We start from the raw sequence: 47,773 nt of genomic DNA on the forward strand, positions 1-47,773 counted from the left end.
TGTCATGGTAGACCTTTCGTGAGTTTTTCAGGGAGCCGGTAGTAACCGGCTGGTGGGTGTCTCCCCCGCTAGGTGGTGGGTAAGGGATAGGGGTGTTATGAAAGGGTGAGAAAAGAAGTGCTCGCCCCTAGCGGGGGTTCTTCTAGCCTGCCTGCAGGCCCTGGGCGGCACAAGGAAAAGCGGGGCCTGTGGATAAGCCTCCAGCGCCAATAAACCCATTGTGACTAGCTCAAACCCGGGTAGGAGCGTCCTGAAAATAACAGAAGTGGTGAACCTGCCCCCTCTGTGACGCCCTTCCCTGCCCCCTAGAAGAGGGCAGGGAGTAGGGCGATCAGCACCGGAATGACCCCCAGACAGATGAAGGCCGGAAGGGAGCAGATACCTAGGGGCACCACCAGTTTCACGGCCAGGGTCGCTGCTGATTTTTCGTAGGATCGCTGCCGGTGCCGCCGGTGCCGCTCTGCCAGCGCCGAAACCAGCTGGGCCCCCGGGGCCCCGGTGGCCAGGGTGAGGCCTAAAGCGTCCTTAACCCCTGCAAGGTCCTGGGGGACGTCCTTCCCCCATGCCTGCTCCCAGTTCGCCCCGGCTACCAGCTTGGTGACGACGGCCCCCAGGTACCTCCGGTGGCGGCCAGCATCTAGCTCCCCCAGCATCTGCAGAGCCGAAGGAACCGACTGGCCTGATGCTAAGAGGGTTGCGGTCAGATCAAGGTAGAGGGCACCGGGTAGGCCCTCATCTACTGGCTTAGCCTCTTGTTCGCGCTTCGGGCAGACCTGCCCCGGCGGCTGCTTCTTCCTGTTCCGTGCTCTCACCACAGCCAAACCCAGCGCAGCCACCAGACAGCATATGCTCATCACTAGCAGCCCCATCAGAGGGTTCCCCTTTCTGCCCGGGTAATGAGGGATGCCGTCCACCGGCTACCGGCGTAGGCCAGGCAGAGCCCGATGAAGCCGACCACAGCACCGGCCACTGAGCCAAAGAGGACGCCGAGCGGATCCGTCCCCATAACGATTCCCAGGGCGAGCCCCAGCAGGGGTAGCCAGGAGAGGATCCTGCCGGTTGCCCTGGGCCCGCTTAAGGCAGTCTCCCGCTGCTGGCGCAGGTCGATCTCGGTTTCAAGGAACCGGGCTAGCCGCTCAAAGACGTCGGCAACAGCGGCCCCGGCCTGCTCAGCAACCAGCCAGCAGGAAGCAATCTGGGCTGCAACCGTCCTGACCGACTCCCGGGTGCAGGCTGCCCCCTGGGTCTCAAAAACGGTGCTCACTGGCCGGCCCGACTCAGCTACTGTCGCTGCAGCCCGGAGGAGGTCTGCCACCTCGGTTAGGGCCGTCACGTAGGCGGTATTCTGCCGTCCTTTCAAAGCCCGCTCTAGGGCAGGTGCCCCCGCGAGTTCTTCCTTGACTGCCCTCTTACGGGCAGAGATATCATCGGCTACCGACCGGCAGGCAAAGGCCGGGGTGGCCCCGGCTCTCATCAGGGCAGAGAGCCGCCACACAGCATCAGGCCACAGCTCTTGCTCTTCCAGGGAAGCAGGGACGGGCCCAGCGAATTTGAGGGTGAGGGTTTTAAGCATCTGCTCCCTCCCCGGTGCAGACGCTCCCCGCCGAAGGGCCACCCAGGTTGGCAGCAGCCCGCACCGCCTCACTTCCCGGATGCCACATCAGGTAGGTGCCCTGACGCCTTTGTTCAAGAGTGCAAACCGGCCTGCTTTCAAGCCCCAGAGGTCCCCCGACCAGCTCATATACCCCTCTCACCTGCCGGCGGCCTCCGGAAGCAGACCGATCCAGGTGAATGATGTAATCCAGGGCAGTTGCCGCCTGGAGGGCAAGGGCAGCAGGCTCAACCCCGGCTAAGGCCCCCATCGCCGTAAGCCGGGCCGGAACGGCCTCAGCTGAATTAGCGTGTAGGGTTGTTCCGCTACCGGAGTGGCCGGTGTTCATGGCCGTAAGCATGTCCATGACTTCAGCCCCGCGACACTCCCCCACCACCAGCCGGGTGGGGCGCATCCGAAGAGCCTGGCGAATCAGCTCATCCAGCCCAATTGCCCCCTGGCCCTCGGAGTTAGCCTGCCGGGCCTGCAGACCTACCGTATGCGAATGGTTCAGGTGCAGCTCCGGGGTATCTTCCACCAGCACCAGCCGGTCTTCCACCTGGGCCTCAGACAGTAAAGCCCCCAAAAGCGTGGTCTTTCCTGTACCTGTTCCGCCACTAATGGCGATATTGGCCCTGTTTCTGACCAGGTACCGCAAAAACTGTTCTAGGTCCCGGCCCATCATGCCGCGCTGGGTCAGGTCTGATAAGGACGGCTGCCGGGTCGGTTGCAGACGAATGGACAGCAGGGTTCCGCCCCGGGAAAGGGGCGGTAGCAGGGCATGAACCCGGGCAGAGCCCACCCCCGGAAGCCCCTGTATCTGCACATCAGTTGCCGGGTGGGCCCCGTCCAGCCTTCCCCCGGCTGCCACAATCAGCCGGGTAGCTAAGGCCCTGACCTCAGCCTCCGACTCAAATCGAACCGCAACTGCCCGCAGGCGACCCTCGGCTTCGACCCACACGTCCTCAGGCCCATTGACGAAAATATCGGTGAGGCCGGGGGTAGCGAGGAGGGGTTCAAGCGGCCCCAGCCCGGTCAGCTCAGCCCTCAGCAGCCCTTCTGCCTCCGCGCAGATCCCCATGTCTCGCAGGTCGGCTTCTGAGCCAGGTGGCAGGGCAGGCTCCCCTATAGTTTCAGGAGCGCCCGCCAGGTGATGAGCCGCTTCAGCTACCAGGTGGCCCAGGTCAGCCGGGTCTTTCCCGGGTACAAGGGTGTGGTCTAGGGCCTGGGCAGGAAGGTCAAAAAATTGTTGCCTGGCCCTTTTCACCATGAGCCGGGCAGGGCTTGGGGGCCACGAAAAAGTCTGCGGGTCAGACTCTGGAGGCAAAGAACTGGCAGGAGCAGGCCAGGTATCAGACGGATCAGCATTCCCTAGGGCGCCATTGCCCTTGCTTGTAGTTATCATGGGAGGTCCTGTGAGGTCTCACCCCACCGGGAACACTTCATTTTCTCTGCAACCATTTATGCCACAAAAAGAGCAAGCCTGTCTACCCCGGGCCATAATAGAAACATGTATATCGTGCTCGGCCCAGCGGCCTCCCCCCACCCCCCTAACACCTGGGAGGCCATCACTGTGACCGAGAGCGGCGAGGGCACCCACCGCACCTTCTCCCGGGATAAGCTACCCGACTTCGTCCGCACCGTAGAAGCCCACAACCCCCACCGCACCATCCGCTGGACCTGGACTGATACCCGCCACCTTCTCCCCCAGCTCCTCGCAGCCGGAATCTCACCGGCCTCCTGCCACGACCTGCGCCTCGCCCAGCGAATCCTGGCCACCGCCGCAACCCGCGCCGCCAACCACCTGCCCTACACCCCCACCTGCGACCTCAACCGCACCCCCGAACCCCCGCCCGGGCACCTGCCCGCCCGCCGCCAAATCGACGGGCAAACCTCCCTCTTCGACGACCTAGACCAGGTGCCCCCTGAGCCCCAACAAGCAACCGAACCGACCGCATCCGCCCTCCTCACAGAACTACGCGCCCAACTCAAAGCAGTCGCAGCCTCCCCCGCCCCCGCCCGGCTCTCCCTGCTCCTGGCCGCAGAATCCCAAGGCGCCCTCATCGCCGCCGAAATCAAACACGCCGGCATGCCCTGGAACCGCACCATCCACGAAAAAATCCTCGAACACGCCCTAGGACCCCGCCCCGCAGGCTACGACCGGCCCTATAAGATGGAGCGCCTGGCCGCCCGCATCCGCGAAGAACTCGGTGCCCCCAGCCTCAACCCCGACTCCCCCCAAGAAGTCCTCAAAGCCCTCCATGCCGCCGGCCACTCGGTGACCTCCACCCGCAAATGGGAACTCACCGAATGGGCCAACGCCGTGCCCCACCTGCGCGAAGAACGCTGGCAACTCGTGCGCCCCCTACTCGACTACAAACGCCTAGCCCGCCTCTACACCGCCAACGGCTGGAACTGGCTCGACGCCTGGGTCACGGGCAACCGCTTCCACCCCACCTACGAGGTCGGGTCAGCTGCCACCGGCCGTTGGGGCGGGCACGGCGGCGGGGCCATGCAAATCCCCAAGGACGTCCGCCCCGCCGTCCGCGCCGAAGAGGGCATGATCCTCACTGTCGCCGACGCCGCCCAAATCGAACCCCGTATCCTGGCCGTCATGAGCGGTGACCGGGCCCTTGCAATTGCCGGACGCGGCACCGACCTCTACCTGGGGATTGCCGAACTCGGCGAGCGCACCGGCAGCGTCCTCAAGGACCGCTCCCACGCCAAAATTGCCCTGCTGGCTGCCATGTACGGGGCTACCACCGGCGAAGGCGGGCAGCTCATGCCCCACCTCAAAAAGCTCTTCCCCGCAGCTATCGGCCTGACCGAACGCGCTGCCGAGGTAGGTATGCGCGGCGGGCAGGTCACCACTTATCTGGGGCGCACCTCCCCTGCCCCCTCTCATGCCTGGTTCCAGGCCCAGCGTAACCAGGTCACCGCAGCCGACGAACGCGCCGCCCGCTCAGCAGCCCGCGCCCACAGCCGCTTCACCCGCAACTTCGTCATCCAAGGCACCGCCGCCGAATGGGCCATCATCTGGATGGCCCAAATCCGCAAACGCCTCCGCACCGAACGCCGCTTCGGCAAACGCATGCAAACCCGCCTGGTCTACTTCCTCCACGACGAAATCATGCTCTACGGGCCCATCGGCGAATCAGCCCGCGCCGCCGAAATCGTGCACGAATCAGCGCAAGCTGCCGCCGAACTCCTCTTCGGCCCCACCGACGTCGAATTCCCCGTCACCGTAGTCACCACCGACGACTACTCGCAAGCTAAATAGGACGACACAGATATGGGCAGAATGGTATGCCTACGCCCGCAACCGCTCTTGCTCCTCGCCCAGGGGCTCGTCGCAATTCACCGCCAGCCCCGATCCACGCGGGCTTCTAGGCACACCATCCTGCCCCGACGCTCCCGCCCAGTTGGCTACACCACGCTCGTCAGTATCCCTCGTCCTACTGCCCCTGGCCGGTGTTACAGGTGTTAGCGTCCCACTTCCCGGGTGCGCTTTTTGTCCCAGGGTTCTTCCCAGCCCAGCTCTTCAAAGACTCGGGAGAGCAGGTTGCCGGTGAAGCCCCAGATGGTAAAGGGGGCGAAGTCGCCAGTCACGTCAAAGGCCGGGGACTTGTGCTTGGTTCGGCCGCGGGTCACCGTCATGGTCAGCCGGTTAGCCGGGTTGAGCAGGTCTGCCACCGGCACGCGCACCACTAGGGTTGATTCGTTCCGGTCTACTGCCTCCACCGGGGTTGGTAGGTCCCACCAGCCCAGCACGGGCGTCACCCGGTAATTGCTCACCGGTAGGTCCATAGCCGGAAGTTGCCCCAGCAGGCGCACGCCGTCTGCCTGCAGGCCGGTTTCTTCCACGGCCTCCCGCAGGGCAGCTACCTGCTGGGCGGTTCGGCCGGTGCGGGCCGCCTCGTCGTAGTCCTCGGGGTCAATCCGCCCACCGGGCAGGGCAGGCTGGCCGGCGTGGTGGCGCAGGGCGTCCGACCGCACCAACACCAAGAGATCAATATCCGACGCAACCGTCCTACACCCGGTATTCTGCGCCGGTGCCTCATCGAGCACCCCCATCAGCACCAAGACAGCAGCCTCTTTGACGGTGGCCGGGTCCATCTGCCCTATCGGCCACGAATCCTCGGGGCGCACCAGGCTCGGGGCCCGCTCCGCCAACTCCTGCAGGGCCGCCAGGGCAGGGTGTTGCCCAGCTGTCTCTTCCCCTGACATCTCTTTCCTAAGCACTGAGCGTCCACCCCTCTTCCCGCAGCTGGCGACGGGTAGCTCCCTGAACAAAGCGCAGGTGCAGGCGCTCGCGCCCCGGGGCCATCTCGTATTTGAGTAGTTTCTCTGCCGCTACCGGGTCGGTTTCCCCGCTGCCGTAGGCCGGGCAGAGGTCGGCGACGGGGCAGGCCCCGCAGGCCGGTTTTTGGGCGTGACAGATTCGGCGACCGTGGTAGACCAGGCGGTGGGAAAGCTGGGTCCAGTCCTTGGGTTCAAAAAGCTCGGCAACATCACGTTCGACCTTAACGGGGTCCTCTTCGGTGGTGAAGCCAAAGCGGCGGGCTAGGCGGCCGAAGTGGGTGTCGACGGTAAGGCCCGGCTGGCCGAAGGCGTTGCCGAGCACTACGAAGGCAGTTTTTCGCCCCACGCCGGGGAGTTTGACGAGGTCCTCTAGGGTGCCGGGCACCTGCCCGCGGTGGTCTGCTACTAGGTGGGTGGCCAGGTTCACAATGGCCTTGGCTTTGGAGCGGTAGAAGCCTAGGGGCCGCACGATGTCTTCTACGTCTTCGATTCGGGCGGACGCCAGTGCCGCTGCGTCGGGGTAGCGGGTGAAGAGTTCGGGGGTGGTGGCGTTGACGCGGACGTCGGTGGTTTGGGCTGAGAGGACGGTGGCTACCAGGAGCTCAAAGGGGTTGTCGAAGTCGAGTTCGGCAACCGCGTAGGGGTAGGTGTCGGCGAGGATCCGGTTGATTTTGCGGGCGCGACGGGTGAGGGCTAGGGGGCTTTCTGTCTCGCCGCGTGCTGCCGCGCGGGCGTGTTTTCGGGCGGACGCGCGTGCCTTGGGTTCGGGTACAGAGCGGGTTTCGAGCTGGGCAAGCTCATCAGGGCTAAGAGGTAGGTCTGCATTCAGGGGCATATCCCAAGCCTACCCCCGCCCTCCCTTGCGGTACCGGGGTAGCTGGTACCGGCGTCCTGATTTCGCGTAACATGAACACTCAAATTTGTGACTAGCGCTACAGGGTGCGCTAAGGTGAGAAAAAGTCCATTTGTGGCGTACATCAATGACGCGCCCTGCAGAAAAGGAAGGCACACCATGACCGACACCCCGGCCACCTACGCACCCAGCGCCGAGTTCTCAGCCCAGGCCAACGCCCAACCCGGCATCTACGAGGAAGCCAAAGAAAAAGGCACCGAGTTCTGGGCAGAACAGGCCCGCAACCTGCTCACCTGGTACAAGCCCTTCACCGAAACCCTCGACTGGACCAACCCTCCCTTCGCCAAGTGGTTCGCCGACGGTGAGCTCAACGCCTGCTACAACGCCGTCGACCGCCACGTCGAAGCCGGCAAGGGCGACCGCACCGCCATCCTCTTCGAAGGCGAACCCGGCGACACCAAGTCCTACACCTACGCAGAACTCAAGGACGAAGTCTCCCGCGTCGCCAACGGCCTTGAATCCCTCGGCGTCACCAAGGGCGACCGCGTCGCCATCTACCTGCCCATGATCGCCGAAGCCGTCATCGCTATGCTGGCCTGCGCCCGCATCGGCGCTGTCCACTCGGTTGTCTTCGGCGGCTTCTCCGCCGACGCCCTGCTCTCCCGCATTGAGGACGGCGAAGCCAAACTGGTCATCACCGCCGACGGCTCCTTCCGCCGTGGCAAGCCCTCCATGCTCAAGCCCGCCGTCGACACCGCCCTGGGCAAGGGCGGCTCCACTGTTGAAAAGGTGCTGGTCGTCAAGCGCAACGGCGAAGACATCAACTGGGTTGAGGGCCGCGACGTCTGGTGGCACGAGCTGGTTGCCGAGCAGTCCACCGAGCACGAGCCCTCCCGCCAGAACGCCGAAGACCCTCTCTTCATCCTCTACACCTCTGGCACCACCGGTAAGCCCAAGGGTATTCTGCACACCACCGGCGGCTACCTGACCCAGGGTGCCTTCACCCACAAGAACATTTTCGACCTCAAGCCCGAGAGCGACATCTACTGGTGCACCGCCGACGTCGGCTGGGTCACCGGCCACTCCTACGTCGCCTACGGCCCCCTGGTCAACGGCTCCACCCAGGTCATCTACGAGGGCACCCCCGACGCCCCGCACCGCGGTCGCTTCTGGGAAATCGTGCAGAAGTACGGGGTGACCATCATGTACACCTCCCCCACCGCGATTCGCACCATGATGAAGTGGGGCGAGGACATCCCCGCCCAGTACGACCTCTCCACCCTGCGCGTGCTCGGCACCGTGGGTGAGGCCATTAACCCCGAAGCTTGGCGCTGGTTCCACCGCGTCATCGGCGGCGGCAAGTGCCCCATCGTCGATACCTGGTGGCAGACCGAAACCGGCGCCATTATGGTCTCCCAGCTGCCCGGCATCACCGCAGCTAAGCCCGGTTCCGCCCAGCAGCCCATCCCCGGCATCACCATCGACGTGGTGGACGACCTCGGCGAATCCCTGCCCAACGAGCAGTCCGGCTTCCTGACCATCCGCGAGCCCTGGCCCTCCATGCTCCGCACCATCTGGGGCGACGACGACCGCTTCGTCGAAACCTACTGGTCCCGCTTCGAAAACATGTACTTCGCCGGTGACGGCGCCAAGCGCGACGCCGACGGTGACCTCTGGGTCCTAGGCCGGGTGGACGACGTCATGAACGTCTCCGGCCACCGCCTCTCCACCCCCGAAATTGAATCCGCCCTCGTCTCCCACCCCGCCGTCGCCGAAGCAGCAGTGGTCGGTGCAGCCGACGAGACCACCGGCCAGGCCGTCATGGCCTTCGTCATCCTCAATGACGAAGCCAAGGCAGCAGGGCACGATGAGGCCGAGCTGGCCGAGCAGATCCGCGCCCATGTGGGCGTCGAAATCTCCCCGATTGCCAAGCCCAAGCGTGTGCTCATTGTTGATGATCTGCCCAAAACCCGCTCCGGTAAGATCATGCGCCGCCTGCTCAAGGACGTCGCCGAAGACCGCCCGGTCGGCGACACCACCACCCTGGCAGACCCCACCGTCATGCAGGCTATTGAGGCTAACTTCAAGAAGGGCTAGCAGCGCGATATAACAGGATGTGGGGCATGCGTGCCCGCCGACTAACCTTCTTGCTGGCTCGCAAGCTCGCAAGCAATTCATGCCAGCCCCAGCCAGTCGGCTTTGGCACGCATGCCCCACATCAATAAAAGTTACTGTTCTTGACTAAACGCCCGCCCCATTCTGCTCCATCTATGGCAGCAAGCTGGAGGCGGGCGTTTTCGTGTGAAAAACTAGAAGCTATGGCAACACCACAGACTGCACCGCGACTCATCTCCGTCATCAACGGCCCCAACCTCAACCTGCTCGGCGTGCGCAAACCCGAGATTTACGGGCACACCACCCTGGCTGACATCGAAGCCACCCTCCGCGCCCAGGCTGCGGAACTGGGCTATGAGATCACCTTCATGCAGTCCAACCACGAGGGTGACCTCATTGACGCAATCCAGGCCGCCCGCACCGCAGCGGCCGGTATTATCATCAACCCGGCCGCCTACACCCACACCTCCGTGGCCCTGCACGACGCCCTTGAAGCAGCCGAGCTGCCGGTCGTTGAAGTGCACCTCTCCAACGTTCACAAGCGGGAACCCTTCCGCCACCACTCCTATGTTTCCCCCCAGGCGACCGCCGTCATTGCCGGAGCCGGGGCCCAGGGCTACGAACTGGCCCTCGCCTTCCTAGCCCGCCACCTGGGCTAATCCGGTACGATGGCAGCCCAACCTCAGGCTAAGCTCTCCCTGGCCGACGGCGTCTATATCGGCGTCGGATCCATGATTGGGGCAGGCCTCTTTGCAGCCTTTGCCCCGGCTGCAGCAGCCGCTGGCCCCTGGTTGCTTCTTTCCCTGGCCCTGGCGGCCTTTCTCGCCCTCGCCAATGCAACCTCCTCAGCCCAGCTGGCCGCCCAGCACCCAGAATCAGGTGGCACCTACATCTACGGCAGTCGCCAGCTGGGCCATGCCTGGGGTTTTGCCGCTGGCTGGTGCTTCGTCATCGGTAAGACCGCTAGTTGCGCCGCCATGGCCATGACCTTCGCCGCCTATCTGGCGCCGGGCTACGAAAAGCCCCTGGCTATTGCCGCTGTGCTTGCCCTCACCATCGTCAATTGCCGGGGAATCACCCGCACTGCGGCCCTCACCAAGATCCTCGTGACCCTGGTGCTCCTAGCCCTGACAGTCTTTTTCGGGGCGGTTCTGCTTGGGGTAGCCCCCGCCCCGGCGCTCACTAGACCCAATGCCGGGGCCGGGGCAGGTACGTCCGGTGGCCTCTTTCAGACGGCCTACGGGGTAATGCAGGGAGCCGGTCTGCTCTTCTTCGCCTTTGCCGGGTACGCCCGCATCGCCACCATGGGATCTGAACTTCAGAACCCGGCAGTCAATATCCCCAAAGCTATAACTATCGCCCTCACTTTTGTTACCGCCCTGTACCTCTTCGTTGCGGTGGCCCTAGTTCACCAGCTGGGCTATGCCAACCTGGCCCAGGCCCCTGCCCCTCTAGCAGCTGCCGTCGGTAGCTCCCCCGCTCTGGCAGCTCTCATGGGAGTCGCAGCAGCCCTGGCCGCCTTAGGCGCCCTCTTGGCCCTGATCACCGGCATCGGCCGTACCGGCCACGCAATGGCTACCCACAGAGATCTGCCCGGCTTCTTTGCCGCCCTGCACCCCGTGTACGCGGTGCCAGCTAGGATCGACATCACCGTGGCCGGTGCTGTTATCGCACTAATTCTGTTCTTTGACGTGCGCGGAGCTATCGGCTTCTCGTCCTTTGGGGTGCTGCTCTACTACCTCATCGCCAATATGGCCGCCTACACCCAAACCGGTAGCTACCGCCGCTACCCCAGCTGGTTGCAGGTAGCTGGGGTTATCGGGTGCGCCCTCGTGGTGACGACCCTGCCCGCAGAATCTATCACCGGAGGTCTTGTGCTCTTGGGGGTAGGGCTGGTGGTCTACCTGACCTATGCCCGGCGGATCCCCCAGGAATCCGGGCAGGCTTCGTCAGGGGAATAAAAGGAGCGGGCCGCTTGGGGCATAGGTTGAGCTATACCCCAAGCGGCCTGCTTTCAGCGAAAGCCCCTGGCTTTAGGCCGCGCACTGGCCAGTTGTAACGGCAGGAGAATCAGCATTCACCGTATTTAAGGCCTCAATAATAGTTCTGGCCGGAATCGCATAGCCGGTCTGGCTCTCCGTAGACTTAGCAAAAATCATGGCCATGACACGGCCGTCAGCGGTGAGGACGGGGCCGCCCGAGTTCCCCTGCTCAACCTGGGCAGCTAGCTGGTAGACCTGGCGGGAAGGGTTGGGCTCGCCGGTCTCAGCATTGACGGTCTGGGTGTAGCCCAGGCCCTGAACGGTAGCAGCCCGGTTCGAGAAGGGCCCGCCGCCGGGGAACCCCATAAAAGCAACGTTTGTACCTGCGGGAATCTCTGTGGAATCAACGGTCAGCCCAGCTACGGGGAAGGAGGGGGCGCTTAGAATCGCAATGTCTTCTTCCAGGTTGTAGTAGATCACCCGGCCGGTTGCAGCTTCACCACCGCGGCCCAGAACAGAAGGGGTGTCAATTCCAGAAACCACATGCGCGTTCGTCACGACCAGGCCGCCGCCAACCACAAAGCCTGACCCTTCAGACACAAAATTGCAGGCAGGGGCAGTGCCAACAATCTGCACGACAGATTTACTGGCTTCGGTCAGTTCGGGGGTCTCAAGCGCCTCAGTGGGAGCCTCTTGCTCGGGGTAGAGCAGCTGCGAAATCTCCGGCAGGCCAGCTGCGTGAACAATGCTGCTGCGCATCTGGGTAACTAGGTCCTGGGCTTCAGGCGGAACCACCTTCATCATGGAGGAAATGACCTTAGACTCTGCAGTTGCCGCGGTGACCAGGGGGATACCCAGGGGACGGACGACCAGTACGACAGTCACGATGACCAGGGCACTAAGACCCAGGTTCAGCAGGCCCCCTAAGAAACGCTCCAACCCGCGCAGGGGGTGCGGTCACTAGCCCGTCGCATCAGGCCACCCACCGTCATGCCGATAGTCTGGCCTATCACCAGGCAGAAAAGAACTGTGCCCAAGCCAGCTAGCAGATACCACTGGGTAGCAACCTGGTTGATAACCCAGGGGGTTGCGACAAAGGCAGTGCAAGCCCCCAGGACGAAGCCGAGAAAAGTACCTAAGGTGATAAAAAGTCCCTGTCGAAGGCCCATAAGAAAATACAGGCCGACAACAGCAATAATCACCCAGTCAAGAGCAGTCATGTGTCTTCCTTACTGCTTGAAGAATCTTTATGGCCTGACCACAGCCTAGGCTAGGCTCAGCGCTCACAGAATTATCACAGCCTACAGGTGCAACCTGTGAAAAGGGGGCAGAAAATCGGGAAAATAGGCTGAATTAGCTGGGGCCAAACAGCTAGATAGGGTGTTGCCCCGGTGATTTTTCATGTAGGCTCATAGTAGTTGAATAAGTCACAGAAAAAGGTGCTGTGTGATGTACTAGGCAAGGGCTATGCTTAATAGTCTGCCCGGCCCGTTCATACAGGATTTTCGCACGGGTCACTTTTTCTAAAAACCTAGTAGGAGCACATAGAGAACCATGGATATTGAAGTACTGCGTCGAGCACCACTCTTCGCCTCACTCGACGATGAAGCATTTGCAGCACTGACTGAGGACATCACCGAAGTTGACCTGTCCCGCGGCGCTACCCTCTTCTACGAGGGCGACCAGGGAGATCAGCTCTACTTCGTCATCTCAGGCAAGATGAAGCTGGGCCGCACCGCCTCTGACGGCCGTGAGAACCTGGTTGCCATCATGGGCCCCGGTGAAATCTTCGGTGAAATGGCCCTGTTTGACCCTTCCCCCCGTTCAACCAGCGCAACCGCCGTTTCTGAAACCCGCCTGGCCGGCGTCAAGCACGAGTCCCTGCGTAAGGCCATGGAGAAGTCCCCCAACATCTCCGCCCAGGTTCTGCAGGCCCTGGCCCGCCGCCTGCGCCGCACCAACGAGAACCTGGCTGACCTGGTCTTCTCAGACGTCCCCGGCCGCGTTGCCAAGGCCCTGCTTGACCTGGCTGACCGTTTCGGCCGCCCCGCCACCGACGGCGTTTTGGTTGCCCACGAACTGACCCAGGAAGAGCTGGCCCAGCTGGTTGGCGCTTCCCGCGAGACCGTTAACAAGGCACTGGCTGAGTTCGTTTCCCGCGGCTGGATCCGCCTGGAGGCTCGCGCTGTGGTCATTCTTGACCTGCAGCGTCTGCGTCAGCGCTCCCGCTAAGCCGGGCGCGGGCGTCCGTACCTGCTTTCACAACATCAAAAACCGGGTGGTCAGTTGAAGAACTGACCACCCGGTTTTTTGTACCTACGCGGGGGCAGCGGGCGGACGCCGGTGGTTAGCGGGTCTGCCAGGTGATGCCGTCGGATGAGGTAATGAGGGTGGTGCTGTTTGAGGGCACCCAGGCAGGGTAGCCAACTTCGAGGGTGTAGGTGCCGTTAGCGTAGTCGGCCTCTAACAGGTAGGAGGCGGCTGGGTCTAGCTCATGGGTAGTCCAGGTGAACCCATTATCGGCGCTGGTCAGCAGAGTTGCCCCTTCGGCACGGGCTTGGCAGTAAACCAGAACTGTCCCGCTAAGACGCTGGTGGCCGCAGAGCTCTAGGGGTTTGGCTCCAACCGTAGAGATTTTTCCGCCCATGAGCCAGTGGCCCTGGTCTGGGCTGTAGGTTGCGGCGTAGATGTCGTTGCTGTTGGCCAGAACCAGGCCGAAGGTTCCGCTCTCGTCGATGTCGGTGACCTTTTCAGCCTCAACCGGGGTAAGCGGAGCGGGAGTGTAAGGCTGGCCGGTGGGCTCGGGGGCGGACGTGGGGGCATCCTCGAGCACCTGGACGTCGCCCAGGTTGTCCGGTGGGGTTGAGGCACCCCCAGAGTCCTTACTATTGGGCCAACAGTCATAGGTTCCCTCAAGGTCCCGGGCAAAGATGAGGTTGACCTGTTGTGCCTCCCTGCAATGGTCACGGTCTAGCCATACGGGGAACTGGTAGTAGGTTTTCCCCTCATCTTCATAGCGGATCCAACCGGTGCTGAAGACCAGACCAATGAAGAAGCTAAAAGTCATTATCAGGGCAAGAGCACTTACCAGCAAGAGCAGAAGACCTTGAGCGAACCAGGTAGTTAGCAAGACCAGGGTGCTGCTTCTAGCTCCATCTAGCTGGGGGATTTTTCCCAGGCTCTTAAGGATATAGGCGGTGCCACACACCAGTAATGTAAGGGCCGCCAGGTAAGAGAGCCCCAGGCAGACCAGGCCTAGCCCGGGGATAAGTTGTAGCCCCAAGGCACCCAGTCCCAACCGGCCACCGGCAATCACCACCAAAAGAAAGCAGGCCCCCAGGGCTGCCCATCTGGTAAGTCTCTGTGCGAACGAGATGGGTACTGAGCTGGAGGCCTGATGCTTGAGGGGCACGACTAGACCTTTTTCTCCTGCACCGCCAGGTAGCAGGTCCCGCATTCTTTCTGCTTGACCTCTGCCATGTAGAGAGACACCTGGCGGCGCTTGCTCAAAAAGGCTACAGCCCCGGAGGCTTCAGCCAGTTGCTTGAGCAGGTGCATCACCCCGGGTGCTACCAGCTGGTCAAAGGGCACCCCCACCGTATCGTCCTGGCCAATTTCATTACCTAAGGCCGGGCTCTCGGGGTGGGCAACCAGGTCGCGGGCGCTGACCCAGCGGCCCCAGATGCCCTTGCCCTCCAGCAGGGATAGCCCCTGACCCACAGGTACGGCGCAGGTGAAGAAGTGCACGTCATACCGCTTGTGGTAAAAACCCGGCGACTGCCAGCGAGCCAGCGGTTTGAGCAGGTCAGCACGGACTTTCAAACCCCGACGGCCCAAATAGTCAGCCAGGGTCTTCTCCTGCTGGGCAATCTTCTGCCGGGCTTCCATGCACTCGTGGCCGTTCGCCAACTCAATGGTTGAACCCTCAGCGTCACCGGCCAGCAGCACCCCGGTCTCTTCAAAGACTTCCCGGACCGCCGTGGTCACTACCGCGCTAGCGGCACCGAGGTCGTCGGTGTCGAAGTTTTTAGCCCAGTAGTCCCCGCCCGGCCCGATCCAGCCGATGGGGGCTGCGTCCTCTTCAATACCCAGGCCGCCGGGGAAAGCCACCCGACCCATGGGGGATTTCACCCGGTAGGTCATGTAGGTCTCAACCCCGTTGGCCCCGTCCCGCACAAAGACAACAGCGGCAGCAGGTTTCGGCCGTCGTCCAGCCTGCCCGCCCTCTTCGAGCCAGGTGCGGGCAGAATCCTGCTGCTGGGGCGGGATCGGGTGCACTTTAACGACCGGCAGCTTAGCGGTTGCCGGGCGGGCAGGGGAACCGGACGTACCCGGCACGGGGATGCGCTTGAGGGCGCCGGTATAGAGGGGTGGGTTAGACATATTCCACGATAATCTCAACCTCGACCGGTGAGTCTAGGGGCAGGACGGGCACGCCAACGGCTGAGCGGGCGTGAACACCGGCGTCCCCGAAAATGTCGCCGAGGAGCAAGGAGGCGCCGTTGATGACGCCGGGCTGGCCGGTGAAGGCGGGGTCTGAGGCTACAAAACCGACGACCTTGACGATGCGGGTGACCCGGTCAAGGTCACCAATGACTGATTTAACAGCGGCCAGGGCATTCATCACTGACAGGCCGGCCAGCTTCTGGGCGGTCTCGGGGTCAACAAAACCGTCAGCGCCGGAGTCTGATACCTTACCGGTGGCGGGTAGTTCCCCCTTGACGAAGGGGAGCTGGCCCGAGGTGTACACGTAGTTTCCGCTGGTTACAGCAGGTACGTAGGCTGCGACAGGGGCGGCAAGTTCGGGCAGGGTCAGGCCGAGTTCGGCAATGCGTTCTTCAATCTTTGACACGGTTCACCTTCTGACTGGTTTGTGGAGCGGGGTGTACAAAACCGGGTCTAGGCATGCTGCCTAAAACCCGGTTTCGTGGTTTCTGTTTACTGGGCCTTCTTGCGCTTAAAGTAGGCGATAGGGTTGCCCTGAGTGGGGGCGACCATATTACCTGCGGGGGTGGCTCCGCTTGGGGCCGGGGCGCCGGGCAGAACTGCTACCAGTTCCCAGCCGTCTTCACCCCAGTTATCGAGGATCTGCTTGGTCGCGTGAATCATCAGAGGCACGGTTGCGTATTCCCATTTTTCCATAGCACCAAGCCTAGTCCACCTTCCCTCAAAATACGAAGAGGCTAGCTGGCTTGATGCGGTCGGTCAAGGACGGCAGGGTTACCGGGTGCGCCTGCAGGGCAGCTAGGAGGGGGCCGGGTGCTTGTCCTTTATGGGGATTATTCACAGGCTAGCTCACTCTGCTTTCCGGTGCGCTTTTAGCAGGTTGCAGATAAACTAGGGGAATGGCTTCTTCAAAGAACGTTCGTACCAGGCGCCGCAATCCAGGTGATGTGCTGCAGTTTTTCGCACTCAGCATTATCATGGGTTTCGTAGCAGCCCTCATTCTCGTACCGCCGACAACGGCGCTCAGTGCAACCGCAACCGCGTCCATGAACTGGTTCAAGAGCTTGCCCGCCACTATGAGTGACGGGCCGCTGTCTCAGGGCTCGGTGATTTACGCCAGCGACGGTAAGACCGAAATCGCGTCTTACTACGCCCGTAATAGCACTGAGGTTCCCCTGTCAGAGATGTCGCCCCACATGATTGATGCGATTCTCTCGTCTGAAGACCGTAATTTCTATGAGCACGGGGCTGTTTCCCCGATGGGTATTGCCCGTGCGCTGATTAATAACTTCATTAACCCCGAGAACCGCCAGGGTGCTTCGACCCTGACCCAGCAGTACGTCAATAACCTTTTGATCGACGCTGATGAGCAAGCGGGTAAAGAGGCTGAAACCCTAGGTAACAACAAGGATTACCTGGACAAGATCAAGGAAATCAAGTTAGCCATCTCAATGGAGCAGAACCTCACCAAGGACGAGGTGCTTGAGGGCTACCTCAACATCATTAACCTGGGTGGTTCGACCTACGGTGTTGAGGCTGCTGCCTACTACTACTGGGGTATCAAGGCTTCTGAGTTGAGCATCTCCCAGTCAGCTATTTTGGCTGGCATGGTGGTCTCCCCCAACGTGTACCGTCCCGATGTTAACCCTGAACTGTCTAAGGCCCGACGGGATGTTGTGCTGGGCACTATGTTCCGTGACGGCAAGATCACCGAAGACGAGTATTCAGATGCCCTCAACGAGGACATTGAACTCGACATTCACACCACCCCTATGGGCTGCTCTGTAGCCGGCGACTTCGCCCACTTCTGCTACTACGCTGTTGCTGACTTTTTGGGGGATGAAACCTACGGCGCTACTGAAGAAGACCGGGCCAACAACCTCTACCGCGGTGGCTACAAGATCATCACCACCATTGATGCCAGCGCCCAGCGCGAGGCCAAGAAGCAGGTAGAGGCCACCCAGCCCTCCACCAATAACCCTGACGACGTAAACGCCGCTATGGTCGCTGTTGCCCCCGGCACCGGCAAGATCATTGCCATGGCCCAGAACTCCGGATACGGCAACCCTCAGGAAACCAACTTCCGCGATAACTTCTTCAATTACAACGCCGATATTGCCCACGGTGGCACCGGCGGTTTCCAGCCCGGTTCAACCTATAAGCCCATTGTGCTGGCCCAGTGGATTAAGGACGGCAAGGGCGTCAACGCCACTATCGACGGTACTTCCCTCTACTACCCGCAGGAATTCAAGTGGCCTGCTAAGTGTGAGAAGGACGGCTACGTCCTCAGCGACTCAGGTCAGGGCTACGAGTTTGGTAACGCCGATGGCAGTGGCCAGACCTGGGGTACCGTTGCCTACGGCATTAAGAACTCCTATAACTCCTATGCCATGAAGATGGCCTCGATGACTGACGGCTGTGATGTTGCTGATCTGCGCGATAAGCTCCGCATTACCGACGGTGCCGGTAACGTCCCCTACAACCTCAACCGGCCTGCTGCCTACATCGGTGGTTGGGAAATCGGTACTACCCCGCTGATTCTGGCCAATGCTTACGCTACTTTTGCTAGCGGCGGCATGTACTGTGAGCCGCTGTCACTTGACAAGGTCTTGAAGAATACGGGCGATGAAGAGACCGAGGTTAAGGCCTACGAGTCCCAGTGCGAGCGCGTCCTGGAAGAGGATGTGGCCAACGGCGTGAGCTTCGTTCTCAAGCAGGTTCTGGTAGATGGCTCTGGCCATGAGCTGGGTATCGGTATGCCTGAGGCAACTGCGGCTAAGACCGGTACCACCGATAATTCAGCCCAGACCTGGATTATTGGCTACACCCGTGGCCTCTCGGTTGCTTCGTGGGTTGGCTCCCTCAACAACGGTTCTCGCCCCCTCAATGGCCTTTCCATTAACGGCCAGCGCCTGGCCTATGTTGACGGTTCGACTTATGCCGGTGCCCAGTGGAAGCGCTTCATGCAGGCTCAGGCTAAGAACTTCAATACAGACCCCTTCGATTTGCCCTCCCAGAAGGTTTTGGGCACCAGCCAGTAAGGAATCTTGTGAATTCTTTGAATTCGCGTGACGTGGCGGCTCCTGCCGGGTCCCTCGCTTCAACTGCAGTTGCGGTTTTAGCGGGGAGCCTGGTTGCGGGGGCCGCCACGGTCGCATACGCCCACTTTATTGAACTCAAAAATTTTCAGGTTCGACACGAGACTCTGCCGATTCTTCCGGCCGGTAGCCCGGATCTGCGCGTCCTGCATATTTCGGATATGCACATGATTCCGGGCCAGAAGCGCAAGCGGGAGTTTATGCACTCTCTGGCCGGTTTGCAGCCTGACCTTGTGATTAACACCGGTGATAACCTCTCCCATCTCAGTGGCCTGCCGGCCCTGCTCGATGCGCTCGACCCACTGCTGGACTTTCCAGGTGTTTATGTGCCCGGCTCTAACTGCTACTTTGCGCCCGTGCCTAAGAACCCTGCCCGCTACCTCTGGAAGCAAAACACCGGGGATGAAATTACAGAAGAGGGCCGGGCTGTTCTACCCACCCAGGATATGCACGACGCTTTCGATGCCCGGGGCTGGGTAGGGCTGATTAACCGCTTTGACACCCTAACGGTCAAGGGGGTGCGTCTTGAGTTCTCCGGGGTGGACGACCCCCACCTGGACTATGACCGCCACCCCGGCTTCTCCCCCACCGCTTTCAGCAGCAAGGAGGGCGAGCCCGTCCGCCTGGGTATCTGCCATGCCCCCTACCTGCGTACCCTTGCCCGCTTTGTGGACGACGGGGCTCAGGCTATTTTTGCTGGCCACACCCACGGCGGGCAGGTCTGCCTGCCCGGGGGTCATGCCCTGGTCAGTAATTGCGATCTTCCCCCGGCGAGGGCCAAGGGGGTCAGCTTCGAGAAGGACGTTCCCGTCCAGATTTCTGCGGGGCTGGGCACCTCCCGTTTTGCCCAGGTGCGGCTCTTCTGCCCGCCGGAGGCTGTGCTGGTGACGCTGACGGCCCGGTAGGCTGGGGCGGGGTAGCCCGCCTGGTTTTTGCAGGACTGCAAATGTAAGATTGGTTACTATGGCTTCCAGATTCCTGCGTGTAAAACCCCTCCCCACCCCCGATCCCGTCCCCCACGGGGCAAGGGAAGAACAGGAGGTCACCCTCTGGAACTATGCCAAACCCATCAGGGGTCGCTGGGTGGCTGGTCTCTTCGTTGCCCTAGCAGCGGCGGTCATTGCCATTTCTATCCCCCAGGCCCTGGGCTGGATTGTGGACGCTATGCTCACCGACTCCCCCACCGTTGGCGCGGTCTGGGCCGGAGGCGGGCTGGTCTTTGCCTTAGGCCTACTACAATCGGCCCTCTTCTTTATGCGCCGCCAGCTGGTCATTGAACCGGCCAGCACGGTGGAGAACACCATGCGCATTGATCTTTTTGATCGGCTGCTGCGTTTCCCCGTGGCCTTCCACGACCGCTGGCCCTCTGGCCAGCTGCTCACCCGGGCCATGAGCGATCTGGGCACCATTCGGCGCTGGACGGCTTTCGGCCTGATTCAGATCATTACGGTGGCTGTGCAGGTGACAGTCGGAACTGTCTACATGTTCACCGGCGCCTGGCAGCTGGGCCTGCTCTTCCTGGCCGCCCTGCCCCTGGCTTTCTTCTGCGTCTGGCGGTTCGTGCTGCGGTTTAGGGCACTGACCCGGCAAGCCCAGGAAAAGACCGGTGACCTTGCCACCACGGTTGAAGAGTCGGTGCAGGGCCTGCGCGTCCTCAAGGCCCTCGGACGCGGCCCCCACGCCCTGGCAGGCTTCACCGAGGGGGCCGCTGACTTGCGGGACCTCGAAATTGAGCGGGGCCGGGCTATGGGCCTTGTGCGGCTCCAAACCGGCTTGATCAGCGGTGTGACCCTTGCCCTGGGTCTGATCTGGGGCCTGAACCTGGTGGAACAGGGCCAGCTGACCGTCGGTGCCCTCACCAGTTTCTTCGCGACCGCCGCCATCCTCTTCGCCCAGGTGGAACGCTCGGGCATGCTACTCTCCATGTACCTGGCGGCCAGCGTCTCCATGGACCGCCACCGGCAGGTCATGGTGGGCGAAGCCGGGGAGGACATCAGCCTCACCGCCCGCCCCAGCCGCAGCGTCTCCACTCGGGCAGCGGCTCTGAGCTTCACCCAGGTTGCCTTCTCCTACGGCCAGGAGGAAGGCCCCGTCCTCACCGATTTCTCCTTGGACGTCGCCCCCGGCGAAATTATCGCCCTGGTGGGGGCCACCGGGTCGGGCAAGTCCACCGTCCTGCACCTGGTCCAGAGGCTCTACACGGCGAGCGCCGGAATCATCACCCTCAATGGCCGGGACATCGCGGCCCTCCCCCTGCCTGAGCTCCGCTCCCAGGTGGCGATCGCCTTTGAAGATCCCCTGCTGTTTTCAGCCAGTGTGCGCGAGAACGTCCTGCTGGGGGTTGATCGGGGCCGCTACACCGAGGCGGAGCTTGATGCCCTGGTGGCCCGGGCCCTGGACGTTGCTGCTGCGGGTTACGTCTGGGACCTGCCCGAGGGCATCCAGACGGTCATTGGGGAGGAGGGCATGAGCCTGTCTGGTGGCCAGCGGCAGCGGCTCTCCCTGGCCCGGGCGATTGCCGCCGAGCCGGCCGTCCTGCTTCTCGATGACCCCCTCTCGGCCCTGGACGTGACCACTGAGGAGGAGGTCGTTGGCAAGCTCAAGAGCGAGCTGACCTCAACCACCACCCTACTCACCGCCCACCGGCCCTCGACCGTGGCCCTGGCTGACCGCGTCGTCCTGCTTGAGCAGGGCCGGGTGCTGGCGGTAGGGCCCCACACCGAGCTGCTGGGCAACCCGGTCTACCGGGAGCTCATGAGCACCGAGACCTCCCTGCCCCCGCTGCCGGTCACTGACGCTAAAGTGAGCGCCGATGCTGGATCCGGCGCGGGGCGCGGCCCCGGGCAGAATCCCGGGCAGGACGCCCCCGCCCCAGCAACCGATGTGAAGGAGGGTTAGGCTCATGGCACCGAAGAACATTTCTGACGCCGAAGATAAGATCAGCCTCAGCCGGGAGGAAGCTAAGGCCGTGCGCCGCCGCTCCCTTGCCCTCCTACTCGACGTCCTCAAGCCGGTCCGGGCCCACCTGGTGCTGACGGTGGTGCTGGTCGTCCTTGCAACGGCCCTGACCACGGCCATGCCCTGGCTGATTTCCACCGCCATCAACGACGCCCTGGCTCCTCTTCTAGCCGGGGATGCCAATTACGCACTCACCCTGACCGCCCTCTATGCGGGGGCGGCACTTGTCGCCGGGCTGGCCACCTACGCCAATATCCTGCTGACCTACAAGATTTCGCAGCAGGTGCTCTATGACCTGCGCCTGCGCATGTTTGAGCACGCCCAGAAACTCTCGGTTGGTTTTCACGACACCTACACCTCCGGCCGCGTGATTTCCCGTCTGACCAGTGACCTTGATACGATCCGCCAGTTCCTGGACTCCGGCCTGTCGGAACTAGCTGCCATGCTGCTCTCCATCGTGTTCACGGTGATAGCGCTCTTCATCATGGACTGGCGGGCGGGCCTGGCCCTTTTCATCACCATGCTCCCGGTGGCCTGGCTGACCCGCTGGTTCCGTCGTGAATCCGAACTGGCCTACCGGGCGACCCGGGTCGCCTCTGCCCGCCTGATTTCCCGCTTTTCGGAAACCTTTACCGGACTTCGAGCCGTCAAGGCCTTCTCCGCTGAAGCCCCCGCCCGCGCCACCTATGCAGATACAGCTGAGGAGTACCGGGTGAGGGTCATGCAGTCCATCAAGGTTTTTGGCACCTACACCCCCGTTCTACAAGCGCTCGGTAACACCTTTGTGGCAATTGTGCTGGTCATTGGTGGCTACTCGATTCTGGGTGGCACCATGCAGGCCGGTACCCTGCTGGCCCTGGTGATTTACTCCAACCGGGTCTTTGAGCCGATTTTCATGCTCACCGACTACTACAACCTCTTCCAGTCGGCGGTCTCTGCCCTCGAAAAAGTCTCAGGATTCTTGGCTGAAGAGCCCGAGGTCGCAGAACCTGCTGTGCCTGCCCGCCGCGAGCGTCCGGCGTCCGGCCACCTGGTCTTTGAGGGGGTGGAGTTCGAGTACGTGGCAGGACGCCCCGCCCTGCACCGCCTGAATCTCGATATTCCTGCGGGGCAGCGCCTGGCCCTGGTGGGGGCGACGGGGGCCGGTAAGTCCACTATCGCTAAGCTGGTAGCTCGCTTCTACGATGTCACGGCCGGTTCTCTGCGCCTGGACGGGGTAGACCTGCGTAATCTGACCGATGAGCAGCTGCGCCGGGAGGTGGTCATGGTCACCCAGGAGGCCTTCCTCTTCAAGGGAAGCGTGGCCGATAACATTCGGCTGGGCAACCCGGAGGCCAGTGATGAGGAGGTCTTCGAGGCAGCCCGTAAGGTGGGGGCCTATGACTTCATCATGGGCCTGCCCCAGGGCTTTGACACCAACCTGGCAACGCGCGGCGGCAGGGTGTCGGCGGGCCAGCGGCAGCTGATTTCCTTTGCCCGGGCCTTCCTGGCTGACCCGGCCGTCCTCATTCTTGATGAAGCCACCGCCTCCCTCGATATTCCCACCGAGAAGCTGGTGCAGCGGGGCTTGGAGTCCCTGCTGGCAGGCCGCACCTCCCTGGTCATTGCCCACCGGCTCTCGACCGTGCTTACGGCCGACCGGGTGCTGGTGGTGGCCAACGGCAGGGTGGTTGAGGACGGCTCCCCCGCCGATCTCGTCAGCCAGGGCGGCAGGTTCGCCCAGATGGTCACAGCCTGGGAAGAGAACAACTCGACCGGCAAATAAGATCTATTGTTACCGCCCTAGGGTTGCCCCTCTTGGCAAACCCTGTGATGTTGGCTTACGGTAGACAGTAGCAACGCTGGTCAACGGCGCCCAGCGGTGCCTTACCTTCTCTTGCAATTTGGCAGGCTCCACACCTGCACGTTATACTTGAGAGGTTGTTGGTACCGCAGGGTATCACCACATCGGGATGTGGCGCAGCTTGGTAGCGCGCGTCGTTCGGGACGACGAGGCCGCAGGTTCAAATCCTGTCATCCCGACCAAGCAAACCGCCTCTGGCTCTAGCCGGGGGCGGTTTTTCTATGCCCCGCGCCTGGGGCAAGTGTGCCGGAAACCTTCATATGTAACGGCTTTAACGGAACATATGAAGTTTTCCGGCACATCTGCTTTTCCAGCGGAAGGCCCTGGCCGTAACATACCGAAAAATTTACTTGCTCTGTAAAGTTTTACGGGGTTATAGTTATTGACAAAAGTTACAGAACTGAAAGGAAAATCATGGCATCCCAGGTACTCATCATCTCAGGCTCCGACCGCGTCGGCTCCTTCAACACCCAGCTCGCCCAGCAGCTGGCCACTGCCCTAACCGCAGCAGGCCAACCCGCAGAAGTCTACGACTACTCCGATATCCCCCTGCTCAGCCAGAACAGCGAGTTCCCCACCCCGTCCTCCGTCGAAAAGCTCCGCGCCGACATCGGGGCTGCGTCCGGCCTCATCATCGTCTCCCCCGAATACAACGGCTCCTACCCCGCCCGCCTCAAGAACCTCATCGACTGGGCGTCCCGCGCCGTCGTTGCCGGGGATAAGGACACCCCCACCGTTCTCAACGGCAAGAAGGTCGGTATCGCCTCGGTGGCCAACTCCACCTACGGCAAGTTCGTGCGCGAGCACCTGCGTCACCTGGTTCCCTACGTCCGCGCCAACCTGATGGAGGGCGAGGGCCTGGGCATCCGCATCCCCGGCGAGGCCTGGGGCACCGGCAAGCTAGAACTGGACGAAGAGCAGCAGAAGAACGTCGATCAGTTCGTTGCTGACTACCTGAAGTTCCTGGCCGACTAATCACCTGAACTCAAAAAATTGGGGCCTCCCTGGCACACAGGGAGGCCCTTTTGCATGGACTTCGGGCGGCGGCTCAGCGAGCTAGATTCAGCGGGAGAGCTTCGAGGGCCACCAGATTTTCTTGCCGATATCTTCCACGAGGGCGGGTATCAGCAGGGCTCGCACTACGGTGGCGTCGAGCAGTACGCCAAAAGCGACGATGAAGGCAAGCTGGGCCAGGAAGATGAGCGGGATGACGCCCAGGGCAGCGAAGGTTGCCGCAAGCACGATTCCTGCGGACGTGATGACCCCGCCGGTTGCCACCAGCGCCGTTCGTAGGCCCTGTTCGGTCCCCTGATGCAGGGCTTCTTCCCGCACGCGGGTCATCAGGAAGATGGTGTAGTCGATCCCCAGAGCGACCAGGAATACGAAACCGTAGAGAGGTACAGTGGGGTCGGCACCGGGGAAGTTGAACACGTGGTTAAAGACCAGGGCCGAAACGCCCAGGGCAGTGAGGTACGACAGCACCGTGGCAGCCACCAGCATCAGCGGGGCCAGAATCGAGCGCAGCAGAACCATCAGAATCAGGGTGATAACAACAAGCACCACCGGGATGATGAGGGCGCGGTCGCGCTGGGCACTATCGATGGTATCGAGGGCGGACGCAGTCGTCCCACCGACCAGCGAGCCGGGAGCTGCGCTGGCAAGGCTCTCGCGCATCTGGCGCACAGTCTCTTCTGCCTGCGGTGAGTCGGCGGGGTCAGCCAGGGTCACCTGGAGCATGACGCGCCCCTCAACTTCAGTGGGGGCAATACCGGCAAAAACCGGCGGCACTGACTCAGCAGAAGCGCCCACCGGCACAGTACCAGCGGGTGACTCCTGGGCGATCGCGGCAATGGAGCTCACCCCGTCGAGCCCGTCGAGGGCAGCCACTGCGGTATCTTGCTCGGCAGCAGGCACAATTACATTTGCCGGGGAGCCTGAGCCACCGGGGAAGTGTTCAGCCAGCACATTCTGGCCGTCCCGTGCCTGGGACTGCCCCAGCACCAGGTCAGACTGGCGCACCCCGTCAGCCTGGAAAGTCGCAGAAAAGCCTGCGAAGATAGCCAGCGCCAGAGCCGTGACCAGCCAGACTGTGCGGGGCTTGCCCGACACGAAAGCCGCAATTTTTGCCCAGAAGCCGGCTGAGGCGTCCTTAACCTCAGCGGAATAGCGGGGACGGGCAGGCCAGAAGGCTACCCTGCCCAGCAGGGCCAGGACGGCGGGCAGGAAGGTCAGTGAGGCCAGCATAGACAGCACGATGCCGGTAGCGGCCACGGGTCCCAGGGCCTTGTTCGACGACAGCTCAGAGAGCAGCAGACACAGCAGGCCCGCAATCACCGTGCCGCCGGAGGCCAGAATCGGCTCAAGGGACCCGCGCCAGGCAGCCCGGGTAGCGTCCCAGCGCGAAACGTACTGGGTGAGGGCCTCACGGTAGCGGGCTACGTAGAGCAGGGAGTAGTCGGTTGCAGCACCAACCACTAGAATCAGCAGGATTCCCTGCACCTGACCGTTGATCATCACCCAGCCGGCATTCGCCATATGCCAGATAACGAAGATAGCACCCGAGAGGGCAACCATCGAGCTGGTCAACACGATAATGGGCAGCAGGGGCGAGCGGTAGACCACCAGCAGAATCACGAAGACCACAATCAGGGCAACTGCCAGCAGGATGCCGTCGATACCGCCAAATACCTCAACCAGGTCGGCCGAGAAGCCGGCCGGGCCGGTCACGTAGCCGGTGAGGCCGTCGGGGGCCTGGGTTATCTCGGCCCGGATGTTATCGACAACGGTTCGGGTCTCCTGGTCGGTGGAGATGGGCAGAATGAGCTCTGCTGCCCGGCCGTCCTCTGAGTAAATGACGGGCGAGCTTTCACCGGAGAAAGTGCCGGACGCCGCCAGCTGGCCGGTGAGACCCTCTAGGTAGGTGCGGTGGGCATCGGTGAGGGAACCATCAGCTTCAAAGACAAGAATCGCGGGCACCGCGTCGGTGCCCAGGAAGTCGCCCTGCTGCTCTACCACCTGGGTGGATTCAGCGGAGGCGGGCAGAAAGTCAGTCTGGGAGTTGGTTGAGACCTCGGAGATTTTTCCGAAGTAGGGCCCGCCAATCCCGGCCACAGCCAGCCAGGTCAGGGTCAAAACAGCTGCTATCAATACCCGCAGCCAGGTGGTTCCTTGTTTCATGGGGCTCCTAGATTCGTTGTTAGCCCCTGCCGGTCAGCAGGGCCAAAATCGTTTCAAGCGGGCCCCGGTAGAGGGCCGTCGCCCCCAGGAAATGCCGCCACACCAGGGCAAAAAGGGAAGCCCCGACAACCAGACCTGCCAGCATATACCAGGAGTCATCCGAGGCGGGCCAGCCATACCCGGGAGCATAGGCGCTATAGGCAGCCAGCGCAGCAACCTGCAGGACGTAGAGGGTGAGAGTCATGCGCCCTGCATACAGGACGGGGGCAACCAGCTGTTCCTTGTCCCCCACAGCCCGGGCCAGCAGGCAGCACCAGCCCACCGAAGCCGTCACCAGCAGGAGGCTGACAGCAATCTCAATACGGGACACAGAATAGGGCACGAGGGTCAGCCCAGCTGAGGGAAGGTACCAGAACACAGCAGCAAGCGCACCTGTAGCAGCAACCGCAACAGCAGCGTCCCCAGCGGCTCCCCAGCGTTCCAGCCCAGAAGCCAGAAGAGCACCCACGCAGGCGTAGACCAGCAGGGTCAGCACCTGGTAGTGCTGGCCCGTCACCAGCCAGTCATAGGCGTAGGACCTCCACCAGCCAGCGGACGCCGCCGCGGCTGCGTCCTGAACAAAATAGGTGGACGCCAGCGGAGCCACCCACCAGGCGGCCGCACCGATAAGCCCCAAGGCCCAGGCCGGCAAAAAAACAAGCGGGGCAATCACAATAGCCAGCACGCCCAAATACTGAAGCACAATATCAACCTGGGCACCCCAGGTACCCAGATACAGCCCCAATGCCACCAGGGCGATTCCCCGAACAACAGAACTTGCAAACAGGGCCGGGAAACTCATCGTCGACGACGAAAACCGGGCCGCTGCCCCCAGCAAAACCGCGAAGAGGGGGGCCGTCAGAAAATCAGCATAGGCCAGAAGATTAGCTGGCCCGGCGGACGGGGCCGTATGCGCCACAAACATGGCCACCAGGGCCACCCAACGGGCCAGGTCAACACCAACAACCCGGTCAGAACTCTGAGCTAAACGCATGCTGCCCTCCAGCGAACAAGCCAATTCCTACCTGCCCTAGCCTAACAGCAAAACTCCGCCTGCCTTCCCCCTCTGGCGGAGAAAAGCAGGCGGAGTATGACGCCGTGAAAGCAGGCTAGGGCTTACTTGAGGATGATGACGTCCAGGGTACGGGGGCCGTGGACGCCCTCAACGCGGATCAGCTCGATGTCTGAGGTAGCGGAGGGGCCAGAAATCCAGGTCACCGGCTTGGTGTAGTCCAGGCGGGAGACGGTTTCAGGGATCAGCTCAACGATGGTGTCGACCGGTACCACGCAGATGTGGTGGTCGGGCACCAGGGTGATGGCGCGGCGGCCCTCTTCGTCGGAGCTGTTCAGGGCGATAGTGCCGGTTTCAGCGCAAGAGACGGTTGAGGAGGTCACCACAGCGTCGATGGCGTCCAGCTCACGCACGGAAAGAGCGCCAGGCTTGTTGGCGTTGCCGGAATCGACGACGCGGGAGCGGGAGGCGGTATCCTCGGGCAGCCAGGCGGCGTTCAGGCCGGTGGGAACCACGTAGCGGGAGGACTTGCCCAGCAGCTCGCCGACGCGATCTGCAATGGTGTCTGCCGTCTCGTGGTAGACGTTGGCCTTGTAGTCGATCAGGCGGTCAACCAGCATCTCGATGATTTCTTCGAGGTTCTTGTCGCTCTCGCGGCGGTAGTTGCGGATCGGCTCAGCAGGCTGGGGGTTGTCCCAGAGGGAGGCGCGGATGCGGCCGAGGATTTCTGCTTTGGCATCAGACATTAGTTAGCCTCCTTGGGGGCAATGGGGTTAGCAGTTTCAGCGTTGGCGTGGGCTTCAGCGATCTTGGCCTGGTTGGCGGCAATGATGGCCTGCAGGTCAACCCGCTCACCGCCGACGCGCTTGGGGGCGTCGCCGCGTTCCTTCTTCCACTGGTTACGGAAGGAGGTCTTGGGGGGCTCGGGGATGTCACGGTACTCGGTCCAGCCGCCGACGATACCGGGAAGCTTGGTGATCTTGCCCTTCTTGCCGGTGATCAGCTTGGAGGCAGGCAGGCCCTTGGTGGCCAGGGCCATGAGCTTGCCGGAGCTGAAGAGCTTCTTAGCGCCGAACATCATGGCGTCCATCTGGATGTGGCGGTCCTTCTTGCCGCCAGCGAATTCACCCTGGGCCTTCTCGTGGTCAACGGCCTTGCCGCGCAGGTGAACCAGCACGTCGGGGATGTTGATCTTGACGGGGCAGGCCTCGTAGCAGGCACCGCAGAGGGAGGAGGCGTAGGGCAGGGTGGCGTTGAACTGGTTCTCAATACCGCCCAGCTGGGGGGAGAGGATGGAGCCGATGGGGCCGGGGTAGGTGGAGCCGTAAGCGTGGCCACCTGCGCGTTCGTAGACAGGGCAGACGTTCATGCAGGCTGAGCAACGGATGCAGTGCAGGGCCTGGCGGCCAACCTGGTCGGCCAGGGCAGCGGTGCGGCCGTTATCCATGAGGATGACGTGCAGGTTCTGGGGGCCGTCGCCGGGGGTGACACCGGTCCACATGGAGGTGTAGGGGTTCATGCGCTCACCGGTGGATGAACGGGGCAGCAGCTGGGTGAAGACCTCAAGGTCCTGGAAGGTGGGCAGGAGCTTCTCGATACCCATGAAGGTAATCAGGGTGTCGGGCAGGGTCAGGCACATACGGCCGTTACCCTCAGACTCGACGATGGTCATGGTGCCGGTTTCGGCGATACCGAAGTTGACGCCGGAGATAGCGACCTTGTTGGTCAGGAACTTCTCGCGCAGGCGGAAGCGGGAGGCTTCGGCCAGTTCGGCGGGGTCGTCGGTCAGGTTGGGGTTGACGCCCTCAATCTTCTTGAGGAAGATGTCGCGGATCTCGGTGCGGTTGCGGTGGATCGCGGGCACCAGGATGTGGGAGGGGCGGTCGTTGTCGCCCAGCTGGACGATTTCTTCTGCCAGGTCGGTTTCAATGGCGGAGATACCGTGCTCTTCGAGGAACTCGTTGAGGCCGGTTTCGGCGGTAGCCATGGACTTAATCTTGTTGACCTCGGTGACGCCTTCAGCCTTGATCAGCTTGAGGGCGATTTCGTTGGCCTCGTGGGCATCGCGAGCCCAGTGGACGTGGCCGCCGCGGGCGGTGAAGTTCTTTTCGAACTCTTCCAGGTAGGTGTCCAGGTTGGCCATGACTTTCTGCTTAATCATGGAACCTGCGGTGCGCAGATCCTGCCAGTCAGGCAGCTCGCTGGTGACGTTGGCTCGCTTGGTGCGAATCTTGTGGGTGGCAAAGCCCAGGTTGGCGCGGAGCTGCTCGTTCTGGAGCTCGCGTTCAGCGTATTCGGGGAAGGGCTCAAATTCGAAGATGTTGCCGACGCCGTGGCGGACCTTGGGCATGCCGAGTGCGGTGGTTGACATGTCTTACTTACCTCCTGCGGTAACAGCTACGGGACCGCTGACCTTGAGCGGGTTTTCCTTGGTGGATGCGAGGATCTCTGCGAAGTGGACGGTCTGAACCGGGGAGTCCTTGCGGGAGAGGGCACCGCCAATGTTCATGAGGCAGGATGAGTCGCCGCCGGTGCAGACGGACGCGCCGGTTGCTTCAATGTTTTCTACCTTGTCGGCGACCATAGCGCCGGAGGTATCTGCGTTCTTGAAGGAGAAGGTGCCGCCGAAGCCACAGCACTGGTCCAGACCGTCAATCTGGGTGTATTCCAGGCCGCCCACGGTGCGGATCAGGTCTTCCTGGCGGGTGCCCAGGCCCAGCAGGCGCATGCCGTGGCAGGAGGAGTGGTAGGTAACCTTCTCGGGGAAGTAGGAGCCCAGCTGTTCTGCGGCGTTGGTAATGCCGCAGACGTCGATCAGGAACTGGGCCAGTTCGAAGGAGCGGGCTGCCAGGGAGGCTGCTGCCTGAGCGGTGGCGTCGTCGCCTGCCCGCTCTGCAATCATGGGCTGCTGGTGGCCGAGGGAGGCAATGCAGGAGCCGGAGGGGGCGACGATGGCGTCAAAGTCCCATTCGCTGAATGCGTCAACGTGGTTCTTGACGATCGGGTAGGCGTCGTCAAAGTAGCCGGAGTTGACGTGCATCTGGGAGCAGCAGGTCTGCCCCTGGGGGAAGACAACCTCGTGGCCGAGGCGCTCCAGAATGGTCACGGTTGCTTCAGCAACCTTGGGGTACATTGCGTCGACAATGCACGTTGAGAACAGTGCAACACGCATATCTTTACCTTCTTCCGTGGGGCTCCTGCTTGGGTTCTGCGGGGCCGCAGCGCCGTTGCCTTGGGTTTCAGGACGCGGGGCCGGTGGGATCGGCTCATCAGTGCAAGTGGGGTGCCTGGTTAGATGTATCTCTTCACCCTTCATTTAACACGATTGCTTTGCATTTATAGCACTTTAAATAGCGCATATTTTCCTGAGCAAATGGTTTCTATGGTCAGACCACGCAGGACCCAATAGCTAGACCTTCAAAGACAGCCCTTTTGCCCCTCCGTCCGGCCCCACGCCCACAGCCCCACGAAAACCAACATAAACACGCAAAGACACACACAAAACCAGCCAAAAATACCCCAGAAACCAACCTCCCCCACGTCCAGAAAAAAAATCACCTCAAAACCTGGCTCCAGCTTGTTGTCTGTGATGAGCGTCCTGTAATGTATCTCTCGAAAAACAATGGTCTGACCACAGAAGGTTGGACCTCAATTTTGTTGGCTCACCAATTCACAGCAGAACCGGTCAGCCATCCCATCATTCACCCAAAGGAGAACACAGTGGAAAACACTTACACCGCTGTAACCGACGCAGTCGGTGGATCTCTGGCACTGAGCGCACTCGTCTCAACCCTGCCCCTGATCGCCTTCTTCGTCATGCTGCTCGGCGTCAAGGCCCGAGCCCACGTCTCTGGCCTCGTCTCCCTGCTCGTCGCCCTGCTCGTCGCCATCTTCGGCTTCGGTATGCCCTGGGACCTGGCAGGCATGTCAGCCTTCCGCGGCGGCATCTACGGCCTCTTCCCCATCGTCTGGGTTATCCTCATGGCCATCTGGTTCTACCAGGTCACCGTACTCTCCGGCCGCTTTGAAGACCTCCGCCGCACCTTCGACCTCATCGGCGGCGGCGACCTCCGCATCCAGGCCATCCTGATCGCCTTCTGCTTCGGCGGCCTCCTCGAAGCCCTCGCAGGCTTCGGCGCCCCCGTCGCTATTACCGCAACCATGATCCTGGCCCTGGGCGTCAAGCCCCTCAAGGCAGCCACCACCGTCCTCATCGCCAACACCGCCCCCGTGGCCTTCGGCGCCGTGGCCATCCCCATCACCACCGCCGGTGAAGTTGGCGGCAAGGACGCCACCGTCATCGCAGCCCTCGTCGGCCACCAGGCCCCCTTCGTCGCCTTCTTCGTCCCCTTCATCCTCCTCTGGATCCTGGACGGCGTAAAGGGCCTCAAGGACGCCTGGATGCACGCAGCCGTCATCGGCGCCTCCTTCGGTGTCGCCCAGTGGTGGGCCGCAACCTACTTCGTCTACCAGCTCACCGACGTCGTAGCCTGCATCGTCTCCATCGCAGCAGCCGTTGTCTTCCTCCGCTTCGTCAAGCCCCGCGGCGTTGAAGGCGTCCGCGAACGCTACGGCATCACCGCACCCCTCGAAATCGAGCACCTGCCCGGCCGCCGCATCTGGATGGCCCTCATGCCCTACCTGGTTGTTGTCATCATCTTCGGTGTCGCCAACCTCTACGACCCACTGGTCAAGTGGCTCAAGTCCACCGCCATCAAGTTCGAAATGCCCCTGCTCAGCGACCGCCTGCTGACCGCCTCCGGCGACCCCGTCAACTCCGCCTACTCCTGGGCCTGGCTCGGCAACCCCGGCACCTACCTGCTCATCTCAGGTCTGCTGGTAGCTGTCCTCTACGGCATCTTCAACGAAAACGGCAAGTACAAGATCTCCATGGGCGACGCCATCAAGGAAATCGGCGCCGTAGCCTTCAAGATGCGCTGGTCCGCAGTCACCATCGCCCTGGTTCTGGCCCTAGCCTTCGTCATGAACTACTCCGGCCAGACCGTTGCCATCGGTGAATACGTCGCCTCCCTCGGCGTAGCCTACGCCTTCCTGGCACCCGTCCTCGGCTGGGTCGGCACCGCCGTCACCGGCTCCGACACCTCAGCAAACGCCCTCTTCTCCAAGCTGCAGGTCACCGCAGCTGAGCACCTGCAAGAAGGTGGCATGACCGGTGCCCACCCCGAACTCATGCTGGCTGCTAACACCACCGGTGGTGTTGTGGGCAAGATGATCTCACCCCAGTCCCTGGCCATCGCTGCAACCGCAGTGAACATGGAGGGCAAGGAGTCTGTCCTCATGAAGTCAGTCGTTGGCTGGTCCTTCGTCCTGCTGCTGGCTATCTGTGTCCTGGTCCTCCTGCAGGCAACCGTGCTCTCCGGCCTGCTGGTTGAGCCCTACCTGGCCGGCCACTAAGCCACATACCTAATTCAGGTATAAACCAGTTGAGGGGCGGTACGTAACACCTTGGTTATGTACCGCCCCTTTCTATAACCTTGACCCGAGCCACTTTACTTTTCCCTCCCCACCCTTTTACTTCCCAAAGGTCAGCGCGTGAAAGAAAAAGAGCCCACTTACTCCCCCTTGCTCTCCTCGATTGAGAACCAGCTCCGCCACGGGCAGCTGCGAGTTGGCGACCGCCTTCCAGGCGAACGCACCCTGGCAGAGGATTTCGGTATTTCCCGAGCTTCTGTGCGCGAGGCCCTTCGGATTCTTTCAGCTGTTGGCCTGATTCGGTCGGGCGTTGGCTCAGGCCCTAAGGCAGGGGCTGTTGTGGTGTCTGAACCTTCGGACGCCCTGGGCTGGGCCCTGCGGATGCACATTGCAACCCGGACCCTGCCGGTGGAAGATATCGTCAATACCCGTATCCTGCTTGAAGGTGAAGCCGCCGCCCGGGCAGCGACTGCCCCGGCCTCCGTCCGCAGAACGAAGGCTTTGGCTACGGCCCGGTCTTATCTCGATGAGATGGACTCCCCCGAGATTCCCAACGACCGCTTCCACTTCTGCGATACCCGCTTCCACTATGAGATTTCGTCCCTGGGTGGCAATATCGTCATGGACACCGTCATTGACTCCCTGCACTTGGCCACCGTGGGCTATGTGCAGGAGGCGGTGCCCTATCTTGATGACTGGGCCGCCACCAAACGTGAACTGCAGAGCCAGCACCTTGCCATTTACCAGGCTGTAGCCTCCGGGAAGCCCGAGGAGGCCCAGCAGGCTGTTGCCCACCATATCCGCTGGTTCTATGCCCTGTCTGAGATTGGGGCTACCCACCGCGAGTACCACCAGAAGATCCGGGACGGCCAGGGCTAACCCCGTCCGCCCCTAAAGGTAGGTATGTAGTCCCACGGGTAGGTGTCTATTCACCTACCCGTGGGACTAAGTACAGACACTCACGGAATCGCCCGGTGGTCAGGTTTTCCACAGGCTTCAGAATATGACCCAGGTATTGCAGAAGTTATCCACAGAATATGCCTCTCACTTGTGCCGACGGCAAATCTGAGCCATTGTTTTGCCATGAGTATCAAAGTTCTTTCTGCCCTGAAAACCTCCCAGCAGCTGGAGCTTGAGGGCTTCAGCAAAAGCACTATCAGCCGACGCGTCCAAACCGGCCACCTCACCCGGGTATGCCGAGGCATCTACCTGCGCCCTGAGCTGGCCCGAGACTTTGACGAGACCGACCACGCCCTCACCCGGATCCATGCCATAGCCCTCTCTGGCGAAAATCGGGTCATTAGCCATGAATCAGCAGCACTCATGTGGGGAGCCCCCTTGCTGAAACTGCCCACTAAGGTTCATGTGTCAGTGGCAAAAACATATAACGTGACAAACCAGCGGATCCTCTTTCACAGAAACAGGCCGCAGGTCGTTGAGCAGGCCCGGCTCATTGACGGGGTACTGGTGGCCTCCCCGCTTCACGTCATCATCGACTGCCTGGCATCGAGTTCTTTCTTACAGGCGCTGGCCATTACCAACCATATGTTGAATAAAAATCTAGTGACGTGGGCAGAAGCAACCGAGGCCCTCTCCCAGGTTCGGGGCAAGGGCGTGCGGTCTGCCAGGCGGATCCTTCCCGTCATGAGTTTGCACTGCGAATCGATTTTGGAGTCACTTGCCCTGCTGCGTATCTGCGAGTGGGGGCTCGAACGTCCTGTGCAACAGTGGGAGGTGCGTACCCGGTCAGGTGCCCTTTACCGCCCCGATTTTGCCTGGCCCCACTTGCGGTTGATTTTGGAGGTTGATGGTCGCTTTAAGTACACGGGCAGGTTTGGTTCAGGGGATGACCGGATCCACAAGGACGTCCTGCGGGAGCGGGAACTTCGCAATGAGGGGTGGACGGTCGTCCGCGCTACCTGGTCTGAGCTCATGCACAGCCCTGAATCAATTCGACGGATGTTGCTGAGCCATGGAGTGCGCTCCGCCGCATAAACGCTGTGTGTCTGTAGTTAGTCCCACGGGTAGGTGTCTATTCACCTACCCGTGGGACTAAGTACAGACACTGGCAGAAGGTCAGTGACTGAGAGCTTCCACCCATCTTTTTGCAGAAACTGCATTTTTGCAGTTACTGTAGTTACATGACATCATCTCTCACCTTAGATAGACGACGGCAACGGAAGGCCGCCACCCGGACGTCCATCTTGGATGCCGCCGAACAGATAGTTCTGTCTCAGGGGCACAAGGCTCTCACCACCAAGGCCCTGGTCGAACAGGCCGAAGTCTCAGAGCGCACAATTTTCAACCACTTTCCCGGCCTGGACGATATCCTGCTGGCCAGGCTCAGCGAGTACGTCCATGAGCTCACCAGCTGCAATGAGAGCCGCTCTCTCCCCGCTGGCAGCACCGGCCTTCACCCAGCCACCGTGAAAGACCTCCCCCTCCTGGTTGAGCAAAGGTTCCGGGACCGGGTGAGCAATTTGGACGGCCATGAGGCCCTCATCCGGGCAACCCGCCTGGCCCTTGCCATGGTAGAGCGGGACGAGGGCGCCATGAGCACCTACACCTCCCAGGTCTTGGGCAGGCTCGCCCGGGAGGACACCGAAGAAGTGTTGGCTTCCAGCGACCTCACCACCGAGCAGAAGTACGAACTGGCTATCTATGCCACCTCCCTCTGCCATTCCATCGCTTTTGGCTTGGCCCGGGCGGTGGATGAGCTGTCGCCCGATGGAAAGTTTGAGGCGATTACCGATACGACCCAAATCACCCCGTACATCCTGTGGGCGATGGACCGGGTGAGCGCAGGCCGCCCTGATTTTTCACAGACTGAACCACTGAACGGAAACTAAAGAAGACTCATTATGGCTAATTTTCTCTATAAACTAGGCCTGCTGGCAGCCCGAAAGGCCTGGGCTGTAGTACTCGTGTGGGTATTGCTGCTAGCCGGTGTTGGCGGTTCATACGCGGCTTTCAAGGGTACGCTGACTGACCAGATTACGATTCCGGGCACCGAGGCCCAGCAGGTGCAGGAGCAGCTGCAGGAGACTTTCGGTATGAACGCCAATGCGGCAACCGGCTCGGTGATCTTGCAGACCGCTGATAACCAGCCTTTCACCCAGGCGCAGAAGGACGCCCTCGCGGCGGCTTTGGTCTCTGTTGATGGGGTTGCCGGTGTTGAAAGCACGATGGATCCCTTTGCTGTTGCTGCCCAGCTTGCGGACGGCCGGGCCCAGCTTGATGCTGGCCAGGCTGAGTTGGATGCCCAGTTGGCTCCTGCCCGGGAGGGCGAGGCCCAGCTGAATGAGGCGCAAGCAAAACTTGATGAGACTCGCGCCCGTTTTGAGCGGGGTGAGGCCCCGCAGGAGGCCTGGGATCAGTTCAATGAGGCTCAGGCTGCTCTTGATGAGCAGCGCCGTACCCTTGAAGAGCAGCGTACCCAGCTTGATGACCAGCGTCGCCAGCTCGATGAGCAGCGTCGTGCCTTGGAGGAGCAGGGTGCTCCCCCGGAGGCTTTCGGTGAGCTGGAGGCCGCCCAGGCCCAGCTTGAAGAGGCCCAGGCCCAGCTCGATGCGGGTCAGGCCCAGCTTGATGAGGGCCAGCGGCAGCTCGATGAGCAGCGTGCTGGGTTGGAGAATTTCCAGCCGACCGAGCAGATGTGGGCTGAGCTTGAGGCTGCCCAGGCCCAGCTGAATGAGCAGCGCACTGCCCTGCAGGACGGCCTCGCCCAGGCTACTGCGGGCCAGGCGACTATCGATCAGAACCGGGCCCTACTGAATCTGTCGAGTGGCGCCTCTATGGTGTCTGCCGATGAGACGGCTGCGATTGCTACCGTCACCTTCACTGAGAACGTTGGCTCGGTGTCTGAAGAGACCCTCACCAACACCCGGGCGGCCTTTGAGCCCCTAGCTGCCCAGGGGCTCGTCCTGAGCTTCAACCAGGGCATGGAGATGCAAACTCCGCACATGAACGTGACTGCTGAGATTATCGGTATCCTGATTGCCTTCATCATTCTGGTGGTTATGCTGGGCTCACTGGTGGCTGCTGGCCTGCCGATTCTAATGGCCCTGGTCGGTGTTGCAGCAGCGGCGCTGGGCACCTTGGCCCTGTCGGGTGTCATTGAGATGACCTCAACCACCCTGGCTTTGGGAACCATGTTGGGCTTGGCTGTCGGCATTGACTACACCCTCTTTATTCTGAACCGTCACCGCAATAACTTAGCTTCTGGTATGCCCCTGCAGCACTCCATCGCCATGGCGGTGGGCACCTCCGGATCAGCGGTTGCCTTTGCCGGTATTACCGTCATGATTGCCCTGCTGGCCCTGAATATCGTGGGTATTCCCTTCCTGGGCGTGATGGGCAATGCGGCGGCTTTCTCTGTCTTCTTGGCAGTGGCTGTGGCCCTGACGTTAGCCCCTGCGATTTTGTCGCTCATCGGCTCCAAGGTGATGAGCAAGAAGCGCTGGGCGCAGGTGCAGGAGCGCAATGCGGCCCGCGCGGTGGCTTCACAGGCTGAGTTGGACGAGGCCGCGGCAGCTACCCGGGACCGTGAGGAGAAGGCGGGCGGTTGGCTGGCCCTTATTCTGAAGAAGCCTGCCCTGACGATTCTTGCCTCCGTCCTGGCCCTGGGCTTCATTGCTTCCCCTGTCACCGATATGCGTCTTGGCCTGCCGGGGGCTGAGTCCCAGCGTCCTGATTCTGCCGCTTACCAGGCCTACCAGCTCATCACCGAAGAGTTTGGTGAGGGCCGCAACGGCACCCTGGTTGTTGCCGCCCAGCTACCTGATGGAACCACAGCTGAGCAGGCCACCGCCGCCCAGGTGGCTGTTGGCCAGAGCCTGCTGGGTATTGAGAACGTTGAGGCGGCTGTGCCCGCCATGGTTTCTGAGGATTCCTCGACCCTGCTCTTCCAGGTCATCCCTGCAGAGGGTCCGAATGCTGAGTCAACCGTTGAGCTGGTCCACCAGTTGCGGGATACCTCTGTTGCTGTTGAGAACGGGGAGGCTGACCTGGCGGTGACCGGTATGACCGCTATGGCTATTGATATCGCCCAGAACCTCTATGATGTTCTGCCTCTGTATGTAGCTATTGTCATGGGTCTGTCCCTGCTGGTTCTGGTGCTGGTCTTCCGTTCAATCCTGGTTCCTGTGACCGCAACCGTCGGCTTCCTCTTCTCCCTGCTGGCGGCGCTCGGGGCTACCACCGCGATCTACCAGTGGGGTTGGGCTTCCCACCTCTTCAATATCACCACGCCCGGCCCCCTGCTGGCTTTCTTGCCGATTCTGGCGGTGGGTATTCTCTTTGGTTTGGCCATGGATTACCAGGTCTTCTTGGTCTCCGGCATGCGGGAGGCTTACGCCCACGGCCGGGGGGCGCGTCCGTCGGTGACTATCGGCTTCAACCATAATTCCAAGGTGGTTGTTGCTGCGGCCCTCATTATGGCCGGTGTCTTTATGGGCTTCGTGTTCTCGGGGGATCCCATGATTGCCTCCATCGGTTTTGCCCTGGCTGCCGGTGTCTTGTTTGATGCTTTCGTTGTGCGGATGACGCTGATTCCGGCCCTGATGCAGTTGCTAGGTGAGAAGGCCTGGTGGTTCCCCCGCGTCCTCGATCGGCTTATCCCTGATTTGGACGTTGAGGGTACGGGCTTGGAGGCCAAATATGCCCAGCGGGGTCAGGACGTCCCCGCCCCGGCTTCTGCCGGGCAGGGGCAGGACGGGCAGGGCCAGCGGATTGCCCCCTGGACCCAGTCCAACCCGGTGGTAGCTGCTGCACCCGCTGGTGCCCCCGCAACCGCTGCCGCCCAGGCCGCCACCCCGGAAACTTCCGCCGCTCCGGCTTCTCAACCGGTAGCTGAACCGACCTTTACCGGGGTAGATGAGGCGGCGGCGTCCGCCTTTGACCCGGCCCTGGCTCAGCAGCGCAACCGCATTCAAGCAGGCAAGGAGGATTCGAAAGACCTGGTGGTATCCGCCGACCCGGCTGCTGTTCCCCAGCAGAATCCCCTGCGGGCTGTTGCGGTGGAATCGACCGCGGCCCTCAAACAGCCCAAGCCCAAGGGGTAATCCGCGCCGTCTTAGCTAGCTGGCGGCCAAGAGCCCGCCCCGTCAAACTGTCTCCCGGCAGTCTGGAGGGGCGGGTTTGCGTTCACAGCGTGAAATCTTGGCCGATATGACGCACGGACGCCCAGAAATCTTCATCAAATCGTGACCTTCCAAGTAACCTAAGAGAATGAAGGTTTTGGTACTGGGCCCCGGCGGTCGTGAACACGCAATTATTCGAGCTCTCCTGAAGGATTCTGCTGTTACAGAGGTTCATTCTGCACCCGGTAACGCAGGCATCGCGCAGGACGTCCCTACGCACGCTATTGACGCTAACAACCCGGAAGCTGCCCTGGCCCTGGCCCAGGAACTTGCCGTTGACCTGGTGGTGATTGGCCCTGAGGCTCCCCTGGTTGCCGGGGTTTCCGATACCCTGCGGGACGCCGGGTTCCCGGTCTTTGGTCCGTCCAAGCCTGCTGCCCTGCTTGAGGGCTCTAAGGCCTTCGCTAAGGAAGTCATGGCCGCTGCCAACGTGCCTACCGCGCTGGCCCGCGTCGCCACCAACCGGGAAGAAGCCGAAACCGCCCTGGCAGCTTTTGGTGCCCCCTACGTCGTGAAGGACGACGGCCTGGCCGCAGGTAAGGGCGTTGTTGTCACCGACGACTACGAAGTCGCCCTGGCCCACGCCGAATCCTGCTTCGCAGCCGGTGGCACCGTGGTGATCGAGGAGTTCCTGGACGGCCCCGAGGTGTCCCTCTTCGTGCTCTCTGACGGCACCAACTGCGTCCCCCTCTCCCCCGCCCAGGACTTTAAGCGCATCTTCGACAACGACGAGGGCCCCAACACCGGCGGTATGGGTGCTTACACCCCCCTGCCCTGGCTGCCCGAGGGCTTCGTTGAGGAAGTCATTGACCGCGTCGCCCAGCCCACCATCGACGAAATGGCCCGCCGCGGCACCCCCTTCGTCGGCGTCCTCTACTGTGGCCTGGCTGCAACCTCCCGCGGGATCCGCGTCATCGAATTCAACGCCCGCTTTGGCGACCCCGAAACCCAGGCCGTCCTGGCCCGCCTGCGTACCCCGCTCGGTGGCGTCCTCATGGCAGCAGCCAAGGGGGAACTGCCTGCCGACCTGGCCCTCGACTGGGATCCCCGCACCGCCGTTGACGTGGTCATGGCCGCCGAAAACTACCCCGATACCCCCCGCAAGGGAGATGCCATCACCGGCCTGGAGCAGGCCAACGCCCTCCAGGACGTCCACGTTGACCATGCTGGTACTGCCGAGAAGGACGGCGAAATCGTCACCGCTGGCGGCCGCGTACTTGCTGTTGTCGCGCTGGGTGAGACCCTGGCGGACGCCCGCGCAGCAGCGTATGAGGGTGTAGCTAAGATTTCTTGGCCCGGCGCCCAGAACCGCTCTGACATCGCTTTGGCTGCTGCCGAAAACCGCATCCTTATCCCCACCCAACAATAGCTTTCAGTGACTGCCACCTGCGCCCCAGCAGGGGGCAGTCACTTTTCTCATGACACCCAAGTCACCTTTCCCATATCTTCCACACAGGAGACCCCCTTTGAAACATACTCCCGTTGAAATTCCCGGCTGGAAGCACGTGTATTCCGGCAAGGTCCGTGATCTTTATATTCCCGAAGAAGATACCCAGGACGTCACCGGCTTCTGCGTCAATGACGATGCAGAGTTGCGGGCAGGTTCTGTCATGGTGGTAGCAACCGACCGCATTAGCGCTTTTGACCAGGTGCTCCCCACGGAGATTCCTGACAAGGGTAAGATTCTGACCCAGATGTCCCTCTGGTGGTTTGAGCAGCTCAAGGGCGTTCCCAACCATGTGCTCTCAACCGATGTGCCTGAGGTTGTCGCTGGCCGGGCCATGATCTGCAAGTCTTTGAACATGTTCCCGGTGGAGTGCATTGTGCGCGGCTACCTGACCGGCTCAGGCCTGGCTGATTACCGGAAGACCGGCCGGGTCAATGAGCATGAGCTCCCTGCTGGCCTGGTGGACGGCTCCCGTCTAGAACCGGCCCTCTTCACCCCCACCGGTAAGGCTGAAGTGGGCGAGCACGATGAGCCCATTACCCGGGCCCAGCTGGATGAGGAGGTCGGCGAGCCCATTGCAGACCGGCTGCAGGAGCTGACCCTCTACGTCTATGAGACCGCTGAGAAGATTGCCCGCGAGCGCGGCATTATTCTGGCTGATACCAAGATTGAGTTCGGTACTGATTCCTACCGGGGGGAGATTACCCTGGGCGATGAGGTGTTGACCCCTGATTCTTCCCGTTTCTGGGATGCTGAGGATTATGAGCCGGGCCGGGCGCAGGCGTCCTTTGATAAGCAGTATGTGCGTGACTGGCTCAAGAGCGAGGAGTCAGGGTGGGACGGCACCGGGCCGGTTCCTGAGTTGCCTGCTGAGGTGGTTGAGAAGACCCGGGCCCGTTATGTTGAGGCTTATGAGCGTTTGACCGGTTTGAAGTTCGAGGCTTAGGGCCAGGACGCCCGGGGCGAGGGTCCGGGGTTAGTCCCATGTGTCGGTGTTGAGGCACCTACAGATGGGACTAACCCCGGACTTTTCTTGTTTCTGGGGCCGGGGCGGTGGGGCGTTAGACTGGTTTCATGCATACTTTTGAGGCGAATCAGGCAGTGGAACTGGCTCAGGTGACCCGCGGGGGTTTTGTGGAGTCCCGGCATGTGGGGTCGGTGGTCGTCCTGTCTCCGGCGGGCGAGCGCGTCCTGGAATTGGGGAACCCCGAGGCCCTGGTCTATGCCCGCTCTGCCCTCAAGCCCCTACAGGCGATTGCGTCGATGAACGCGGGGGCTGAGTTGCAGGGGGCTCAGATTGCCCTGGCGGCGGGGTCGCATACGGGGTCGTTTGAGCATATGAAGGTGGCTCAGGCGGTGCTGGAGGAGGCTGGTTTGACGGCGGATGCTCTGCAGTGTCCCCCGGCCTGGCCTGCTGATGAGCCTAGCTACCATGCGCTGGTGAAGGCTGGTCATGGCAAGCAGCGGCTGGCCTTTAACTGTTCGGGCAAGCACGCGGCCTTTTTGTGGGCTTGTGTGAAGTCGGGGTGGTCCATTGAGGATTATCTTGAGGCTGACCACCCCCTGCAGCAGCTGGTACTTGAGACGATTGAGGCTTTGACCGGGGAGAAGCCCCAGGCTGTGACGGTGGACGGGTGTGGGGCTACCTTGGCCGCGACGTCCTTGGTTGGTCTGGCGAAGGCCTATTCAACCCTGGGGGCAGCTGTTGAGAATATTCAGGCTGATGCCCGGGCTGCTACGGTTGCCACGGCTATGGTTGATTACCCCGAGTTCGTGCACGGGCACGGTGGTTCTGACACGGTTCTGAGTGAGGTTTTGGACGCCGTGGTCAAGCGGGGGGCTGAGGGCGTGTTGGCAATTGGTTTACGCTCTGGGGCTTCGGTTGCGGTGAAGATGCTGGATGGTTCTAATCGCGCAGCTTCCCTTGTGGCGGTGCGGGCCCTGCAGGTGGCTGGTTTTGTTGATGAATCAACCGCTGATCGGGCTGTTGAAGCCAGTACCCTGCCCATTACCGGCGGGGGCCGCCCGGTGGGGGCGCTTGAGCCGGGTGCTGCTTTTGAGGGCCTGCTCTAGTGGCCCCGCGTCGTAAGATTTCTGAGGCGGACGGCCAGGCTGCAGTCGCGCAGGTCAGGCAGGTTTTTTCTGGCCTGCCTGCGGGAACCTCTCCCCTGGGCGCTGAGGCCGAGACGGCTTTTGCTGCCCTGGCCCGGCCTACCCGGGCGACGGCCGTCCGCTATCTTCTGGAGGAGCTGGCAACCCTGGCACCTGGTAATTCTGTGGAGGTGCGTATCCCGCCCTTTGGGGTGACCCAGTGTATTGCCGGGCCGCGCCATACGCGCGGGACCCCACCTAACGTCGTTGAGACGGACGCCCTAACCTGGTGTGCTATGACCCTGGGGTTTGTCAGGGTTCAGGACGCCGCCGCCCGGCTCTCGGCGTCCGGGGTGAGGTCTGATCTGGGCGAGTTTCTGCCCCTGATGTAACCGGCCCACCAGGGGTTGGGCTCTCAGGTAAAGTGGGGTGTTATGAGTTTTATGTCGAAGTTCCGCCCTTCTGCTGGAGAAGAGAAGCCGCTGACCGAGGCCGATAAGCAGGCTGCTCCAGGCCAGCATTTTGCCCCTGCAACTGCCCCTGACCGGGCCCAGCTGACGGTGCGGCGGGCGCCGTCCTTGCCAGCTTTTGCGATTACCGGCCTGCTGGTTGGGCTGGTGGTAGCTTTCATTGCGACCGTCATCGGGCCCGAACATGCAAACTATACCTTCGCTGCTGTTTTCGGTGTCATGGCCGTTTTGTTCGGCACCCTCTGCACCGTACTGGCCCTGGTACTTGCCCTGATTCTTGACCGCCGCTCCACCAAGCGCACCGAAACCTACCGGGCCTACAGCACTAGCGACTAGGTCGTCTGAAGGGTTTCCCGTTGTGCGCCCACCGTTCCCTGCGTCATGAGGCGACATGCAGTGGTCATACGGTGGGCGTTCTTTATGCCCAGTTTGGCTCAGAGGGTACACTTGTTATGTTCGCTTACTCACATGCTTTTGTTCATGTGATTTAAGATAACCACCACAAGCAAAAGAGACGGAACCCCTACCTTGGCTCGTCCTGACGGAAAACTTTCCTTCGATCTCGACCCTGTTGACCACGGCCCTAAAGACGAATGCGGCGTCTTTGGTGTGTGGGCCCCGGGCGAGGATATTGCAAAACTGACCTACTACGGCCTGTACGCGCTCCAGCACCGCGGCCAGGAATCTGCCGGTATCGCAACGAGCGACGGCAAGCACCTGAATGTATACAAGGACATCGGCCTTGTCTCCCAGGTTTTTGATGAGGCCACCTTGAACTCTATGGGCGGCCACATGGCCATCGGCCACTGCCGCTACTCCACCACCGGCGGTAATATCTGGCAAAACGCCCAACCGACCCTGGGCGATACCCCCCACGGCACCCTGGCCCTGGCCCACAACGGCAACCTGGTCAACTCGGCCGACCTCTACGACCGCCTGCTGGCTAAGAATGGCGGCAAGCGCCCTGAACGTGGCGAGCTGGCCCAGGGTAATACCACCGACACAGCCCTGGTCACCGCCCTGCTGAAGGATCATGACTTTGCCAGCCTGGAAGAGGCTGCCCTCGATCTGCTCCCCACCTTATCCGGTGCCTTCTGCCTGGTTTTCATGGATGAGCATACCCTTTACGCCGCGCGCGACCCCCAGGGTGTGCGTCCGCTGGTGCTGGGTCGTCTGGATCGCGGCTGGGTCATCGCTTCTGAGACCGCCGCCCTTGATATTGTGGGGGCCTCTTTTGTGCGGGAGGTTGAGCCCGGCGAATTTATCACCATTGACGAGGACGGCCTGCGTTCCCAGCGCTTTGCCGAAGCCAAGCCTGCCGGCTGCGTCTTCGAGTACGTCTACCTGGCCCGGCCTGACACCACTATCTCAGGCCGTAGCGTCTACGAATCCCGCGTGGAGATGGGCCGGCAGCTGGCCCGCGAACACAAGGTTGAGGCCGATTTGGTCATGCCGACCCCGGAATCGGGCACCCCGGCTGCCATTGGCTACGCTGAAGAATCTGGTATTCCTTTCGGCAACGGCCTGGTCAAGAACGCCTATGTGGGCCGCACCTTCATCCAGCCCTCCCAGACCATCCGCCAGCTGGGTATTCGGCTCAAGCTCAACCCTCTGCGCTCTGTGGTCGAGGGTAAGCGCCTGGTGGTTATTGACGACTCTATCGTTCGCGGTAACACCCAGCGGGCCCTGGTGCGTATGCTGCGGGAGGCAGGCGCTAAAGAGGTGCATGTGCGTATCTCGTCCCCGCCGGTTAAGTGGCCCTGCTTCTACGGCATTGACTTTGCCTCCCGTTCCGAGCTGATTGCTAACGGGCTGACCATTGAAGAGATCGGCAAGTCCCTGGGCGCTGATTCCCTGGGCTTCATCTCGGAAGACGGCATGATTGCCGCCACCGAGCAGCCCCGCGAGCGCCTGTGCACCGCCTGCTTTACCGGCAAGTACCCCATTGAGCTACCCAGCGAAGACCGCCGCGGTAAGTCCATTTTTGATGATTCCAAGGGCGGGCCCATGGCAGGTTCTGCCGCTGAGGTGACGGTGGAGCGTCCGGTGGCGCATAAGCCTGATCATGCCAAGGCTGTGTCGATTGAGACCCGCCCGGGCACGGCCACCTTGGAGAAGAAGTTTGAGGTGCCGGCTGGGTCCGGTGCCGGTGGGTGTGAGCCCGGCCCGGATTCTGACCTTGAATCCCTAGTTTTACCCGAAGATAAGCGTGCTACTACCGGTGGCACTGATGGAGAGGCCTAAAGTGAGCGAGAACAAGACTGCTGTAACCTACGCGTCCGCTGGTGTTGACGTTGAGGCGGGCGACCGCGCGGTTGAGCTGATGAAGGACGCCGTCAAGGCAACCCACGGGGCCGGTGTAGTGGGCGGTGTGGGCGGCTTTGCTGGCCTCTTTGACCTGTCTGTGCTGAAGGATTACCGCAAGCCCTACCTGGCGACGTCCACCGATGGTGTGGGCACCAAGGTGGCTATTGCTCAGAAGCTCGATATCCACCACACCATTGGCCATGACCTGGTGGGTATGGTGGTGGATGACATCGTGGTGACAGGTGCCCGCCCCCTCTTTATGACCGACTACATTGCCACCGGCAAGGTGGTGCCTGAGCGTATCGCCGATATTGTGCGCGGCGTGGCTGAGGGCTGCTCCCTGGCCGGTACTGCCCTGGTGGGCGGCGAGACTGCTGAGCACCCCGGCCTGCTGGCTGAGGACGAGTACGACGTCGCCGGTGCTGCTACCGGCATCGTTGAGGCGGACGAGCTGCTGGGCCCTGACCGCGTGCGCGAGGGCGATGTGCTGATTGCTATGGCTTCAAGCGGTATTCACTCTAATGGATACTCCCTGGTGCGCAAGGTGCTTTCGGTTGCTGGCTGGGAGTATGAGCGTGAGGTGGCTGAGCTGGGCCGCACCCTGGGTGAGGAGCTACTGGAACCCACCCGCATTTACACCGCTGACTGCCTGGATTTGATTGAGGCTTTCCCGGTCAACGGTGAGGACGGGCAGACCGGTTCGGGTGTGCGCGGCTTCTCGCATGTGACCGGTGGCGGTCTGGCCGCTAACCTGGCCCGTGTGCTGCCGGTGGGCACCGTGGGTGTGGTGGAGCGTTCGACCTGGGAGATTCCGGCGATTTTCAAGCTGATTGGTGAGCTGGGTTCTGTGCCCCAGGCTGACCTGGAACGCACCCTCAACCTGGGTGTGGGCATGATTGCTGTGGTTGACCCGTCGGTTGCTGATGCGGCCGTTGAGCGTCTGAATAAGCGCGGCTTGCCTTCCTGGGTTCTGGGCACCGTGCAGAAGGATTCTGGCGAGCACAAGGCCAACCCCGACTACGTCCAGGGCGCTAAGGGCGTGGACGGCGGCGCGGCAGTGCTGCTGGGCTCCTACAAGTAAGCCCCTCCCCCTAGCTCACTAACGGCGGCCTCCCTGCAAGGGGAGGCCGCCGTTTTCCTATGCTCAGGTCTAAATGGCGGCCTTATGCTGATACAAGTTGGGCTGCTCTTTGATATGAGACGTCGAGAGCTTGGCCAATTTCTTTGAGGGTCATTCCTTGTTCTTTAAGCAGTTTTGCCGCCTGGCGAGAACGTTCAGCTGCCAGCGCATTTGAGATTCTGGCCTGCTCAAATAATTCATCAGCTTCTTTCCGGATGCTGGCAACATTTTCGGGGAGCTGGATGCGTACATCTACTGTCACATCATGTGCTGGTACATCAGTAAAAATACTGACTAAGTCTGCAACTGCATCTTGCGCTTCAGACAGTCTGCGCACTTGCGTCCCTTGAGGCAGGCCATCGATGTCTAGGTGCCAGTAGTTACCGTTTTTTGTTGCTTTGACAGTGTAGTTTTTTGATGCCATTTTTACTTCCACCAGCCCTCTTTCCCTGGCCGCGCGATTTATATTTTTAATAAGGTCGCGTTTTTTCGTCACAAAATAATTCTATCTCGCCCTAGAATTTTATTTCAAAAGTGGGCTAGAACTTTTTAGTCCAGGGCGTCCCTGACGCTGGTAGTTTCTGTGAGGAGTTCGCCGAGGATGTAGGTGACGATTTCGGTGGGCAGGGTGGCGTGGCCTTGGCCGTGGTCGCTGATGATGACGAGGTGGTTGTCGTCGTACACCCAGGCAGGTTCGTCGGCGACGGTTTGTTGAGTTGCCCCGGTGGTGTCGAGCCAGGGGGTGAGGTGGGCGGTGAGGTGCCAGTCGCTTTTGTTTTGGACGACGAGCAGGCGGTCGGTGGCCATGATTTGTTCGCTGGGTGGCAGGGTAAGGTCTAGGTTGCCAGAAGCCCAGGTTTTGGCGTCTGCTTGCCAAGTGGTGGCTTGGGTGATTTCGAGTGGTGCTCCCGCTGCTGTGAGGTAGCCTTGGGCGAAGGTGGGGATGTAGCGGGTGATATCGGTTTGGGGATTCCAGGCGAAAATGCTTGCGCCAGCGCCCAGGCGAAGGCCGTAGTAGAGGGCTGCGAAGGCTCCTGCTGATCCGCCAATGAGAATAAGTTTTTTGCCGGATACTTCTATGAGTCCGTGAAGAAAATCCAGGAGGGCGTCCTGAAATCCTGATGAGTGGGCGCCGGTGTACCAGGCAACATTGATGTTTGGGTTAGCGTCTACCAGGGGGTCTGAAATGGCGATATAAGGGGTTTTGAGGATGCGGGCGATTCCGTACCCGCTGAAGAAGGGGCCGGTGAGGTTTTCTCGGTTGGCTACAGCTCCTGAGAAGAAGATGGGGATGGTCGTATGGGAGCCGGTCAGGGGGTGCCCGCTGAAAATGATGTGGGTGGGGTGGG

41 protein-coding genes and 1 tRNA gene (1 of these 42 cut by a window edge) are annotated in these 47,773 nt (G+C 61.6%); 23 read left to right on the forward strand and 19 right to left on the reverse strand.

What is annotated here, in order from left to right:
* The 4 genes from ACMXX3_RS03330 to ACMXX3_RS03345 all read right to left on the reverse strand — a co-directional run.
* A protein-coding gene (locus ACMXX3_RS03330; protein ID WP_421083342.1) for a DUF4244 domain-containing protein crosses the window boundary here: on the reverse strand, nucleotides 1-6 show its beginning. 258 nt of this gene lie to the left of the window's left edge; only the first 6 of its 264 coding nucleotides appear in the window; its start codon is at nucleotides 4-6; the stop codon falls past the left edge of the window.
* Between the two features lie 299 nt (nucleotides 7-305).
* Nucleotides 306-854 carry a type II secretion system F family protein gene (locus ACMXX3_RS03335; RefSeq protein ID WP_421083343.1) on the reverse strand — a complete coding sequence of 183 codons (549 nt, stop codon included), beginning with the start codon at nucleotides 852-854 and terminating at the stop codon, nucleotides 306-308.
* A 14-nt stretch (nucleotides 855-868) separates the two neighbouring features.
* A complete protein-coding gene (locus ACMXX3_RS03340) occupies nucleotides 869-1,573 on the reverse strand; it encodes a type II secretion system F family protein (protein WP_421083344.1) in 705 nt (234 codons plus the stop codon).
* The gene (locus tag ACMXX3_RS03345) at nucleotides 1,566-2,996 is read right to left on the reverse strand and encodes a TadA family conjugal transfer-associated ATPase (RefSeq protein ID WP_421083345.1); all 1,431 of its coding nucleotides are present in this window, start codon (nucleotides 2,994-2,996) and stop codon (nucleotides 1,566-1,568) included. The genes ACMXX3_RS03340 and ACMXX3_RS03345 overlap by 8 nt, the downstream gene beginning before the upstream one ends.
* 105 nt (nucleotides 2,997-3,101) lie before the next feature.
* On the opposite strand from ACMXX3_RS03345, the gene ACMXX3_RS03350 reads away from it, so the two are divergent.
* Nucleotides 3,102-4,871, forward strand: a complete 1,770-nt coding sequence (locus ACMXX3_RS03350) for a bifunctional 3'-5' exonuclease/DNA polymerase (RefSeq protein ID WP_421083346.1) — start codon at nucleotides 3,102-3,104, stop codon at nucleotides 4,869-4,871.
* Nucleotides 4,872-5,074: 203 nt separating this feature from the next.
* On the opposite strand, the gene ACMXX3_RS03355 is transcribed toward ACMXX3_RS03350, so the two are convergent.
* Nucleotides 5,075-5,818, reverse strand: a complete 744-nt coding sequence (locus tag ACMXX3_RS03355) for an NUDIX hydrolase (RefSeq protein WP_421083347.1) — start codon at nucleotides 5,816-5,818, stop codon at nucleotides 5,075-5,077.
* Nucleotides 5,819-5,825: 7 nt separating this feature from the next.
* The gene (nth, locus tag ACMXX3_RS03360) at nucleotides 5,826-6,728 is read right to left on the reverse strand and encodes an endonuclease III (RefSeq protein ID WP_421083348.1); all 903 of its coding nucleotides are present in this window, start codon (nucleotides 6,726-6,728) and stop codon (nucleotides 5,826-5,828) included.
* Nucleotides 6,729-6,905: 177 nt separating this feature from the next.
* Between nth and acs the strand changes: the two genes are divergently transcribed.
* From acs to ACMXX3_RS03375, 3 genes are all read left to right on the forward strand, one after another.
* Nucleotides 6,906-8,843: an acetate--CoA ligase gene (gene acs, locus ACMXX3_RS03365; RefSeq protein ID WP_421083349.1), complete on the forward strand. Its 1,938-nt coding sequence runs from the start codon at nucleotides 6,906-6,908 to the stop codon at nucleotides 8,841-8,843.
* 221 nt (nucleotides 8,844-9,064) lie between these two features.
* Nucleotides 9,065-9,520: a type II 3-dehydroquinate dehydratase gene (aroQ, locus tag ACMXX3_RS03370; protein WP_421083350.1), complete on the forward strand. Its 456-nt coding sequence runs from the start codon at nucleotides 9,065-9,067 to the stop codon at nucleotides 9,518-9,520.
* Between the two features lie 9 nt (nucleotides 9,521-9,529).
* A complete protein-coding gene (locus ACMXX3_RS03375; protein ID WP_421083351.1) occupies nucleotides 9,530-10,822 on the forward strand; it encodes an APC family permease in 1,293 nt (430 codons plus the stop codon).
* A gap of 72 nt (nucleotides 10,823-10,894) precedes the next feature.
* Here the strand turns inward: ACMXX3_RS03375 and ACMXX3_RS03380 are convergent, their stop codons facing one another.
* Nucleotides 10,895-11,782, reverse strand: coding sequence for a MarP family serine protease (locus ACMXX3_RS03380; RefSeq protein WP_421083352.1), 888 nt, complete (start codon nucleotides 11,780-11,782; stop codon nucleotides 10,895-10,897).
* Nucleotides 11,767-12,063 carry a CvpA family protein gene (locus tag ACMXX3_RS03385; protein ID WP_421083353.1) on the reverse strand — a complete coding sequence of 99 codons (297 nt, stop codon included), beginning with the start codon at nucleotides 12,061-12,063 and terminating at the stop codon, nucleotides 11,767-11,769. Before ACMXX3_RS03385 ends, ACMXX3_RS03380 begins: the two co-directional genes overlap by 16 nt.
* A gap of 334 nt (nucleotides 12,064-12,397) precedes the next feature.
* Here ACMXX3_RS03385 and ACMXX3_RS03390 point away from each other — a divergent pair, with 334 nt between their 5' ends.
* A complete protein-coding gene (locus ACMXX3_RS03390; RefSeq protein ID WP_083091991.1) occupies nucleotides 12,398-13,075 on the forward strand; it encodes a Crp/Fnr family transcriptional regulator in 678 nt (225 codons plus the stop codon).
* 115 nt (nucleotides 13,076-13,190) lie between these two features.
* Here the strand turns inward: ACMXX3_RS03390 and ACMXX3_RS03395 are convergent, their stop codons facing one another.
* From ACMXX3_RS03395 to ACMXX3_RS03410, 4 genes are all read right to left on the reverse strand, one after another.
* The gene (locus ACMXX3_RS03395) at nucleotides 13,191-14,126 is read right to left on the reverse strand and encodes a hypothetical protein (RefSeq protein WP_421083354.1); all 936 of its coding nucleotides are present in this window, start codon (nucleotides 14,124-14,126) and stop codon (nucleotides 13,191-13,193) included.
* Between the two features lie 131 nt (nucleotides 14,127-14,257).
* Nucleotides 14,258-15,226 (reverse strand): NUDIX hydrolase, encoded by a 969-nt coding sequence (locus ACMXX3_RS03400; protein ID WP_421083355.1) that lies wholly within the window; start codon nucleotides 15,224-15,226, stop codon nucleotides 14,258-14,260.
* Entirely contained in the window at nucleotides 15,219-15,695 is a 477-nt protein-coding gene (locus ACMXX3_RS03405; protein ID WP_421083356.1) for a RidA family protein, read from the reverse strand. Before ACMXX3_RS03405 ends, ACMXX3_RS03400 begins: the two co-directional genes overlap by 8 nt.
* Before the next feature lie 86 nt (nucleotides 15,696-15,781).
* Nucleotides 15,782-15,985 carry a hypothetical protein gene (locus ACMXX3_RS03410; protein ID WP_421083357.1) on the reverse strand — a complete coding sequence of 68 codons (204 nt, stop codon included), beginning with the start codon at nucleotides 15,983-15,985 and terminating at the stop codon, nucleotides 15,782-15,784.
* A 203-nt stretch (nucleotides 15,986-16,188) separates the two neighbouring features.
* Here ACMXX3_RS03410 and ACMXX3_RS03415 point away from each other — a divergent pair, with 203 nt between their 5' ends.
* From ACMXX3_RS03415 to ACMXX3_RS03440, 6 genes are all read left to right on the forward strand, one after another.
* Nucleotides 16,189-18,330 (forward strand): transglycosylase domain-containing protein, encoded by a 2,142-nt coding sequence (locus ACMXX3_RS03415; protein WP_421083358.1) that lies wholly within the window; start codon nucleotides 16,189-16,191, stop codon nucleotides 18,328-18,330.
* Nucleotides 18,331-18,338: 8 nt separating this feature from the next.
* Nucleotides 18,339-19,292, forward strand: coding sequence for a metallophosphoesterase (locus tag ACMXX3_RS03420; RefSeq protein ID WP_421083359.1), 954 nt, complete (start codon nucleotides 18,339-18,341; stop codon nucleotides 19,290-19,292).
* 58 nt (nucleotides 19,293-19,350) lie between these two features.
* A complete protein-coding gene (locus ACMXX3_RS03425) occupies nucleotides 19,351-21,285 on the forward strand; it encodes an ABC transporter ATP-binding protein (RefSeq protein WP_421083360.1) in 1,935 nt (644 codons plus the stop codon).
* A gap of 4 nt (nucleotides 21,286-21,289) precedes the next feature.
* Nucleotides 21,290-23,110 (forward strand): ABC transporter ATP-binding protein, encoded by a 1,821-nt coding sequence (locus ACMXX3_RS03430; RefSeq protein WP_421083361.1) that lies wholly within the window; start codon nucleotides 21,290-21,292, stop codon nucleotides 23,108-23,110.
* A gap of 183 nt (nucleotides 23,111-23,293) precedes the next feature.
* Nucleotides 23,294-23,370, forward strand: a tRNA-Pro gene (locus tag ACMXX3_RS03435).
* A gap of 232 nt (nucleotides 23,371-23,602) precedes the next feature.
* Nucleotides 23,603-24,163 carry an NADPH-dependent FMN reductase gene (locus tag ACMXX3_RS03440; protein WP_237221668.1) on the forward strand — a complete coding sequence of 187 codons (561 nt, stop codon included), beginning with the start codon at nucleotides 23,603-23,605 and terminating at the stop codon, nucleotides 24,161-24,163.
* Nucleotides 24,164-24,250: 87 nt separating this feature from the next.
* On the opposite strand, the gene ACMXX3_RS03445 is transcribed toward ACMXX3_RS03440, so the two are convergent.
* The 5 genes from ACMXX3_RS03445 to ACMXX3_RS03465 all read right to left on the reverse strand — a co-directional run bounded on the left by ACMXX3_RS03445 (nucleotide 24,251) and on the right by ACMXX3_RS03465 (nucleotide 30,588).
* Nucleotides 24,251-26,365, reverse strand: a complete 2,115-nt coding sequence (locus tag ACMXX3_RS03445) for an MMPL family transporter (protein WP_421083362.1) — start codon at nucleotides 26,363-26,365, stop codon at nucleotides 24,251-24,253.
* A 19-nt stretch (nucleotides 26,366-26,384) separates the two neighbouring features.
* Entirely contained in the window at nucleotides 26,385-27,398 is a 1,014-nt protein-coding gene (locus tag ACMXX3_RS03450) for a hypothetical protein (RefSeq protein WP_421083363.1), read from the reverse strand.
* 122 nt (nucleotides 27,399-27,520) lie between these two features.
* A complete protein-coding gene (locus tag ACMXX3_RS03455; RefSeq protein ID WP_421083364.1) occupies nucleotides 27,521-28,162 on the reverse strand; it encodes a LutC/YkgG family protein in 642 nt (213 codons plus the stop codon).
* Nucleotides 28,162-29,787 carry a LutB/LldF family L-lactate oxidation iron-sulfur protein gene (locus ACMXX3_RS03460; protein ID WP_237188311.1) on the reverse strand — a complete coding sequence of 542 codons (1,626 nt, stop codon included), beginning with the start codon at nucleotides 29,785-29,787 and terminating at the stop codon, nucleotides 28,162-28,164. Before ACMXX3_RS03460 ends, ACMXX3_RS03455 begins: the two co-directional genes overlap by 1 nt.
* A gap of 3 nt (nucleotides 29,788-29,790) precedes the next feature.
* Nucleotides 29,791-30,588, reverse strand: coding sequence for a (Fe-S)-binding protein (locus ACMXX3_RS03465; protein ID WP_421083365.1), 798 nt, complete (start codon nucleotides 30,586-30,588; stop codon nucleotides 29,791-29,793).
* Between the two features lie 548 nt (nucleotides 30,589-31,136).
* Between ACMXX3_RS03465 and ACMXX3_RS03470 the strand changes: the two genes are divergently transcribed.
* The 12 genes from ACMXX3_RS03470 to purM all read left to right on the forward strand — a co-directional run bounded on the left by ACMXX3_RS03470 (nucleotide 31,137) and on the right by purM (nucleotide 46,385).
* A complete protein-coding gene (locus tag ACMXX3_RS03470; RefSeq protein ID WP_237188308.1) occupies nucleotides 31,137-32,831 on the forward strand; it encodes an L-lactate permease in 1,695 nt (564 codons plus the stop codon).
* A gap of 138 nt (nucleotides 32,832-32,969) precedes the next feature.
* Nucleotides 32,970-33,728 carry a FadR/GntR family transcriptional regulator gene (locus ACMXX3_RS03475; RefSeq protein ID WP_421083366.1) on the forward strand — a complete coding sequence of 253 codons (759 nt, stop codon included), beginning with the start codon at nucleotides 32,970-32,972 and terminating at the stop codon, nucleotides 33,726-33,728.
* Nucleotides 33,729-33,932: 204 nt separating this feature from the next.
* Nucleotides 33,933-34,844 (forward strand): type IV toxin-antitoxin system AbiEi family antitoxin domain-containing protein, encoded by a 912-nt coding sequence (locus tag ACMXX3_RS03480; RefSeq protein WP_421083367.1) that lies wholly within the window; start codon nucleotides 33,933-33,935, stop codon nucleotides 34,842-34,844.
* 146 nt (nucleotides 34,845-34,990) lie between these two features.
* Nucleotides 34,991-35,698: a TetR/AcrR family transcriptional regulator gene (locus ACMXX3_RS03485; RefSeq protein WP_421083368.1), complete on the forward strand. Its 708-nt coding sequence runs from the start codon at nucleotides 34,991-34,993 to the stop codon at nucleotides 35,696-35,698.
* A gap of 12 nt (nucleotides 35,699-35,710) precedes the next feature.
* Nucleotides 35,711-38,911: an MMPL family transporter gene (locus ACMXX3_RS03490; protein ID WP_421083369.1), complete on the forward strand. Its 3,201-nt coding sequence runs from the start codon at nucleotides 35,711-35,713 to the stop codon at nucleotides 38,909-38,911.
* Between the two features lie 166 nt (nucleotides 38,912-39,077).
* Nucleotides 39,078-40,358 carry a phosphoribosylamine--glycine ligase gene (gene purD, locus ACMXX3_RS03495; RefSeq protein ID WP_421083370.1) on the forward strand — a complete coding sequence of 427 codons (1,281 nt, stop codon included), beginning with the start codon at nucleotides 39,078-39,080 and terminating at the stop codon, nucleotides 40,356-40,358.
* Between the two features lie 49 nt (nucleotides 40,359-40,407).
* Nucleotides 40,408-41,382, forward strand: coding sequence for a phosphoribosylaminoimidazolesuccinocarboxamide synthase (locus ACMXX3_RS03500; RefSeq protein ID WP_421083371.1), 975 nt, complete (start codon nucleotides 40,408-40,410; stop codon nucleotides 41,380-41,382).
* A gap of 128 nt (nucleotides 41,383-41,510) precedes the next feature.
* Nucleotides 41,511-42,509 carry an asparaginase gene (locus tag ACMXX3_RS03505; protein WP_421083372.1) on the forward strand — a complete coding sequence of 333 codons (999 nt, stop codon included), beginning with the start codon at nucleotides 41,511-41,513 and terminating at the stop codon, nucleotides 42,507-42,509.
* The gene (locus ACMXX3_RS03510; protein ID WP_421083373.1) at nucleotides 42,509-42,919 is read left to right on the forward strand and encodes a sterol carrier family protein; all 411 of its coding nucleotides are present in this window, start codon (nucleotides 42,509-42,511) and stop codon (nucleotides 42,917-42,919) included. The genes ACMXX3_RS03505 and ACMXX3_RS03510 overlap by 1 nt, the downstream gene beginning before the upstream one ends.
* 42 nt (nucleotides 42,920-42,961) lie before the next feature.
* Nucleotides 42,962-43,333 (forward strand): hypothetical protein, encoded by a 372-nt coding sequence (locus ACMXX3_RS03515; RefSeq protein WP_421083374.1) that lies wholly within the window; start codon nucleotides 42,962-42,964, stop codon nucleotides 43,331-43,333.
* A 192-nt stretch (nucleotides 43,334-43,525) separates the two neighbouring features.
* Nucleotides 43,526-45,241 (forward strand): amidophosphoribosyltransferase, encoded by a 1,716-nt coding sequence (gene purF, locus ACMXX3_RS03520; RefSeq protein WP_421083375.1) that lies wholly within the window; start codon nucleotides 43,526-43,528, stop codon nucleotides 45,239-45,241.
* 1 nt (nucleotide 45,242) lies between these two features.
* The gene (purM, locus tag ACMXX3_RS03525; RefSeq protein WP_421083376.1) at nucleotides 45,243-46,385 is read left to right on the forward strand and encodes a phosphoribosylformylglycinamidine cyclo-ligase; all 1,143 of its coding nucleotides are present in this window, start codon (nucleotides 45,243-45,245) and stop codon (nucleotides 46,383-46,385) included.
* Between the two features lie 82 nt (nucleotides 46,386-46,467).
* Here purM and ACMXX3_RS03530 read toward each other — a convergent pair whose 3' ends face one another.
* Both ACMXX3_RS03530 and ACMXX3_RS03535 read right to left on the reverse strand, forming a co-directional pair.
* Nucleotides 46,468-46,920 (reverse strand): hypothetical protein, encoded by a 453-nt coding sequence (locus tag ACMXX3_RS03530; protein ID WP_421083377.1) that lies wholly within the window; start codon nucleotides 46,918-46,920, stop codon nucleotides 46,468-46,470.
* 53 nt (nucleotides 46,921-46,973) lie between these two features.
* On the reverse strand, nucleotides 46,974-47,773 hold an 800-nt coding region (locus ACMXX3_RS03535), incomplete at its 5' end, for a hypothetical protein (RefSeq protein WP_421083378.1).

Origin of the sequence: Rothia nasimurium (assembly GCF_049068285.1) — a bacterium.
GTDB lineage: Bacteria > Actinomycetota > Actinomycetes > Actinomycetales > Micrococcaceae > Rothia > Rothia nasimurium_I.

Bases quoted from the DNA above. Each gene is read 5' to 3' on its own strand.
- ACMXX3_RS03480 (WP_421083367.1), top strand. From the start codon at position 33,933: ATGAGTATCAAAGTTCTTTCTGCCCTGAAAACCTCCCAGCAGCTGGAG.
- ACMXX3_RS03485 (WP_421083368.1), top strand. From the start codon at position 34,991: ATGACATCATCTCTCACCTTAGATAGACGACGGCAACGGAAGGCCGCC.
- ACMXX3_RS03445 (WP_421083362.1), bottom strand. From the start codon at position 26,365: ATGAAACAAGGAACCACCTGGCTGCGGGTATTGATAGCAGCTGTTTTG.
- acs (WP_421083349.1), top strand. From the start codon at position 6,906: ATGACCGACACCCCGGCCACCTACGCACCCAGCGCCGAGTTCTCAGCC.
- ACMXX3_RS03415 (WP_421083358.1), top strand. From the start codon at position 16,189: ATGGCTTCTTCAAAGAACGTTCGTACCAGGCGCCGCAATCCAGGTGAT.
- ACMXX3_RS03440 (WP_237221668.1), top strand. From the start codon at position 23,603: ATGGCATCCCAGGTACTCATCATCTCAGGCTCCGACCGCGTCGGCTCC.
- ACMXX3_RS03350 (WP_421083346.1), top strand. From the start codon at position 3,102: ATGTATATCGTGCTCGGCCCAGCGGCCTCCCCCCACCCCCCTAACACC.
- ACMXX3_RS03455 (WP_421083364.1), bottom strand. From the start codon at position 28,162: ATGTCTGATGCCAAAGCAGAAATCCTCGGCCGCATCCGCGCCTCCCTC.
- ACMXX3_RS03335 (WP_421083343.1), bottom strand. From the start codon at position 854: ATGAGCATATGCTGTCTGGTGGCTGCGCTGGGTTTGGCTGTGGTGAGA.
- aroQ (WP_421083350.1), top strand. From the start codon at position 9,065: ATGGCAACACCACAGACTGCACCGCGACTCATCTCCGTCATCAACGGC.
- ACMXX3_RS03425 (WP_421083360.1), top strand. From the start codon at position 19,351: ATGGCTTCCAGATTCCTGCGTGTAAAACCCCTCCCCACCCCCGATCCC.
- nth (WP_421083348.1), bottom strand. From the start codon at position 6,728: ATGCCCCTGAATGCAGACCTACCTCTTAGCCCTGATGAGCTTGCCCAG.
- ACMXX3_RS03355 (WP_421083347.1), bottom strand. From the start codon at position 5,818: ATGTCAGGGGAAGAGACAGCTGGGCAACACCCTGCCCTGGCGGCCCTG.
- ACMXX3_RS03490 (WP_421083369.1), top strand. From the start codon at position 35,711: ATGGCTAATTTTCTCTATAAACTAGGCCTGCTGGCAGCCCGAAAGGCC.
- ACMXX3_RS03505 (WP_421083372.1), top strand. From the start codon at position 41,511: ATGCATACTTTTGAGGCGAATCAGGCAGTGGAACTGGCTCAGGTGACC.
- ACMXX3_RS03500 (WP_421083371.1), top strand. From the start codon at position 40,408: ATGACACCCAAGTCACCTTTCCCATATCTTCCACACAGGAGACCCCCT.
- ACMXX3_RS03410 (WP_421083357.1), bottom strand. From the start codon at position 15,985: ATGGAAAAATGGGAATACGCAACCGTGCCTCTGATGATTCACGCGACC.
- ACMXX3_RS03340 (WP_421083344.1), bottom strand. From the start codon at position 1,573: ATGCTTAAAACCCTCACCCTCAAATTCGCTGGGCCCGTCCCTGCTTCC.
- purD (WP_421083370.1), top strand. From the start codon at position 39,078: ATGAAGGTTTTGGTACTGGGCCCCGGCGGTCGTGAACACGCAATTATT.
- ACMXX3_RS03465 (WP_421083365.1), bottom strand. From the start codon at position 30,588: ATGCGTGTTGCACTGTTCTCAACGTGCATTGTCGACGCAATGTACCCC.
- ACMXX3_RS03515 (WP_421083374.1), top strand. From the start codon at position 42,962: ATGAGTTTTATGTCGAAGTTCCGCCCTTCTGCTGGAGAAGAGAAGCCG.
- ACMXX3_RS03375 (WP_421083351.1), top strand. From the start codon at position 9,530: ATGGCAGCCCAACCTCAGGCTAAGCTCTCCCTGGCCGACGGCGTCTAT.
- ACMXX3_RS03345 (WP_421083345.1), bottom strand. From the start codon at position 2,996: ATGATAACTACAAGCAAGGGCAATGGCGCCCTAGGGAATGCTGATCCG.
- ACMXX3_RS03450 (WP_421083363.1), bottom strand. From the start codon at position 27,398: ATGCGTTTAGCTCAGAGTTCTGACCGGGTTGTTGGTGTTGACCTGGCC.
- ACMXX3_RS03385 (WP_421083353.1), bottom strand. From the start codon at position 12,063: ATGACTGCTCTTGACTGGGTGATTATTGCTGTTGTCGGCCTGTATTTT.
- ACMXX3_RS03430 (WP_421083361.1), top strand. From the start codon at position 21,290: ATGGCACCGAAGAACATTTCTGACGCCGAAGATAAGATCAGCCTCAGC.
- ACMXX3_RS03400 (WP_421083355.1), bottom strand. From the start codon at position 15,226: ATGTCTAACCCACCCCTCTATACCGGCGCCCTCAAGCGCATCCCCGTG.
- ACMXX3_RS03390 (WP_083091991.1), top strand. From the start codon at position 12,398: ATGGATATTGAAGTACTGCGTCGAGCACCACTCTTCGCCTCACTCGAC.
- ACMXX3_RS03460 (WP_237188311.1), bottom strand. From the start codon at position 29,787: ATGTCAACCACCGCACTCGGCATGCCCAAGGTCCGCCACGGCGTCGGC.